Genomic DNA, 56,042 nt, shown 5'->3' with positions numbered 1-56,042 from the left:
TTGCATGTACAAGCTCAAGTTCTGGGTGCCGGAGGGGCGCAGCTATCACGGGGTGATGATCGGCAATGGCGAGAGCCTCGCCGATATTGGCGTCGCGGCCCAGGACGAGCGCTGGCAATTGCTGGTCAGTACCCCGCAGGCTTGCGCCGAGGACTGCCGGCAACTGGTGTACCTGGCCCGGCAGATCCAGATCGGCCTGGGGCGCGATGCCAGCCGTGCCAGCCATGCACTGGCCGTGGCGCAGCCACTGGCCGCGGACTACCAGGTGTTGCTGGAGCGCGAATACCCGCAGTTGCAGCGCTACCCCCTGGATGCCTCGCGTTACCTGCAGAAGGTGGACGAAGCCGGGCCACAGCTATGGATTGTCGACCCACACGGCAACCTGGTGCTGCGCTACGACGCCAAGGTCAACGGCAAGCAGGTGCTGGACGACCTGCGTCACCTGCTCAAGCTGTCCAACATCGGCTAGGAGGCCGCCATGGCCAGACCCGGATTCCACCTCGCTGCCTGCGCCACCTTGCTGGCGCTGCTGGTCGTCCTGCTCGGCGCCTATACCCGGCTGACCCACGCCGGCCTCGGCTGCCCCGACTGGCCGGGCTGCTATGGCTTCATTGGCGTACCCAAGACCGAGGCCCAACTGGCCCATGCCGGGCTGCACTTTCCCGAACATCCGGTGGAAGCCGCCAAGGGCTGGGCGGAGATGATCCACCGTTACTTCGCCGGGACCCTGGCGCTGGTGATCGCGACCCTGGCCCTCCAGGCGCTGCGCCGTCATGGCCGCGATGGCCAGCCCTACCGCTTGCCGCTGTTGCTGCTGGGCGTGGTGCTGGCCCAGGCGGCCTTCGGCATGTGGACGGTGACGCTCAAGCTGTGGCCGCAGGTGGTCACCGCGCACCTGCTCGGCGGCTTCACCACGGTAAGCCTGCTGTTCCTGTTGTCCCTGCGTCTATCCCGGGCTTTTGCGCCTCTTCCAAAGCTGCCGCTGAGCCTGCGCCGGATCGCAGCCCTGGCCCTGCTGGTGGTGATCGGCCAGATCGCCCTTGGCGGTTGGGTCAGCGCCAACTACGCCGCCGTCGCCTGTATCGACCTGCCCACCTGCCACGGCCAGTGGTGGCCGGCAGCGGACTTCAGCAACGGCTTTCACCTCACCCAGCACGTCGGCCCCAACTACCTTGGCGGGCAACTGGACAGCGATGCGCGCACTGCCATCCACATCAGCCATCGCCTCGGCGCGTTGCTGGTGCTGACGGTGCTGCTGACCCTCGCCTGGAAGTTGCAGCGCCATGGCCTGGGCGGCCTGGCGCGGCTGGTGGTGCTGGCGCTAGCCGTGCAGTTGAGCCTGGGCATCAGCAATGTGCTGCTGCACCTGCCCCTGGGCGTGGCGGTCGCGCACAACGCCGGTGGCATTGTGCTGCTGCTGTGCATGGTGCTGGTCAACTACCGCATCCGCGTGGTCGACAAGGTCCGTGTCGGCCATGGCTGGCGCCTGCGGCCTGTCACCAGTGCCGGTCTCCCCCATCCGATGAGGAACGACACGTGGCGACGCTTCTGAGCGCAACCCCGCGCGCCGGCTGGCGCGACTACCTGGAGATGACCAAGCCCAAGGTGGTGGTGCTGATGCTGATCACCTCGCTGGTGGGCATGTTCCTCGCCACCCGTGCCGGGGTGGCTTGGAGCGTGCTACTGTTCGGCAACCTGGGGATCGCCCTGTGTGCCGGCGGCGCGGCGGTGGTCAACCATGTGCTCGACCGGCGCATCGATGCACTGATGGCGCGTACCCACAAGCGCCCGCTGGCCCAGGGCCGGGTCGCGCCCATGCCGGCGCTGCTGTTCGCCCTGTCGCTGGCTCTGGCGGGGATGGGCCTGTTGCTGGTGTTCACCAATGGCCTGGCCGCCTGGCTGACCCTGGCCTCGCTGCTGGGTTATGCGCTGCTCTACACCGGCTATCTCAAGCGGGCCACGCCGCAGAACATCGTGATTGGCGGCCTGGCTGGCGCGGCCCCGCCATTGCTGGGCTGGGTGGCGGTGAGTGGGCATGTGGGCGCCGAGCCGCTGCTGCTGGTGCTGATCATCTTCGCCTGGACCCCGCCGCACTTCTGGGCCTTGGCCATCCACCGCAAGGCCGAGTACGAAAAAGCCGATATTCCGATGCTGCCGGTGACCCACGGCGAGCGCTACACGGCCCTGCACATCCTGCTCTACACCCTGATTCTGCTGGCCGTGAGCCTGTTGCCCTACGCCATTCACATGAGCGGCCCGCTCTATCTGGCCTGTGCCCTCGTCCTGGGCCTGCGCTTCCTGCATTGGGCCTGGGTGTTGTACCGTGGCAGCCGGCCGCACGCGGCGATCGGCACGTTCAAGTACTCTATCGGCTACTTGTTCGCCCTGTTCATCGCGTTGCTCGTTGACCATTACCTGTTGCTTATCCTATGACCCGAACCCAGAAAACCGTCTTCATCCTCGTTGCCGTGGTCGCGCTGATCATGGGCCTGACCGTCAACAAGGTGCTCAACGACCGGGGGCAGCTGAACCCCACCGAGCTGATCGATGCCGGCATCATCCTGCTGCCCCAGAGTCGCAGCGTGCCGGATGTGACAATGACCAACCAGGACGGCCAGCCGGTCGCCCTGGACCAGCTCAAGGGCAAATGGTCGCTGCTGTTCTTCGGCTACACCTACTGCCCGGACATCTGCCCGACCACCCTCGCCCAGCTGCGCCAGGTCAAGAGCGAGCTGCCCAAGGAAGCGCTCGAGCGCTTGCAGGTGATATTGGTGAGCGTCGACCCGAACCGCGACACGCCGAACCAGCTCAAGCAGTACCTGGGCTATTTCGACAAGGATTTCGTCGGTGTCGCGGGGTCGATCGAGGACACCCAGAAGCTGGCCAATGCCTTGAGCATTCCGTTCATTCCGGCCGACACCAGCAAGCCGGGGTATACCGTGGACCACAGCGGCAACCTGGCGGTGGTGGGCCCGGACGGACGCCAGCGCGGGTTCATCCGCGCGCCGTTCAACAACCAGAAGCTGGCGGCGCAGTTGCCAGGGCTGGTCAAGCGCGACTGACCGCGCAAACGCAGCGCGGGGCTAGCCCGCTCCCACGCCAGGCACTATCCGGCGCGGGAGCGGGCTAGCCCCGCGAGTGTCTTCAAGCCTGGATCAGAACGCCGGAACGACGGCGCCCTTGTATTTCTCGGTGATGAACTGCTTCACCTCGGGCGAGTGCAGCGCCTGCACCAGCTTCTTCACCGCGTCCGCGTCCTTGTTGTCTTCGCGGGTCACCAGGATGTTCACGTACGGCGAATCGCTGCCTTCGATGACCAGGGCGTCCTTCTCGGGATTGAGCTTGGCTTCCAGCGCATAGTTGGTGTTGATCAGCGCAGCGTCCACCTGGGTCAGCACGCGCGGGATGGTCGCGGCTTCCAGCTCACGGAACTTCAGGCCCTTCGGGTTCTCGGCGATGTCCTTGATGGTCGACAGGATGTCCTTGTTGTCCTTGAGCTTGATCACGCCAGCCTTGTCCAGCAGCAACAGGGCGCGGCCGCCGTTGGTGGCATCGTTGGGAATGACCACGGTGGCGCCGGAGGCCAGTTCGTCGAGCTTCTTGACCTTGGCCGAGTAGACGCCCAGCGGCTCGATGTGCACGCCGGCAACGCTCACCAGGTGGGTGCCCTTGGCCTTGTTGAACTCGTCCAGGTACGGCTGGTGCTGGAAGAAGTTGGCGTCCAGGCGCTTCTCGGCGACCTGCACGTTCGGCTGGATGTAGTCGGTGAACTCCTTGACCTTCAGCTCCACGCCCTCCTTCGCCAGCTGCGGCTTGACGAAGTTGAGGATCTCGGCGTGCGGCACCGGGGTGGCGGCGACGGTCAGGGTTTCGGCGGCGTTGGCCGAGAAGGCCGCGACGGCGGCGACAACAGCAAGCAGCTTCTTCATTGATCACTCCTTGTGAGGGCCGCGACGGCCCCCGAACGGGTCGGCCGGGCCGACCCCATTGGGGTTACTTACGGGAAAAATGCACGACCAGCTTGTCACCGATCATCTGCAGCACCTGCACCAGGATCACCAGCAGCACCACGGTAACGATCATCACGTCGGTCTGGAAGCGCTGGTAGCCGAAGCGGATCGACAGGTCGCCCAGGCCACCGGCGCCGACCACGCCGGCCATGGCGGTGTAGGACACCAGGGTGATGGCCGTCACGGTGATGGCGGCGACGATGCCGGGCATGGCCTCGGGCAGCACGGCCTTGAAGATGATCTGGCGGGTGGTGGCGCCCATCGACTGGGTAGCCTCGATGATGCCGCGGTCCACTTCGCGCAGCGCCGTCTCCACCAGGCGGGCGAAGAATGGCGTGGTACCGACCACCAAGGGCGGGATGGCGCCGGCGACGCCCAGCGAGGTGCCGGTGATCAGCACCGTGACCGGGATCATCACGATCAGCAGGATGATGAACGGCACCGAACGCACGATGTTGACGATGGTCGCCAGCACGGCATAGAACTTCGTGTGCTCGAACATCTGCCGTGGGCTGAACAGGAACAGCACCACGCCCAGGGGCAAGCCCAGCAGCACGATGAACACCAGCGAGGTGAACAGCATGATCAGGGTGTCGTTGGTCGCTTGCCAGATCTCGACCCAGTCGACGTTGGCGAAGTAGTTCAGGATATCCATCAACGCAGTACCTCCATATGTACATCAGCTGCCGTGAAGCGTGCGAATGCCGCCTCCATGTCTCCGCCGATCAGGGCGAGGGTCAGCTGGCCATAGGGGATGTCCTTGATGCGGTCGATGCGACCGGCCAGGATGCTGTAGTCCACACCGGTCTCGCGGGCCACGGTGCCCAGCAGCGGCGCGTAGGTCGCGTCGCCCTGGAAGGTGAGGCGCACGATGCGCCCGGGCACATGGGCGAAGTCGTCGCGCTGGTCGTTCTCGTCGACCTGCTCGTCTTCCTGGACGAAGCGACGGGTCGTCGGGTGCTGCGGGTGCAGGAACACTTCGGCTACCGGGCCCTGCTCGACGATCTGTCCGGCGTCCATCACCGCCACGCGGTCGCAGACCCGGCGGATCACGTCCATCTCGTGGGTGATCAGCACGATGGTCAGTTTCAGCTCGCGGTTGATCTCGGCCAGCAATTGCAGCACCGAGGCGGTGGTCTGCGGATCGAGGGCACTGGTGGCCTCGTCGCACAGCAGGATCTTGGGATTGGTGGACAGGGCGCGGGCGATGCCGACGCGTTGCTTCTGCCCGCCCGACAGTTGGGCCGGGTACTTCTTCGCATGATCGGCCAGGCCGACACGGGCCAGCAGCTCGGCCACGCGCTGGTCGATCTGCGCCCGCGACAGCTCGCCGGCCAGCACCAGCGGCAGGGCGACGTTGTCGGCGACGGTCTTCGAGGCCAGCAGGTTGAAGTGCTGGAAGATCATCCCGACCTGCTGGCGGAAGCGGCGCAGGTGGTCGGCGTCGAAGGCGGTGACGTCTTCGCCGTCGACGATGATCTTGCCGCCGCTGGGAGCCTCGAGGCGGTTGATCAGGCGCAGCATGGTGCTCTTGCCGGCGCCGGAATGGCCGATCAGGCCGAACACCTGGCCATCTTCGATGGTCAGGCTGGTCGGGGTCAGGGCCGGGATGTCCCTACCGGCGACGCGGTAGGTCTTGTGGACGTTTTGAAACTCGATCACTGAGCGAACCTTGTGGGGCGCATGAAATTTGGGTCAGCGGTTAGCCGGGGCCGCGCATTTTAGCCTGTTTCAATAGGCGTTCTTATCACTTATTTCCGAATCGTCCAATCCGTTGGGTATAACGCGACAACCGGTAATCCAGATTGAACGCTCGCGACAGCCCTCCAGTCACTAGTTGAACCAGCCCGTACGGGCAGCCGGAGCCACGGGAAAGCCAGGTACCCGATCACAAGCTGCAGCACCTGGCGGCATTGCGCAGCGACTCCCGTAGGCAGGCGCTGCGTGCCCGGCCGATGTTGGACTTGCAGGAGGTATTGCCGGGTGAGGCGCCGAAGGCCTTCGCAGCCCACTTCAAGACGTTCGAGGGGCATCGGGTATGGGCGTGGTAGGCAGCGGCCGAAGCGGTTCCAGCCTAGCAAGACATCGCCGGGCCGCCCGCTTCTACCTGGCCTGTGCAGGCCTTGTGGGAGTGAGCTGCCCCGCGACTGGGATCACTGCTGGTGCGGAACCAGCACCACCTGCGCCGGCAACGAGCGCTGGATCTCATGCTTCTGTTGCAGCGCGAAGCCGCTGTCGAGCTTGAGCACTCGCTTCTTCAGCAAGGTCTTCAACCAAGGCGCGTCCTGGGTACGTGGCACCTGGAACACCACCTCGCACTGGTAGTTCACCACGTCGGCGGCGATGTCATCGAGCTGGCGGCGCAGCGCCCGACTGTCGGTGGTCTTCAGTGCCACGACCGTGTTGGGCGCGGTCGGGTCGATCAGACGTGCCTTGGGCTTGGCCTCGGCGGCCTTGAGCGCGGCCTCTGCCTTTTCCAGCTCGGCCTTGCGCGCATGGGCCATGGTGTCGCCGCCGGTCAGCGCCGGTGCCTGCGGCATCAGCGCCCGGGCGCGGGCCAGGGCAGTGGCGGCGGCGTTGACATCACCCTTCTGCAGGACGATCTGGCTGCGTTGCAGATAGGCTTCGGCGAGCTGGCGCTGGTGCGGCTCCAGGCGGGCATCGTCCGGTGCCTGGGCCTGCAGCGTGGCCAGCTGGTCCTCGGCGGTGGCCAGCTCGTTGCTGGCGATGTTCTGTTCCAACTGCTGCCAGGCATCCGGCTGGGCAGGCGTCCCCGCCTGTTCTGCCGGGGTGCTGGAGCACGCAGCCAGGAACAGGGAAAACGCGGCAACAAGCAGATAACGGGAGGCGAACGGCTTCATTCCTGCGACTCTCTATTTGCGCAAAAAGCGAGCAAGTCTACACCCAGGTGCGCACGCTCGAAAACAACTCCTACAGACCTGCAACCTGTCAAAAGGTTGCAGGATGCGCTTGCGCGCATCCAGATATTTCAGCGTTTGGGCAACGCCAGGCTCAGCAAGAATAGCACCGCCGCGCAGACCACGATCGAAGGCCCGGCTGGGGTGTCCTTGAACCAGGACATCGCCAGCCCGCCGCAGACCGCGGTCACGCCGAGCAGGCTGGCCCCCAGGGCCATCTGTTCCGGCGAGCGGGCGTGACGTTGTGCCGCGGCGGCCGGAATGATCAGCAGCGAGGTGATCAGCAGCACGCCGACGATCTTCATTGCCACCGCGATCACCACGGCGATCAGCAGCATCAGTGCCAGGCGCAGACCTGCCACCGGCAAGCCCTCGACCCTGGCCAGCTCCTCGTGCACGGTGACCGCCAGCAGCGGCCGCCAGAACGCGGCCAGCAGTATCAGCACCAGCGCGCTGCCGCCGAGGATCCAGGCCAGGTCGGTGGTGCTGATCGCCAGCAGGTCGCCGAACAGGTAGGCCATCAGGTCGATGCGCACGTCGTGCATGAAGCTCAGTACCACCAGGCCCAGCGACAGGGTGCTGGGGGCCAGGATGCCGAGCAGGGTGTCCGAGGCCAGCGGCTGGCGTTGCTGCAGGGTGACCAGCAGCAATGCCAGCAGCAGGCAGCCGACGGTCACCGCCAGCGCCGGGCTGACGTCCAGCGCGAAGCCCAGCGCCACGCCCAGCAGCGCGGCGTGGGACAGGGTGTCGCCGAAGTAGGCCATGCGCCGCCATACCACGAACGAACCGAGCGGTCCGGCCACCAGCGCCAGGGACAGGCCGGCAAGCAGGGCATAGAGAAGAAAATCAGCCATGCTTGCAGTGCTCTCCATGGACATGGGCGCCGGGGGCGATCACCGAACCGTGCAGGTCGTGGCTGTGATCGTGATGATGGTGGTAGACGGCCAGGCTCGGGGCGTTCTGGCCGAACAGTTCGACGAACGCCGGGTCGTTGCTGACCTGTTCGGGGTGGCCCGAGCAGCAGACGTGGCGGTTGAGACAGACCACCTGGTCGGTGGCACTCATCACCAGGTGCAGGTCGTGGGAGACCATCAGTACGCCGCAGCCGTGGCGGTCACGCAGGCGGGTGATCAGGTTGTACAGCTCGGTCTGGCCGACCACGTCGACGCCCTGTACCGGCTCGTCGAGCACCAGCAGCTCGGGTTCGCGCAACAGCGCACGGGCCAGCAGCACACGCTGCATCTCGCCACCGGAAATGGTCTGGATCGGGCTGTCGATCACCTGTTCGGCACCGACTTCCTGCAGCGCCGACAAGGCTGCCGCGCGGTCTACCCCGGGCACCAGGCGCAGGAAACGCAGCACCGAGAGCGGTAGTGTGGCGTCTACCTGGATCTTCTGCGGCATGTAGCCGATGCGCAGCTTAGGCTTGCGCCATACCGTGCCGCGGTGCGGCTTGAGCAACCCGAGCACGGCGCGCACCAGGGTGGTCTTGCCGGCGCCGTTGGGACCGATCAGAGTGACGATCTGGCCAGGGGCAACGGACAGGTCGATGCTGTCGAGCACCGCCTCGCCGCCGAAGCTGACACCGACCTGCTCGAGGCGGATCAGGGCGTCGCTCATGCCTTGCTCCGGCAGTTGCCGCACAAGCCGACCACTTCGACGGTCTGGGTCTCGACAGCGAAGCCGACGGCCTTGGCGCTGTCGATGATGGCGCTGCTGATGCTGTCCTGTTCCAGCTCGATGGCCACGTGGCATTCGCGGCAGATCAGGAACTGGCCCTGGTGTGCGTGCTCGGGGTGGCTGCAGCCGATGAAGGCGTTGAGCGAGGCGATGCGGTGCACCAGGCCGTTGTCGAGAAGGAAGTCCAGGGCGCGGTAGACGGTGGGCGGCGCGGCACGGCGCCCGTCCTGTTCGCTGAGCACGGCGAGGATGTCGTAGGCACCCAGTGGCTTGTGGCTCTGCCACACCAGTTCCAGCACCCGGCGGCGCAGGGCGGTCAGGCGCAGGCCCTGACGGTCGCACAGCGCGTCGGCCTCGGCCAGCGCGCTGTGAACGCAATGGGAATGATCGTGGGGGCGGTGGGCCAGCGGGGTGATGGACATGGGCAGCGACGGTTCAGGATGGAGACGTTATTATGTTACCTGTTTCTGACGACCCGAGTATCCACCGTGTCCCGATTCCTTGTCCTCTTTGTCGCTTTCATCGCTTTTTCGGCTCACGCCGACGTGCGCGTGCTGACCAGCATCAAGCCTCTGCAACAGATCGCCGCCGCCGTGCAGGACGGTGTCGGCAGCCCCGACGTGCTGTTGCCGCCGGGCGCTTCTCCGCACAACTACGCGTTGCGTCCGTCCGACGTGCGCAAGGTCGCCGCCGCCGACCTGCTGTACTGGATCGGCCCGGACATGGAGGGTTTCCTGCCCCGCGTGCTGGCCAGCCGCGGCAAACCGACGGTGGCCGTGCAATCGCTGGCTGGCATGCAGCTACGCCACTTTGGCGAGGACAGCCATTCCCACGAGCAAGACCAGGACGATCACGACCATGATCACCGTCCAGGCAGCCTCGATGCCCACCTGTGGCTGTCCTCGGTCAACGCCCGGGTGATCGCCGCGAAGATGGCCAGCGACCTGGCGGCGGCCGATCCGGCCAATGCCACGCGCTACCAGGCCAACCTGAAACAGTTCGACGAGCGGATGGATGGGCTGGACCAACGTATCAAGCAGCGTGTGACGGGGATCGCCGGCAAGCCGTACTTCGTGTTCCACGAGGCGTTCGACTATTTCGAGGCGGCCTATGGCCTGAAGCACACCGGTGTGTTCAGCGTGGCGTCGGAGGTGCAGCCAGGCGCGCAGCACGTGGCCGCCATGCGCAAGCGCTTGCAGGAAGTGGGCAAGACCTGTGTGTTCAGCGAGCCGCCGCTGCGGCCACGGCTTGCCGAGACGCTGACGGCAGGGCTGCCGGTGCGACTGGCCGAGCTGGATGCCCTGGGCGGCACCGATACCGTTGACGCCAAGGGTTACGAGCGTCTGCTGGAGAAGCTTGGCAGCGACCTGGCCGGCTGCCTGGAGCAGCTCTGAGCCGGTAGATGGGCTTGCCCTGCGATTGCTGTCGCAGGGCAAGCCCGCTCCCACAGAGATCGGTAGTGCCCGTCAGAGTGCGAACGGCAGCTTCAGCGCCACTTGCTGGCGCTGCGCCAGACGTATTTCGAACTCACGCGGGTCGTGGATCATCACGTCCATCCCGGCGAACGCCTGTGCGGCGATCAGCCGCGACAGCCAGAAGCGCACGCACGCCACGCGCAGCATCACCGGCCACAGCTCGGCCTCGGCGGCGGTGAACGGGCGCAGTGCCGCATAGGCGCCCAGCAGCGCCTGGGCGCGAGGCAGGTCGATACCTCCCTGCTCGTCCAGGCACCAGTCGTTCACGGTAATGGCGATGTCATACAGCATCGGCCCGGAGCAGGCGTTGTAGAAGTCGATCAGTCCGGTCAGGTGGGTACCTTCGAACATCACGTTGTCGCGGAACAGGTCGGCATGCAGGTTGGCCTTGGGCAGGGCGAGGATCTGCGCCTTGTGCGCGGTGATTTCGTCCAGTGCCGGGGTCAGCAGCGTCGCTTGTCCGGCGTTCAGGCCCGGCAGCAGCTCGGCGCCTGAGGCCAGCATCCAGTCCAGGCCGCGATCGGTGCGGCGTTCGAGGATACGTTCGCGGGTGGCCAGGTGGATATGCGCCAGCAACTCGCCGACCTGGGCGCAGTGCTGGTTGTTCGGTGCCTTGATGTGCTTGCCCGACAGTCGTGGCTGCAGCAGCGCCGGCTTGCCGCACAGCTCGCGCAGGCCATGGCCGTCGCGGTCGCGTACCGCATAGGGCACCGGCATGTCGGCATCGTGCAGCACGTCGAGCAGGTCGATGAAGAACGGCATGTCCTCGGCCGGCCCGCGCTCGATCAGTGTGAGGACGAACTCCCCTTTTTCCAGGCTGACGAAGAAGTTGCTGTTCTCGGTACCGGCGGCGATGCCCTGGAAGTCGAGCAGGCGGCCCAGCTCGTACGGCGCCAGAAAGGTTTCCAGCTCAGGCCGGGACACAGGGGTGAAGACTGACATGTTGAAAAGTTGCCCATGCGGGCACTTCCGCCGGGAAGTGCCTGGTTGATGTGAACGGTACGGACTACTTCCACTCGAAGATTTTCCAGGACGGAATCAGCATGTCCGGCTGGTCGGAACGAATGAAATTGGCGTCAGTGCCATCGGCGCGTACCAGGAAATAAGGCTTGCCATGCTTCGGCGTGATCTTGATCGCATACAGGAAGCCGTTCTGCCGGTATTCCTGGATGGTTTTATCGCCTTCCGTGCGAATGGTCACATCGGGATCTGCCGATGGTGCGTCGTCCGCCGCCAGGGTGACGACTGGCATGGTGGCCAGCAGACCGAGCAGTAACAGGCGATTGAGTGTACGCATGATAACCTAGTCCCTTTGTCGTCATTGATCCGGCTATTCTAGCTCCGGACCCGCCGAAAAGGTTGATTCTCCTCATGAGCCAAGCGCCTCTCGTCCTGGTGGACGGTTCCTCCTACCTCTACCGCGCCTTTCACGCGCTGCCGCCGCTGACCACCTCGAAGGGCCTGCCCACCGGTGCGGTCAAGGGCGTGCTGAACATGCTCAAGAGCCTGCGCAAGCAATACCCCGACAGCCTGTTCGCGGTGGTATTCGACGCCAAGGGCGGGACCTTCCGCGATGCCATGTTCGCCGAGTACAAGGCCAACCGGCCAAGCATGCCCGACGACCTGCGGGTGCAGGTCGAGCCGCTGCATGCCAGCGTCCGGGCCTTGGGCTACCCGCTGCTGTGCGTCGAGGGCGTGGAGGCTGACGACGTCATCGGCACCCTGGCACGCAGCAGCGCGGCGGCTGGCCGGCCAGTGATCATCTCGACCGGCGACAAGGACATGGCCCAGCTGGTGGATGGCCATGTCACCCTGGTCAACACCATGACCGGCAGTGTGCTGGACGTGGCCGGCGTGCACGAGAAGTTTGGCGTCGGCCCCGAGCACATCATCGATTTTCTTGCCCTGATGGGCGACAAGGTCGACAACATTCCCGGAGTCCCAGGGGTTGGCGAGAAGACCGCCGTGGGCCTGCTGACCGGCATCGGTGGCGGCCTGCGTGACCTGTACGACAACCTCGACAAGGTCCCGGAGCTGGCCATCCGCGGTGCCAAGACCTTGCCTGCCAAGCTGCAGGAGCACCGTGACGCGGCGTTCCTGTCCTACGAACTGGCGACCATCAAGTGCGATGTCGAACTGGATGTCGAGGTCGACGCGCTGGTCTGTGGCGAGCCGGACCGTGAAACGTTGCTGGCGCTATACACCGAGATGGAGTTCAAGGGCTGGATCGCCGAGGTACAGCGCGACGCTGCACGGGCTGGCGACGCCGATGTGGTCGGTGAGGCCCCGCTTGCCAAGGTCGAGCCCAGATACGAAACCATCCTCGACCAGGCGCGCTTCGACGCCTGGCTGGAGAAGCTGAGTCAGGCGCCGCTGTTCGCCTTCGACACCGAAACCACCGGTCTCGACGCCCAGCAGGCGCAACTGGTCGGTCTGTCATTCGCGGTCGAGCCCCATGAAGCGGCCTATGTGCCACTGGCCCACGACTACGAAGGCGCCCCGGTCCAGCTGGATCGCGAACGCGTGCTGCTGGCGCTCAAGCCCCTGCTGGAAGACCCGGCCAAGGGCAAGATCGGCCAGAACGCCAAGTACGACATCAACATCCTGGCCAACGGCAGCCCGGCCATCGACATGCGCGGCGTGGCCTACGACACCATGCTCGAGTCCTACGTGCTCGACTCCACCGCTACCCGTCACGACATGGACAGCCTGGCGCAGAAGTATCTCGACCATGCCACCATCGCCTTCGAGGATATTGCCGGCAAGGGCGCCAAGCAGTTGACCTTCAACCAGATCCCGCTGGACAAGGCCGGCCCCTATGCCGCCGAGGACGCCGACATCACCCTGCGCCTGCACCATGCGCTGCAGGCGCGCCTGGCCAGGACGCCGAGCGTGCTGCCCGTGCTGATGGACATCGAGATGCCGCTGGTGCCGGTGTTGGCCAGGATCGAGCGCCAGGGTGCGCTGGTCGATGCTGCGCTGCTTGAAGTGCAGAGCGGCGAACTGGGTACGAAGATGGCCGAACTGGAGCGCGAGGCGTACGAGCTGGCCGGCGAGACGTTCAACCTCGGCTCGCCCAAGCAGTTGGGGGCGATCCTCTATGACAAGCTGGGCATGCCGGTGCTGAGCAAGACCGCCAAGGGCCAGCCGTCCACCGCCGAGGCGGTGCTCGATGAACTGGCCGAGCAAGGCTACCCGCTGCCCAAGGTGCTGATGCAGTACCGCAGCCTGAGCAAGCTCAAGAGCACCTACACCGACAAGCTGCCGGGGCAGATCAACCCGCGCACCGGGCGCATCCATACCTCCTACCAGCAGGCCGTGGCCGCCACCGGCCGCCTGTCGTCCAGCGACCCGAACCTGCAGAACATCCCGATCCGTACCGCCGAAGGCCGGCGTATCCGCCAGGCGTTCGTCGCCAGCCCCGGCTACAAGCTGCTGGCGGCGGACTATTCGCAGATCGAGTTGCGCATCATGGCCCACCTGGCCAAGGACGAAGGCTTGCTGCATGCCTTCCGCAACGACCTCGACGTGCACCGCGCCACTGCCGCGGAAGTGTTCGGCGTGGCCCTGGAGCAGGTCACCAGCGACCAGCGACGCAGCGCCAAGGCGATCAACTTCGGCCTGATCTATGGCATGAGCGCCTTCGGCCTGGCCAAGCAGATCGGCGTCGATCGCAAGCAGTCCCAGGACTACATCGATCGTTACTTCGCCCGTTACCCGGGTGTGCTGGCGTACATGGAACGCACCCGTGCGCAGGCTGCCGAGCAGGGCTTCGTCGAGACCTTGTTCGGTCGGCGGCTGTACCTGCCGGACATCAATGCCAAGAACCCGGCCCTGCGCAAGGGCGCCGAGCGGACGGCGATCAACGCGCCGATGCAAGGTACCGCGGCGGATATCATCAAGCGCGCCATGGTGGCGGTGGACAACTGGTTGAGCGACAGCGGGCTGGATGCGCGGGTCATCCTCCAGGTGCACGACGAACTGGTGCTGGAGGTACGCGAGGATCTGGTGGAGCAGGTACGGGAGCAGATCCGCGGCCACATGAGCGGCGCGGCCCAGCTGGACGTGCCGTTGCTGGTGGAAGTGGGCGTTGGCGCGAATTGGGACGAAGCTCACTAAACGGTGCGATGAAGCTGTGTAGGATCTGCGGCGTAGTGTCGCGGATCCGGGCAGGTCATTGGCTCGTGCGTTTCATGAAACTATCGCAAATAGTTTCGGAGCCTCGGAACTAATCCGGCGAACCGTCACTCAGAGGTACTGAATGGCTGGTGAAGCCTTTCGATGCTCCTATGTTGTGTTAAGTGTTGGCAGATATCCGGACCCCGCCCTAGCGGTCCGGGCTTGAACCCCGAACTTCCCCCTCCCCATATGAAGTCCGGGGTTTTTTTTGCCCGGAATTCGGCGTTCTGCCACAAGAACGGATGATCTGGCGCTGTAGGAGCCAGCCTTGCTGGCGAAGCAGGCGGCACGCTGGGTGGCACCGGTTACGCCGGTGTTCGCCGGCAGGGCCGGCTCCTACAGGGGGACGCCTCAGGCCGCCGGCTTGTCTTCGAGTTCCATCCAGTCCGCCAGCACCCGGTAGGCCTCTTCCAGGCCCAGACGCTTGGGCGCCGAGAACAGCTGGATGGTCACGCCGTCGCCCCAGCCTTTGCGGATTTCCGCCTGTACCTTGAGCAGGGTGTTCTTGCCCGCGCCGTGGGTCAGCTTGTCGGCCTTGGTCAGCAGGATGTGCATGGGCATGCCGCTGGCCTTGGCCCAGTCGAGCATCATCTTGTCGAAATCGGTCATCGGGTGGCGGGTGTCCATCATCAGGATCACTCCGCGCAGGCACTCGCGGCTGCCCAGGTACGCTTCCAGGTGCTTCTGCCAATGCTGCTTGAGCGGGATCGGCACTTTTGCATATCCGTAGCCCGGCAGGTCGACCAAACGCCGTTCATCGTCCAGACTGAAGAAATTCAGCAGCTGGGTGCGGCCCGGGGTCTTCGAGGTCCGCGCCAGGCTGGCATGGGTCAGGGTGTTGAGGGCGCTGGATTTACCGGCGTTGGACCGGCCGGCGAAAGCCACCTCGTAACCCTGGTCTTGGGGGCATTGTTCGACCTTGGCGGCGCTAAGGGCGAATTTGGCTTTCTGGCAGAGGCCGAGGATGGGGTTCTTGACTTGCATGGGATTTCCGATGTGGTGTTGCCCAGCGCTGGAGTCGAAGGACCAGGCCCGGCAAGCGGTGTCGTTTCCGTTTGGCTGGCGGAAGTATATAATGCCCCAGTTTTTGTGTGCTCATTCGCCCAGAGTAGGCAATATGAGCATGGGGTGTCGAACAATAGCTCGCGCAACAGAACGCAGCGCGGCCCCCAACCCTGTCAGGTCGTTTCGCATGGCGAAATGGCTGCTTGCTGTCGGTATGTTCCTGCCGTTTTACAGCGCACAGGCTACACAGGATCCCGAGGCGTTGTACAACCGCACGTGTGCGGCTTGTCACGCCGGGCAGCTGCCACAGGCACCCAAGCAGGGTGACCGGGTGGCCTGGGAGCCAAGGCTGGCGCAAGGCATGGAGCGACTGGTGACACATGTTACACAGGGTTTCAAGGCTATGCCGCCGCGTGGATTGTGCATGGACTGCAGTGCCGAGGACTACCGTTTGGTCATCCTTTGGATGAGCGGCAGTCCCGATACATAACATTTCACCCTTAGCCGTGTTGGATTAGCTGATGAACAAACTAGTCGTGAGTCTGCTGTTGACCATGGGTGTCGCAGGTGCGGCCACTGCTGCAGAACCTATCAAGGGCGACGCCGCCGCCGGTCAGGCCAAAACCGCTGTCTGTGGCGCCTGCCACAACCCCGACGGCAACAGCCTGGCGCCGAACTTCCCGAAACTCGCCGGCCAAGGCCAGCGCTATCTCGAAAAACAACTGCACGACATCAAGTCCGGCAAGCGCACCGTGCTGGAGATGACCGGCATGCTGGCCAACCTCGACGACCAGGACCTGGCTGACATCGCCGCCTACTTCGCCAGCCAGAAGGGCAGCGTCGGCGCCGCCGACCCGCAACTGGTCGAGCGTGGCCGCGAGCTGTTCAACGGCGGTGACTTGCAAAAAGGCATGCCGGCCTGCATCGGTTGCCACTCTCCCAACGGTGCCGGCATCGCCCTGGCTGGTTTTCCACACCTGGGTGGCCAGCACGCGCAGTATGTCGGCAAGCAACTGACCGACTTCCGCGAAGGCAACCGCACCAACGACGGCGACGCCATGACCATGCGCACCATCGCCGGCAAGTTGAGCAACAAGGATATCGAAGCGCTGTCGAGCTACATCCAGGGTCTGCACTGATCCTGCGTGAGCGTTGCATCACCACGCGTTAACACTCGGTTAATGCTTCGGCGCTAAAGATGAAAAGGGCAGCCCAGGCTGCCCTTTTTTCTGTCCATAGCCGTTACACTACAGAACTCGAGCCCTTCCCGGCCTGTCCTAAACAGGTCGCGTCGAGGCGACCAAAGACTGCTCAGGAGTAAAGCATGCGTAAACTGATTCTCAGCGCTGCGCTGGTCGCCGCCAGCGTATTCGGTATGGCCGCCGTGCAGGCCGCGGAGCCCGCCACCGCCGGCAAGGAATATATCGAGCTGAGCAACCCTGTTCCGGTGTCCGTGCCGGGCAAGATCGAAGTCGTCGAGCTGTTCTGGTACGGCTGCCCGCACTGCTACCACTTCGAGCCTGTCATCAACCCATGGATCGACAAGCTGCCCAAGGACGTCAACTTCAAGCGCATCCCGGCCATGTTCGGCGGTCCATGGGATGCCCACGGTCAGATGTTCCTGACCCTCGAGGCCATGGGGGTCGAGCACTCTGTGCACAACGCCGTGTTCGATGCCATCCAGAACAAGCGCATGCGCCTGACCAAGCCTGAAGAAATGGCTGACTTCCTGGCCACCCAGGGTGTGGACAAGGACAAGTTCCTCGCCACCTACAACTCCTTCGCCATCAAGGGCCAGGTCAACCAGGCCAAGGAGCTGGCCAAGAAGTACGAAATCACCGGCGTCCCAAGCATGGTGGTCAACGGCAAGTACCGCTTCGACCTGGGCACCGCCGAAGGTCCGGAAGGCGTGCTCAATGTCGCCGACCAGCTGATCGCCAAGGAGCGCGCCGCTAAGTAAGCGGCGATTGCCATGGGCCGCTTTCGTTCCACCCGAAGCGTCGGCCTGCACCAACCGCAGGTCAACGAACATCACCTGCAGGCTTCTGGCCTGCCGGCCGATGGTCGCCTGCGGTTGCTCAGCTTCAATATCCAGGTCGGTATCAGCACCGAGCGTTATCGCCATTACGTGACCCGCAGCTGGCAGCATCTGCTGCCGCACAATGGACGCGCCGGCAACCTGCAGAAGATCGGCGAACTGCTCGGTGATTTCGACCTGGTGGCCTTGCAGGAAGCCGATGGTGGCAGCTTGCGTTCGGGCTACATCAACCAGGTCGAACACCTCGCCCAACTGGGTGCCTTCCCCTACTGGTACCAGCAGCTCAACCGCAACCTAGGGCGTTTCGCTCAGCACAGTAATGGCGTGCTCAGCCGCCTCAAGCCCCAGCACCTGGAAGACCACCCCCTGCCCGGCCCGGCTGGTCGCGGCGCGATCCTGGTGCGTTTCGGCGAGGGCGTGGATGCCCTGATCGTGGTGATGATGCACCTGGCGCTGGGCGCCAAGACCCGCGCCCGTCAGCTGGCCTACATCCGCGAGCTGATCGGTGGCTACCGCCACCAGATCCTCATGGGCGATATGAACACCCACGCCAACGATCTGCTGGAACACTCGCCGCTGCGTGACCTGGGCCTGATCGCGCCTCAGGTCGAGGCCACGTTCCCCAGCTGGCGACCGCAGCGCTGCCTGGATCACATCCTGCTCAGCCCGAGCCTCACGCTTGAGCGTGTCGAGGTGCTGGCGCAACCGATTTCCGATCACCTTCCCGTTGCGGTCGAGATCCGATTGCCTGATGCATTGAGTGTGGATACGCTGCCGGTCCTGAGTTAGGCCTGCAAGGACGTTTCGCGCACTCAAGTGTTCGAGTTTGGCGCCGAAATCGTGTCATCACAGGGCTAGATGCCATCACCGGACGCGGATCCAGGCATGACCGAAGAAGCCGAGCGCTGGAAAGAAAAATACCTCAAGAGCATCGAGCGGCAGGAAAAGCTCGAGCGGCGCTGGGAAGCCCGCCTCGACCTGCTGCGTCGTGGCCTGGTGCGTAGCACCCTGGCGGCCGAGGGGAGCGACAAGATCGTTGACCAGTGCATGAAGGAAATGCGCGAGGTCATCCGCAGCGACAACATGGACGCCGGGTTGGCCGGGTTGATCCCGCGCCTGGAAAAGGCCGTGCTCGACTCCGAGCAGCGCCGTGAAACCCGCATGAACCAGGTCAGCGACGCGCTGACCGCGCTGGTCACCCAGTTGCAGGTCCTGCCGTTGCCCGGCGATGTGGCGCGGCCGTTGAAAAAGCTGGCGAAGAAACTCGAGGGGGGCGTCAGCCAGTCCCGTGAGCTGCCGCCGCTGCTGGGCGAGCTCAGCGGCCTGCAGGGCCGTGCGTTGAGCTCGGTGCAGAAGCCGGGCGAGGAGACGCGGCCGGGTTTCCTGCAACGTCTGTTCGGGGGGCGCGACGACGCCCAGGCCGAGGTGTTGCCTGTGCCGGTCGTCAGCGAGGCGCATCACGCGCCTGAGCCGTACGCGAAGCCGGAGGAGCCTGCACCGGCGCAACCCCGGGATGTCGATGAGTTGCATGCCCTGGCGCCTGTTGCCGAGCCACAGGCGATACATCCTGCGCCACAGCCACAGCCACAGCCACAGCCACAGCCGGAGCCAGAGGCGAAGCCTTCGAGGCCTGACACGGATCATCGGCAAGCACCGCTGGCAATCGAGTTGCCGGGCCCCGCCCTGGTTGAAAGCCTTGCACCCATTTCCGCAGCGCCAGCACCAGCGCCTGAGCCGCAAGTCCAGGCCGTGGAGGAGATGCCGCAAGTCGAGGTGGTCGAGCAGGTTGAGGCGCTGGCCGCGCCCATCGAGCCTGTGACTGCCGAGCCGACGCAGATACCGCCGTTGGAGGAGGTGTTCGGCGAAGATGGCCCGTATGCCCTGCCCGATGCCGTCGAGCCCCCTTACAGCCAGGTCGCTGCTCATATTGAACAGACCTTGATCGGTCTGCTCGATGACCTCAGCCTGCCCGAACGGCACAAGGCCCAGGCGCTCGAGATGCGCGAGCGGGTTGCTCGTGGGCTGAACTGGTACGAGCTGATTCCTGTGCTCGACGACCTGGCTGTGCTGATGCTGGCAATCACCGACAGTGGCCAGCACGAGTTCGAGACCTACCTGCAGCAGCTCAACGAACGCCTGGAAAGCTTCCAGAGCCACCTGCACGAAGCCAGTACCGGCCACGCCGACAACAGCTCTGCCGCTCGTCAGCTGGACAGCCAGTTGCGCGAGCAGGTCGATGGCCTGCAGAGCAGCGTCCAGGGGGCCGCCGACGTGGACAGCCTCAAGCATATCCTGGAGAACCGTCTGGAAGGTCTGTTGGTGACCATGGACGAGCATCAGCACGAGCGCGACCGTCGCGAGCAGGAGCTGGCCGGTCGCTTGCACGGACTGGCCGAGCGAGTGGCCAGCATGGAACAGGAAGCCCTCGGCTACCGCGAGCACCTCGAGGAGCAACGGCAGAAGGCAATGATCGATCCGCTCACCGGCTTGCCCAACCGCGCGGCCTGGTCCGAGCAGGTCGAGCGCGAAGTGCTCGAATGGCAGGAGAACGGCGGCCACCTGGCCATGGCTATCCTCGACCTCGATCACTTCAAGCGCATCAACGACGGCTATGGGCACCTGGCCGGCGACAAGGTGCTGAAGATCGTTGCCGATCAGTTGCGCAAGCGCTTGCGCGGGCGTGATTTCATCGCGCGCTTCGGTGGCGAGGAGTTCGTTCTGCTATTGCCGCAGACCTCGCCACCGGCGGCGGTCCAGGTGGCCGAGGTCATGCGTGCGGCGATCGAGGCCTGCCCTTTCCACTTCAAGGGCGAGCGGGTCGTGATCACTGCGTCCATCGGTCTGAGCGCGTTCCGTTCCGGCGAGCGTGCCGACCAGGTGCTCAAGCGTGCGGACGAGGCGCTGTATCGGGCCAAGGACCTGGGCCGCAACCGGGTGGAACAGGGATAAATAATTACCGCATGCCTGCCTCGGCGGTGATCGACACTGCGCTCTGCCGCTGATCCATGGGGGATCGGCTGTCATCGATCACCAATGAGGCATCGAAACATGAAAGCAATCCAATGGGGTATCCCGTTTCTTCTGGCCCTGGCGTTTCAGGGCAGTGTCATGGCTGGCGAGCTGGTTACCGCGCATATTGGCGCCGATGGTCAGGTCCTGAAGCAATCGCCGGTCTGGATCAGCCGGGTGCAACACCAGCCGCAGGCCAACTACTTCACTCAGTACAAGCTGAGCCTCCAGGGGTTGGGTCGGGCGCCGGGCTTCTGCGCGGTGTCGCCGATCGATGCCAGCAGCTACGACAAGCAACTGCACGGCTCGGCCAAGGTCATTGGCGTGCCGAGCGCCGACAAGCTGACGGTCATGACCCAGCTGGTGGACCTGAGCGGCCCGAGTGGCGACAATTCCCAGGAATTTCTGCTGATGTGCGTGCGCTGAGCATAGCGAAGCACTAACGATTCAGCGGGAGCACGTTATACTGTAGCGCTGTTGTCGCCTACTTCATGACGTGCTTCCTGCAATGAAAAGACTCCTCACTGCCCTGCTCCTGCTTACCCTGGCTGGCTGTTCCAGTGGCTTGCGCATCGACCGCAGCCATCCTTCGGCCAACCAGGACAGCCGTATCCAGTTCGTCGTTCTGCACTACACCAATGCCTCGCTGGAGCGCTCGCTCGCGTTGCTGACCCACGGTGAAGTCAGCAGTCACTACCTGATCGGCGACGGGCCCGCCACGGTCTACCAGCTGGTGGACGAGAATCGCCGTGCCTGGCATGCCGGAGACAGCCAGTGGCAAGGGCGCACCTGGCTCAACTCCACCTCCATCGGCATCGAGATCGTCAACCCGGGCTACACCGACACGCCCAATGGCCGGGTCTGGCACCCGTACAGCGAGGCCCAGGTACAGGCGCTGATCGCGTTGCTCAAGGACATCGTCAAACGCAACAACATCGACCCTCGCCACATCGTTGGCCACAGCGACATTGCCCCCTTGCGCAAGCTCGATCCGGGGCCGTTGTTCCCCTGGAAGCGCCTGGCCGACGCAGGCATCGGGATCTGGCCGGACGCCGCCTCTGTGGCACGGCAGCAGGCCTATTTCGAAGTCAATCCGCCGACTATCACCTGGTACCAGCAGCAACTGGCCCGCTTTGGCTACGCCATCGACCAGACTGGCCAGCTTGATGTGGCGACCCGTCATGTCATCGCGGCGTTCCAGATGCGCTTCCGGCCACAGCGTTTCGACGGCCTGCCGGACGCGCAGACCGCCGCCATGCTGCAGGTGCTCAACCGCAAGCGTTGAGCCATGCCGGGCAGGGTGTTCGCAAGGCGCCCTGCCGACGGTTTCTGAACCACTCGCCCAACGGTGAAGCTGTTCCGGGTTTCAGTTGCTATACCTTTGGTATTCAACTGGATGCCACGCATGCCTGCCTTCGTCGCGTCGATGCGTCAATTTTTCCACCACTCCTGGCTGCTCGCCGCAATCGCGGCCCTGGCCAGTGCCGTGCTGCTGCTCGCCGCCAGCGTCGCCTTCACCTTGCAGCAGATGCGCCAGAGCGAGATTGCGCAGATGAACGCTCGCGGCGAGCGCTTCCTCGATCGGCTGGAACTGGTGTTCGGCCAGTTGCGCGAAGGGGTCGACCAATTGCACGGCCAATCGTTGCGTGGCTGCAGCCCGGCGATGCAGGCACTGTTGCAGCAAGTGGCGCTACGCTCGCGTTTCATCTATGAAGCCGCCTATGTCGATGGCCGGGTCGTCTGTTCCAACCGTGGCAGCGAAAGGACCATTGCGCCTTCGCGGCCACCGGATATCCAGGGGCCGGTCTACAGCTACTGGCTCAATACCACCACCGAGCCCAACGAGAACCTGGCAGCCCTGATGCTTGGTCGGGGTGCGTTTCTGGTTGCTACCTCACGCGGCCATCTCTCCGATGTGGTCGACCTGCCCCAGGGCGGCAGTCTGCTGGTCGTGCTCGACCGTGGCGACCGGGCCATCCCGGTACTGGGGCCTGAGCAGCCATGGCCGCCTACGACCGATTGGCCACCTTCCTCGCAGAAAGCCCTGCTCGAACTCCCAGACCGTCTGATCTACCGCATGCCGAGCAAGTCCCCCGACTACCAGTTGGTGCTGACCGCCCCGCGTACGAGCCTGCCGCTGAAGCTCAACCGGCTGCTCTGGTTGCTGTTCCCTGGCAGCCTGGCGTTGGCCTTGTTCATTGGCTGGTTGGTGCAGCAGCTGGTCCAGGAGCGTCGTTCGATGAGCTCGGCCTTGCAGCAGGCACTGCGCCGAGGGGAGTTGCAAGTGCTCTACCAGCCGATCTTCGAGCTGAGCAGCCGTCGCTGCGTGGGCGCCGAGGCCTTGGTGCGCTGGCGTCGGCCCGATGGCAGCCTGACCAGTCCCGAGCTGTTCATACCGTTGGCCGAGGACACCGGACAGATCCGGCAGATCACCGATTTCGTCCTGCAACGGGTGCTGGAGCAGCTTGGCAAGCTGCTGCGTGCCAACCGCCACCTGTATGTCTCGGTGAACCTGGCAGCCTGCGATGTGGTGGAGCCGCGGATCGGCAAGGTCGCCGGGCGTTTGCTGGCCCAGTACCAGGTGGCCGCTGAGCAGATTGCCTTCGAAGTGACCGAGCGTGGCCTGATCGATGTGGTCGTGGCCCGGGACAATCTGCAGGCCTTGCGCGCGCTGGGGCACCAGGTACTGATCGACGACTTTGGCACCGGCTATTGCAGTCTGGCCTACCTGCAGACGCTGCCAGTGGACTGCCTGAAGATCGACAAGGCGTTCATCGATGCCCTGGGACACGATGCCGCCAGCAGCGGCGTGGCGCCGCATATCATCCGCATGGCCCATGACCTGCACTTGCGGGTGATCGCCGAGGGCATCGAAAACGAAGCACAGGCGCTGCTGCTCAGCAGCGAGGGCGTCGACTATGGCCAGGGCTGGCTGTTCGCCCATCCACTCAGCGCCCGCCAGTTCTGCGAGCTGGTCACGGGCGGGCGGCGCAACGCGACACGTCGGATCGATGACGAGCCCTGAGCCGTTTCAGACGGGCAGTGCCATGTAGAACTGCGTCCCTTGCCCGGGGCGCGAGAACACGCCCATGCGTCCACCGTGCAACTGCACGATTTCCTTGCACAGCGCCAGCCCCAGGCCGGCCCCGCCTTTCTTGCGTCCGACCTGGACGAATGGCTCGAAGATACGCCCTTGTTGGCCGTAGGCGATGCCTTCGCCGTTGTCCTCGACGCTGATGATCACCCGCTCGGCATGGCGCCGGGCGTGCAGGCGGATATGTCCACCGCTGGCGGTGTGACGGATGGCGTTGTGCAGCAGGTTGTCCAGCACCCGGTCGAGTTGGGCGGCGTCGGCCTGGATCCGCGGCAGTGGCAGTTCCAGTTCACGGAGCAGCTCGATGTGCTTGTCGGCGGCCTGTTCGGCAAAGCGCGCCTGAGCCCGCTCGAACAGATCGTCCAGGGTGCAGGGTGCCAGTTCCAGCTTTTGCAGGCCGCTCTGGTAGCGCGAGAAGTTGAGCAGGTCGTTGATCAGTTGGGTCAGACGCTGCATTTCCTCGGTAATGGTCTCCAGCAAGTCGCTCTCGCGGGCCTGCGGTGGAAAACTGAGGCGCTCGCGCAGCAGGCCGAAGGCCATGTGCATGCCAGTCACCGGGGTGCGCAGCTCGTGGGACGCGCGCAGGACGAACTCGCTGCGCACCCGCTCGAAGGCGCGTTGCTCGGTGACATCGTGCAGCACCATCACTGCGCCGAGAATCGGACCTTGGGGGTGGCTGACCGGTGTCAGGCTGAAACTCAGCAGGCGGGTCTCCTCGTCCACTTCCAGGCTCAGGTCTTCCGGCGGACGGTCCAGGCTGCCGCCGCGCAGCACCTGGCGCAACTGTTGTTCCAGCTCCGGGCGTTGCAGTGCTTCGGCCAGGCTTGCGCCCAGGCGGCTGGGGTCCCAGCCGAGCTGGCGTTGGGCCACGGGATTGAGGTGTTCCAGGCGGCCCTGGCGATCGATGATCAGCAGCCCGTCGTCGATGCTGTCGAGCACTGCCTGCAACCGCTGCTGGCCGGCCAGCAGTTCGTCGACATTGGTCGCCTGATGCCGGCGCAGGGCATCGGCCATCAGGCCGAAGCGCCGGGTCAGCAGGCTCAGTTCGGTGGCCTGGGTGACGGGCAGGGTGACATTGAAGTTGCCTTGGCCAACCTGGTCGGCGGCCTTGGCCAGTGCCTCGATCGGCTGCCCGAAGCGGCGGGCGATGTTGTGTGCGGTAATGAAACCCAGCACCAGCACAGTCAGACCCATCAGGCCGAGCAGGCCGCTGACCAGCAGGGCATGGTCGCGAGACTGTTCTTCACTGCGGGTAATGTGCTCCAGGGCCTGGCGATGGGAGTCGAGCAGGTCGGTGCGGACCTGGTTGAATGCGGCCCCCAGCGGTTGCTCCACACCCATGCTGCGTGCCGGCGCCGGGCTTTCCCGGTAGGCCTGGAGGAAAGCCTGGTAATTGCTGCTGGCCTTGCTGAAACCGGTACGTTCGCCACCTTGTTCCAGCCCTTGGTTGAGCAGGCCCTGAAACTGGGTCTGCAGGGTCACCAGGCTTTTCGGGTCGGTGCGCTCGTCGAGGATCAGATTCAGTTGCTCGCCCAGGTTCTGCCGCAACTGCAGGGCAAGGTCCAGGGTCTGGGTGGTGTCCTGGACCAGGCGTTGCTGCACGGCGGCCATCTGCAGCACGCTGACCAGGCCCAGCAGCAAGCCCAGCAAGGCCACGGTGACCAGTGCCGATATGCTGAGAAACAGCCGTGTGCGCAGCTTCATGGACCACCTCACAGGTTGTATTGCTTGCGCTTGCGATACAGGGTGGACGCGTCGATGCCGAGGGTCTTGGCGGCCTGGTCGAGGGTGTCGCTGGCGGCCAGCACGGCGCCGATATGGGCCCGTTCCAGTTCATCCAGGCTCAGGGCGGCGCCTACGCGGGGGGCGTTGCTGGCGGGTTGTTCGGCCATGCCCAGGTGGCTGATCTCCACTCGCTCCTGTGGACAGATGATGCTCGCCCGCTCGATCACATTGCGCAGTTCGCGAATGTTGCCCGGCCAACGATAGTTCAGCAGTGCCGCGCGTGCTTCGTCGCTGAAGCCGCGCGCCGGTCGCGAGTATTCCTTGACGAAGCGGGCGAGAAAGCGATCGGCCAGGGTGAGGATGTCCTCGCTGCGCTCACGCAGCGGCGGCAGGTGCAGGGTGATGACGTTCAGGCGGTAGAGCAGGTCCTCGCGGAAGCGCCCTTCGCGGACCATCTCCTCCAGGTTGAGGTTGGTCGCGGCGAGGATGCGGACATCGGCGCGGCGCGTGACCGGGTCGCCGACCCGTTCGTATTCCTTGTCCTGGATGAAACGCAGCAGTTTCGGCTGCAATGTGAGGGGAAAGTCGCCGATCTCGTCGAGAAACAAGGTGCCGCCATCGGCCTGGTTGACGCGGCCGAGGGTGCTCTCGCTGGCACCGGTGAAGGCGCCGCGGGTATGGCCGAACAGCTCGCTCTCCATCAGTTCGGCGGTCAGCGACGGGCAGTTGATGGTCACGCAGGCTTTGCGGGCGCGCTTGCTCCAGCCGTGGATGGCGCGGGCCAGTTCCCCCTTGCCGGTGCCGGACTCGCCGAGGATGAGGATATTGGCATCGGTGGTGGCTACCTGCCGTGCGGTCTCCAGCACCGCCATCATCGCCGGGCTGTGCGAGTCCAGGCCGTCCTTGGGCTTGCGCATCTCGCCTTCCAGCGCCTCGAGCCGCGCTGACAGCTGGCGGACCTCCAGTTGCTTGGCGGTGGCCAGGCGAAGCTGGTCGGGGCTGCAGGGCTTGACCAGGTAGTCGGCGGCGCCGGCCTGGATTGCATCCACGGCGGTGTCGATGGCCGAGTGGGCGGTGACGATCACCACGCGCATCCACGGGGCCTGGATGCGCATCTGCGCCAGCACGTCGAGGCCGTTGTCCTCGCCCAGGCGCAAATCGAGGAAGCACAGGTCGAACACCTGGCGTTGCAGCAAGGTCTCAGCTTGTGCGGCGCTGTTGGCGGTGGCCACGCTGTAGCCTTCGTCCTCGAGGCAGTAGCGGAAGGTGCGCAGGATGGCGGACTCGTCATCGACCAGCAGAATGCGGCCTTGGTTGTCCTGGGCTGGTTCCATTTCCTGCGCTCCTTTGGGATTGGTCTCAATTAGTGTCGGAAAAATCGGGCAAGTTGCATGGTCGATTCTGATTGATTCGGCGCGCTGCATGTTAGCGCCGAGCCTTCTGGATGGCTAAGTGCCTGATCAACATGGCGTTGTTGGTGTGCGTCCGGCCGGGACACCGGCCATGACGCGCTTTGCTTGATGTGCGCGTAAGGAGGTGTATCCATGCTCTTTTTCACTCGAATGGCCATGCTGGCAGTCTGTCTGATGCCGGTGGTGCCCCCGGCGTTCGCCGAGCCGGTACAGGACGCTCGGCTTGAAGGTGCGCTGCAGAGTGCGCTGTCGCTCAACCGGATGCTCAATCCATTCGCCATCAGGGTGGATGTCCAGGGCCCGCATGCCCGGTTGACCGGCGAAGTGGAGAACCCTGTCGAGCGTGATCTGGCCGAGCAGGTAGCCCTGGCCACCCGTGGCATAGAACAGGTCGACAACCAGCTGCGGGTCAACCCGCAACTGGTCGAGCGCCCGCTGGAACGCCGCGCCTATGCCCAGCGCCTGGAGGATGCCACCCTCGGCGCGGTCATCCGGGCACGGTTGCTGTGGAGCCGCCTCACCGAAAAGGCCGCCATCGATGTGCAGAGCCGCGAGGGTGTGGTGACCCTGCGCGGCAAGGTCGACAGCCCCGAGGCCAAGGAGCTGGCGGGTGTGCTGGCGCGCACCAGCGAGGGTGTGCACCTGGTCAACAACTTGGTCAGCCTGGACAGCACCGCGCTGGCAAAGGCCCGGGAGAAGCCGCTGGAGGAATCCGACGGCCCGCAGCCCGCGGACAGTTGGATCATCGACAAGATCCAGACCAGCTACCGCTTCAGCCGTAACCTGGACAGCCTGAACATAAAGGTGGCCAGCGAAGAAGGCATGGTCCGCCTCTCCGGCGAGGTGGTCAGCGACGCGCAGAAGACCATTGCCGTTGACGTCGCCAGGCAGATCGTCGGCGTGCGCGGCGTGGATGCCGACATGCTCAAGATCGCGACCAAGGTGGAGGGCTGAATCGTGCAAAACGCACGGCAGCACCTGGCCCATCGTGCAGGATACCTCTTGGGCTATTGATGAACATCTATATAACTTACTGATTTAAAAGAAATTATCTTTCTGGCCTAGGCTGGCATGCAGGCTGCAATGTTCTCCCCAGAATGGATAACAAGCACAGCAGGAGGAGCCGGCATGAACCATCAATCCGTCAACCGCACGCAAGCCGCTGCACTGCCGCTGCGCCAGTTGCTGCTCCTCGGCATGGCCGTGCTGCTCACCTTGGCGACGGGGCTGTTCTACCACAGCTGGCAGACTGCCCGTCTGGCCGACCAGGTGGCGGCGCAGACCGCGCTGTTGTCCCAGTTGAAGGTCAATCATGCCAATACGCTGGTCCGGGCGGCCGAGCCGTTGTCTCGGGCCGATCATGCGCCTGTTGTCCTCGAGCGTGTCGAACCCCAGGAGCGCTGGGTGTTCTGAGTGCCAACCGTTTTCGCACAAGAAAGGAGAACCATCATGCTGAGCTGGGCTATCACTTTTCTGATCATCGCCATCGTCGCTGCGGTTCTGGGCTTCGGTGGCATCGCTGGCGCGGCCACCGGTATCGCCAAGATCCTGTTCATCATCTTCCTGGTGCTGTTCGTGGCTTCCTTCTTCTTCGGCCGCGGCAGAGGGTGACGACCATGAGCAGGATGCTCCGCAATGTTTTGGTCGGCGCGCTGCTGCTCGGCGCTGGCACGGCCGCCATGGCCGCCAATGACGGCCAGGTCCGGGTCAGCCAACTTCTGGGCTCCGATCCGCAGTACCGCAAGACCTGGCAGAAGACCATCAAGCATGAAGAACGCCTGCCCGAGTGGGTGATCAACCTCAGTGGCAGTTCCGTGCAACAGATGTCCGCAGTGACCGAGGATGGCGACAAGTACCTGGTCGGTCCATTGTGCGAGTCTGATAGCAACTGCACCTACAAGCGCCTGATCGTCGCGTTCAGCTGGGACAAGGACGATGCCTACGCAATGCTCGTGGAGGTCCCCGAAGGACTGCCGTCGGACAAGTCGCCCACCCGTCACGCGCAGTACCGCTGGCTGGGCAAGCCCGACGACGGCATGAAGGCTTTGCTGCAGGAGCAGCTCAAGCGCGACCCGAACTGGTACTGACCAGCGGCTGTGCGCTGTAACGCAATGGAAGCTGAACCTTTTTATCTTTTCGGCTTCTATGATGCGCCGCCTCGAGGAGGGGCGGTGCATGACCAGGGGGCCGGGCCGTTCTGATCGATGCAGGATCGGAGTGGCCTAGGGGTACAGGGAGTGCCTCCGTAATGGGCCGGGTCAGGAGAGGGGCATCGGAAGTCACAGGTCGGTCGTGTCCGAGAAGGGCGCAGTGGCCGACCTGGCTTCCGAAGCGCCTGATGTAGGACTCCTTCCTTTATATATGTACGAATTCCTTCCAAGACACATTTTGTCTCGACCGTACATCGAAATTTTTTAAGCTGTCCGACCGGTCAGGCAGAAGGGCATTTCAGCCATTCGGATTGTCGAACACGCCATTGAGCTCCCCTCATACACCCCGTTGAATCTGCCTAAAAATGGCGGTTTGGTCATGTTCGGAAATCCGAACGTTGAAAATCAAGGGCTTGCGGATGCCCGATTTCGCTTTCGAGTCTCATGCTGATTCGGCATGGGGTAGTCGTTTCCGGCATTAGACTGCCACTTCTGCCATCGCAATAGTTGCCGCCTTTTTCCCTGACCCGAGCACCCGAAACACTCGCTCGAGGTGACCTTCCATGGGGCCAGCAGCTGGAAGAACACCCGTCAAAGCGCTCGAAAGGCTCTGCGACGCGGCTTTCCGGATGTTGCCCGTGACCACTACAACAAAGGGTAATGATATGAAGAAGGCAAAACTGAGCCTCGCCTGGCAGATCGTCATCGGTCTGTTGCTGGGCGTTGCAGTCGGCGCGCTACTGAATCATTTCAGTGCAGAAAAGGCATGGTGGATCAGCAACGTCCTCCAACCTGCCGGCGACATCTTCATTCGCCTGATCAAGATGATCGTCGTCCCGATCGTGATTTCGTCGCTGATCGTGGGCATCGCCGGGGTTGGCGACGCGAAGAAACTGGGCAGCATCGGCCTGAAGACCATCATCTACTTCGAGGTGGTGACTACCATCGCCATCGTCGTCGGCCTGGTCCTGGCCAATGTGTTCCACCCGGGTGCCGGTATCGACATGAGCACCCTGGGCACCGTCGACATCTCCAAGTACCAGGCCACTGCGGCCGAGGTGCAACATGAGCACGCGTTCATCGAGACCCTGCTCAACCTGATCCCGTCCAATATCTTCGCGGCGCTGATGCGTGGCGAGATGCTGCCGATCATCTTCTTCTCGGTGATGTTCGGCATGGGGCTGTCGAGCCTCAACGCCGACCTGCGCGAGCCGTTGGTGCGTACCTTCCAGGGTGTGTCGGAGACCATGTTCAAGGTCACCCACATGATCATGAACTACGCCCCGATCGGTGTGTTCGCCCTGATCGCCGCCACCGTCGCCAACTTCGGCTTCGCCTCGCTGCTGCCGCTGGCCAAGCTGGTGCTGCTGGTGTACTTCGCCATCGCCTTCTTCGCCTTCATGGTGCTGGGCCTGGTGGCGCGCGTGTTCGGCTTCTCGATCATCAAGATCATGCGCATCATGAAAGACGAGCTGATCCTCGCCTACTCCACCTCCAGCTCCGAGACCGTGCTGCCGCGCGTGATCGAGAAGATGGAGAAGTACGGTGCGCCGAAGTCGATCTGCTCGTTCGTGGTGCCGACCGGCTACTCGTTCAACCTCGACGGTTCGACCCTGTACCAGAGCATCGCGGCGATCTTCATCGCCCAGCTGTACGGCATCGACCTGTCGATCGGCCAGCAGCTGATGCTGGTGCTGACCCTGATGGTCACCTCCAAGGGCATCGCCGGCGTGCCGGGCGTGTCGTTCGTGGTACTGCTGGCCACCCTGGGCAGCGTGGGCATCCCGCTGGAAGGCCTGGCCTTCATCGCCGGTGTCGACCGCATCATGGACATGGCCCGTACCGCGCTGAACGTGGTCGGCAACGCCCTGGCCGCAGTGGTCATCGCCAAGTGGCAGGGTATGTACGACGCCGAGAAAGGCGAGGCGTACTACAAGTCGCTGGTCCTGGCCAAAGGCAACAAGGACGCAGTGGTGGCGGGCAAGACCGTCAACCAGTAAGGCCTTGAGCTGAATCGAAGAGCCCCGACTTGTCGGGGCTTTTTGCATGTCGGAGCCATTGCCTGCGCTTGCAGAAGCGGCCTTGCATCGCGAAAGGGCCGCATGGCGGCCCCAGCCATTCGCGACACAGGGCCGTTCCTGCAGCTATCATTCCGGCACTTTTCACGGGGGAACTCTCGGATGCTCAACGGCCTCTGGCTCGGCTTTTTCCTGGTGGCGGCCATCTCCGCCCTGGCCCAGTGGCTGGTTGGCGGCAACGCCGGTATCTTCGCCGCGATGGTCGAGAGCATCTTCGCCATGGCCAAGCTGTCGGTGGAGGTCATGGTCCTGCTGTTCGGCACCCTGACGCTGTGGCTGGGCTTTCTCAAGATCGCCGAGAAGGCCGGCATCGTCGAATGGCTGGCCAAGGTCCTCGGCCCGCTGTTCGCCCGCCTGATGCCGGAGGTGCCGTCCGGCCACCCTGCCCTGGGCCTGATCACCATGAACTTCGCCGCCAACGGCCTGGGCCTGGACAACGCAGCCACCCCCATCGGCCTGAAGGCCATGCGTGCCTTGCAGGAGCTCAACCCCAGCAGCACCACGGCAAGCAATGCACAGATCCTGTTCCTGGTGCTCAACGCTTCGTCACTGACCCTGTTGCCGGTGACGGTGTTCATGTACCGCGCCCAGCAGGGCGCCACTGACCCGACCCTGGTGTTCCTGCCGATCCTGCTGGCCACCAGTGCCTCGACCCTGGTCGGCCTGCTGTCGGTGGCGGTGATGCAGCGCCTGCGGCTGTGGGACCCGGTTGTGCTGGCCTACCTGATTCCCGGCGCCTTGCTGCTGGGCGGCTTCATGGCGTTTCTCGGTACCCTGTCGGCTGCCGCGTTGGCCGGCCTGTCGTCGATCCTCGGCAACCTGACGCTGTTCGGCGTGATCATCCTGTTCCTGGTCATTGGCGCGCTGAAACGGGTGCAGGTGTACGAGGCGTTCGTCGAGGGCGCCAAGGAAGGTTTCGATGTGGCCAAGAGCCTGCTGCCGTACCTGGTGGCGATGCTGGTGGCCGTCGGCGTGCTGCGCGCCTCGGGCGCCCTGGAACTGGCGCTGGACGGCATTCGCCACGCAGTGGGCTGGATGGGGCTGGACACCCGCTTCGTCGAGGGCCTGCCCACGGCCTTGGTCAAGCCGTTCTCCGGCAGCGCGGCGCGGGCGATGTTGATCGAGACCATGCAGACCCACGGTGTCGACAGCTTCCCGGCGCTGGTGGCGGCGACCATCCAGGGCAGTACCGAGACCACCTTCTACGTGCTGGCGGTGTATTTCGGCGCCGTGGGCATCCAGCGCGTGCGCCATGCCGTGGGCTGCGCACTGCTGGCCGAATTTTCCGGGGTGGTTGCGGCGATCGGTGTCTGCTACTGGTTCTTCGCCTGAGCCCGACCGGCCTGGCCCACGGTCCAGTCGATCACCTGGCGTGCCAACTGGTCGCTGGCCGTGCCGAAGCCGGCGACCACCGCCGGTACTGTCTGCTCGCCCAGTGGCTGGCGCACCTCGAAACGCTTGCTGGCCAGGATGCGCTGGCTGCGGCCTTGCACCAGCCGCGCGTCGTAGCGGATCACCACTTCGACCTGGTGGCCTGAGCGGTACTCGCTCTGGAACGCCTGCAGCTCGCCGCCGAGTTCGTAGTCGGCCTGCAGGTTGCTGTCGTCGGCGCTCAGGCGCGGTACCCGGCCATCACGCTGGAAACCGTCGAGCAGGCGGTTGCGCAGCAGCAGCGGCACCGGGTCGCTCCAGCGCGCACCCTTGTAGCTGCTGATCACGTCACCCTGGGGAATCACCGCGATGCGCGGGCCGCCCAGCGCATCGCTGGCCAGGGGCTTGTTCAGGCGCAGCGACCAGTCCACTGCCGTGCCTTTGCCCGGCGCCTGGTTGACTGGCAGGCGGTAGATATCCACAGGCGCGCTCTGCGGCAGGATCGAGCAGGCCGAGACCAGGCCCAGGGCGGCGGCCAGCAGGGCCAGGCGCAACGAACGGATCATGGCTGGAACTCCTTGTTGTTGTCGCGACCGAGCAGGTAGCCGCTCGGGTCTGCCTCCAGACGCCGGGAAATGCCCTTGAGGGAATTGAGCGTCTCGCGCAGCTCGCGGATGGCCGGGGCGAGCTGGTTCAAGCCTTGGGCGCCATCGTCGAGGGATTGGCGGTTGTCCTTGAGCAGGCTATTGATGGTGGCGGTGCTTTCGGCCAGCGACTGCATGGCCTGCTCGGCGCTGCCGATAGCCTGCTTGCCCTGGTTGCCGAGCAGGCCGTTGGCATTGCGCATCAGTGCCTGGGTCTCGGCCAGGGTGGCGTTGGCCTGGCGGCCGACCTGGGCCAGTTGGGCGATGGCATCGCTGATGCCACCCTTCTGGTTGGCGAAGGCGCCGGTGGTCTGGTCGAGGTTGGCCAGGGTGTTGCTCAGGTGCTCGATGTTGCTTTCGGAGAACATCTGGTTGGCGTTGTGCAACAGCATGTTGATGTTGGTGACCAGGTCGCTGCTGTCGTTGAGCAGCCGCGAGATCGGCGAAGGCGAGGCGACGATCACCGGCAGCTTGCCATCCTTGCCCTTGAGTTCCGGACTCTGCGGGGTGCCACTGCTGAGCTGGATGAACGCGTTGCCGGTGACCCCGGCCAGCGTCAGCTTGGCCTGGGTGTCTTCCTTGACCGGGGTGTCGCCGCTCAGGCGCACGCGAGCCAGCACCCGGCGCGGGTCCTTGGGGTCCAGGCGCAGGCTGCTGACGTCGCCGACCTTGATGCCGTTGTACTGCACCGGGCTGCCGCGGGACAGCCCCGAGACGGCCTCGTTGAACACCACTTCGTAGTCCTTGAACGCGTTGTCGACGCTGGACTTGGTCAGCCACAGGCCGAACAGCATGGCACCGGCCACCACCAGCACGGTGACCAGGCCAATCAGGACATGATGAGCTCGGGTTTCCATCGTTCAGCGCTCCTGGCGGGCGCGCAGGGCGGCGTCTTCGGCCGCCCGGCCGCGCGGGCCGTGAAAGTATTCGTGGATCCAGGGATCGTCGGTGTTCTCGACTTCGCTCAGCGGGCCGGCCACCAGTACCTTTTTCTGCGACAGTACCGCGATCCGGTCGGTGATGGTGTAGAGGGTGTCGAGGTCGTGGGTGATCAGGAACACCGAGAGGCCCAGGGCATCGCGCAGGGTGAGGATCAACTGGTCGAAGGCGGCGGCGCCGATCGGATCGAGGCCAGCGGTGGGTTCGTCGAGAAACAGGATGTCCGGGTCCAGGGCCAGTGCGCGGGCCAGGGCGGCGCGCTTGATCATGCCGCCGGACAGCGAGGCCGGGTACTTGTCGGCGGCGCTGATCGGCAGGCCGGCCAGGGCCAGCTTGACCCCCGCCAGGTGCTCGGCATCGGCCCGCGACAGCCCGGCGTGCTCGATCAGAGGCAGGGCGACGTTCTCGGTGACGGTCAGCGACGAGAACAGCGCGCCCTTCTGGAACAACACGCCGAAGCGTCGTTCGAGCAGCGAGCGCTGCGTTTCACTGGCCGTGGCCAGGTCCTCGCCGAACACCCTCACCGTGCCCTCGTTGGGCCGACGCAGGCCGACGATGCTGCGCAGCAGCACCGACTTGCCGCTGCCCGAACCGCCGACCACGGCGAGGATCTCGCCGCGGTACAGGTCCAGGTCGAGGTTCTCGTGCACGCTCTGGCTACCGAACCGGTTGCAGATGCCCCGCGCCTCGATGACTGCCTCGCGTCCGCTCACCAGCCCATCTCCATGAAGAACAGCGCGGCCACGGCATCGAGCACGATGACCACGAAGATCGATTGCACCACCGCCGAGGTGGTATGGGCGCCGACCGATTCGGCGCTGCCGCTGACCTTGAAGCCTTCCAGGCAGCCGATGGCGGCGATCAGGAAGGCGAAGAACGGTGCCTTGGCCAGGCCTACCAGGAAGTGCTGCACGCCGATGTCGCTCTGCAGCAGCGAAAGGAACATCGCTGGCGAGATGTCCAGGGTGAGCGCGCAGACCACCGCGCCGCCGACCATGCCGCAGATCATCGCGACGAAAGTCAGCAGCGGCAGGGCGATCAGCAGTGCCAGCACCCGTGGCACCACCAGCAGTTCGATGGGGTTCAGGCCCAGGGTGCGGATGGCGTCGATCTCTTCGTTGGCCTTCATCGAGCCGATCTGCGCGGTGAAGGCACTGGCGGTGCGGCCGGCCATGAGGATGGCGGTCAGCAGCACGGCGAACTCGCGCAGGAACGAGAACGCCACCAGATCGACGGTGAAGACCGTTGCGCCGAAATCGGCCAGCACCGTGGCGCCGAGGAAGGCCACCACCGCGCCCACCAGGAAGGTCAGCAAGGCCACGATCGGTGCGGCATCCAGGCCGGTCTGCTCGAGATGGGAGACCACCGGTGTGACGCGCCAGCGATGAGGCTGGAACAGGCGCAGCAGCAGGGTTTCGAGGATCAGGCCGATGAAGCCCAGGACCTGCTTGGTGTCCTGCCAGAGGGTATCGACCGAGCAACCGATCCGTGCCAGCAGCAGGAGCAGCACCGGGCGCTCCGGCTGCTTGAGCGGGATGCAGTAGTCCTGCACCGAGCAGTACACGTTCTTGAGCAGGGCCTGGCTGGCCTCGGGCAGTTGCCCGGTGCAGTGCGACAGGCGCTCGGCGCCGAGCAGCTCGGCCAGCAGCGAGGCGCCGGCGGTGTCCAGGCGGCCCAGTTGGCTGAGGTCGACGACGGTGTCGTCGCCATACTGGGTGCGCAGTTGCTCGCACGCGCGCTTCAGCTCGGCATAGTGGGCCAGGGTCCAGTCGCCGACGATGTGCAGGCGACTGGGTTGCGGCTGGGTATCCAGGGTGGCGCTCGGGGCGGTCATAGGCTCCATGCTTCTGACAGAGGGCGGCGAGTCAGATCATAGCGCAGTGGACCGGGCGGGGTTTGTTGAAAATGCCCCGCGATTGCCTCAAGCGGCCGGGGCGTCGTCGACCACCTTGAAGCGCAGCACGCCGATCACCTGCCCGTCCTCGGTCAGCACCCGCACCTGCCACTTGCCCACCGGGTTGGGCGGGAAGTTCTGCTTGTGGGTCCAGGCCCGGTAGCCCTCCTTGCGCCCCCCATGGATATCTAGGGCGATGCGATCCACCTCTTTGCCGTCCAGTTGCCACACATGGTAGATGCGCTCGTCCAGGCCTCGCGGCGCGTTGATCGCGGTGTAGGCGTAAAGACCACTGCCGCGGATGCGGCTGGCCGGGATTTCCTCCAGCGAAGCGCCTGGCTGGCGGTTCTGCACCTCGGTGCTGACTGCCACCTCGGTCAGCCACAAGGTCGCCGGCGGTACCCAGGAGCGCAGCAGCCAGCCGCCGGCGCCCACTGCCAGGGTCACCAGCACCAGGGCCACGCCGCGTCGCCAGTTGTTGATCGGGAAACTGCTGGCCAGGCTTGGGAACGACAGCAGCATGGCGGCGACCAGCGCCAGCTTGTAGCTCTGCGCGGTGGTCAGGTGGAGGATGATCGGCAGCGCCGTGAGCATCGCGGCGAACAGGGTCAGGGTGTGCAGGGCGAGGAACAGCCAGCGTCGCGGCGCCAGCCACTTGTAGTACAGCGGATCGACGATGGCGATCAGGCCGGCGGCGCCGAGCAGGCCGGTGAATACCAGCTGGCCGCTGTTCCAGGTGGTGGTGATGAAGAAGAACGGCAGGACGAAGAACAGGCTTTCCTGGTGGATCAACTGGGTCGCGTAGCGCAGCAGCGGCTGGGGGATTTCGCGCTTGAAGGTGCGGGCGAACAGCTCGGTGAGGGTGTTCTCCAGCATCAGCCAGACCCAGCTGACCAGCATCACGATGGCGATCCAGCTGGCCAGCCCGGCCTGGCGGTCGACCAGAATGAAGCTGGCGATCCCCGAGAGGAAGCCATAGAGCGCGATGACGCCGGGGTAGCGCTTGAGCAGTTCGATCAGGCGCAGGACGAAGTTGGGTATTGGGGGCATTAGGCAGGCAACAGGGAGCGGTGGATGGCTGTACCGGCTCATCGCGGGACCGGCCCGGTCCCGCGATGAGCGCTGGCGAAAGGCCTACAGGATACCGCCGAATCATCGCTCCCGTGTAGCGCCGCTGGGCCTGCTCTCTGAATGGCGACGCCGGCGGATCAGCCCGGCGGCGAAGATCAGCGCCAGCAGCAACGCTACCAGCCCATAGAGCTCGTCATAACCCAGCAATGGCTTCTCGATGCGCAGGTAGCCCGGCTCCTTGAGCAGTTCGCGCAATGCCGCATCGGCTTCCTTCAGGCTGACCTGGCGCAGCTTGCCCACCGGATCGGCGAAATGTCCGTCTTCGTAGTCGTTGAGCGCCCCCCAGTAGTAGTCGGCCAGCGCCGTGTTGCCCTGGGTGCTCCAGTTCTCGCGGGCGATTGCCGCGTCCTTGATGCGGGCGAAGGTGTCCGGGTCCAGGCCGTGCTTGCGCAGATGGTCGAACAGTTGTTCGAGCACGTTCACGGCGGTATCGATGTCCTGGCGCTCAAGGTCGGCGTTGAGGCTGAGCAGGCCGCTGTCGCCGAAGCTTTCGCGCAGTACCGACGGGCCGTACGAAAGCCCGTGGCGCAGGCGCAACTGGTCGTAGATGGCCCAGTCCAGGTAGCGTGACAACAGCTCCAGGGTCTGGTCGTTGCCGTTGTCCAGGACTGGCTCGATGAACAGCCAGTGCAGCTTGACGCTGTCGCCCAGCCAGCCGCGGGTCAGGTCGCGGCGCTGTTCGGCCTGCTGGGTGATGCTCTCCAGGGTGCGACGCTCTTCGGGCTCGGTCGATGGCAGGGTGCCGAAGGTGCGTTCCAGATAGGCCGGCAGCACACGGTCGAGGCCGCCGACGATGATCAGGCTCATGTTGTTGGCGGCGTACCAATGCTCGCGCAGGTGCTGCACCTGCTCCAGGGTCATGTCGTCGAGGTCGGAGCGCTCCTTGCACTTGAGGCCCAGCTCCGACGCCAGCTGGTCGCTGGCGGGATGGCCGACGTCCTGGCGGTCGAGCCAGCGCTGCAAGTGGCTGTAGTGACCGCCGTCCTCACGCTCGATGATCTTCTTCGCCGTCGCCAGGGCCTTGGCGTCGATGCGGGTGTCGCGCAGCAGCGCCAGCAGCAGGTCGAGCACCTTGCGCTGGTTGCGCGCCGGGGCCTCGATGACGAAGGTGGTGTCGGCGCTGCTGGTGAAGGCATTCCACTCGCCGCCCAGAGACTGCAGGCGCTCCTCCAGGCCGCCCTCGCCGGTTTCATCGATGCCGCTGAACAGCAGGTGCTCGAGCAGGTGCGGCAGTTCGCGCTGGTCGCAGTCGAAGTCGTCGAGGCCGACGCCGACCACCAGGCGGATCGATACATGGTCGCGTTCGTAACCGGACTTGAGGATCACCTGCAGGCCGTTGGGCAACAGGTAGCCCTCGACCCGCGAGCGATCGAGGGCAAGGGCGGGCAGGCTGCAGATCAGCAGGCAGACGAACATCAGGCGACGCATGGGCGGGCTTCGGTCTCCGGGGTGTCAGGGTTCAGGACAGGGCTTGGTCGGGCTCACCGTCGAGCATCAGTCCGCCGGTATCGCTGCCGCCCAGTACCACATAGGCACTGCTGCAGAACAAAGAGTTCAACCGTTTCATGTCGGCGATGAGCTCCAGGTGCAGCGAACTGGTCTCGATGCTCTGCACCACCTTGCGTTGCAGGCGACTGACATGGGCATGCGCCAGGCGCCGTTCCTGGGCGCGGAAACGGCGCTTCTCGCGCAGCAGCAGGCGCGCGCTCTCGGGGTCGGCGCTGAGGAACACCGACAGCCCCAGGCGCAGGTTGGACAGCAGTTGCTCCTGCAGACCGGTCAGTTCCTCCAGGCCGACCTGGGAGAACTCGCGGCGCTGCGAGGTCTTCTGCTGCTGGACCTTGCGCAGCATGCGCTCGATGAGGTCGCAGGCCAGCTTGAGGTTGATCGCCAGTTCGATGATCTCGGCCCAGCGCCGGTTTTCCGGCTCGCTCAGGTCCTCCCGGGGCATCTGGGCCAGGTACAGCTTGATCGCGCTGTACAGGGCCTCGGCATCCTCGCCCAGTGCCCGGACTTGCTGGGGCATGGCCGTCTGCGTGCCGCGCAGGGCATTGAGCATGGCATCGAGCAGGCTGTCGACGATATCGCCCAGACGCAGGGTCTCGCGGGCGGCGTTGGCCAGGGCCAGGCTGGGGGTGGCCAGGGCGGAGGCGTCCAGGTGACGCGGCTTGATCTGGCCGTTGCCGTTCTCGCGGTCCGGCAGCAGGGTGTCGCACAACCGGCCCATGTAGGTCACGGTGGGCAGCATGATCAGGCAGCGCAGGGTGTTGTAGAGCAGGTGGAAGCCGATCACCAGCTCCTGCGGGCTGAAGCTCAGGCTGTCCATCCATTCCACCAGCGGGTGCAGCACGGGAATGACCAGCAACAGCCCGATCAGCTTGTACAGCAGGCTGCCCAAGGCCACGCGCCGGCCCGCGGTGTTCTGCATGTTGGTGCTGATGAAGGCCAGCAGGCCGCTGCCGATGTTGGCGCCGACCACCAGGCCGATGGCCACCGGCAGGCTGATCACCTCGGCACCGGCCAGGGTCGCGGTCAGCAGCACGGCGGCCAGGCTGGAGTAGGAGACCATGGCGAAGACTGCGCCGACCAGGGCGTCGAGCAGGATGTCGCCGGTCAGCGAGGCGAACAGCACCTTGACCCCTTGGGCATGGGTGATCGGTGCGGCGGCGTGGACGATCAGTTGCAGGGCCAGGATGATCAGCCCCAGGCCGATACCGACCCGGCCCATCTGGCCGACACGGGTCTGCTTGCGCGACAGGAAGAAGATCACGCCGAGGAAGATCAGCAACGGCGACAGCCAGGACAGATCGAAGGTCAGCACCCGTGCCATCAGCGCGGTACCGACGTCGGCGCCGAGCATGATCGCCAGGGCCGGGGTCATGGCCATCAGCCCCTGGCCGACGAAGGAGGTGACCAGCATGGCGGTGGCGTTGCTGCTCTGCACGATGGCCGTGACCAGGATCCCGGCAACGAACGCCAGTGGCCGCTTGTTCATGTTCTGGCTGAGCACGCGGCGCAGGTTGGAACCGTACACGCGCAGGATGCCGGTACGCACGATGTGCGTGCCCCAGACCAGCAATGCCACGGCCGAGAGCAGGTTGAGCAGGATCAGCATGGTTCGGGCCCCCTGTGTCCGATGCCCCGACACGGGGCCAATGGGTGGAGCGGTGAGCCTGGCCCGGGGCTGGGCTGTTCTTCGTCAGTGCTCACTGAGTCTATTAGTTGTTTTGTGTGACAGGCGTCAGCTTGGCATGGCCTAGCCCGATTGTCATGGACCCTGCCCGCCTCTGCCGGACGCCAGACATGAAAAAGGGCCCCGAAGGGCCCTTTCGCTGACGCACAGCCTGGCCTTACTGGCCCGGCATGTCCTTGCGCAGCTTCACCGGCTCGTGCTCCTTGCCTTCCTTGCGGGCCAATGCCGTGCGCATGCGGATGTTGATGGCTTCCACCGCCAGCGAGAAGGCCATGGCGAAGTAGACGTAGCCCTTGGGGACATGCACGTCGAAAGCTTCGGCGATCAGCACGGTACCGACGACGATCAGGAACGAAAGTGCAAGCATCTTCAGCGAAGGGTGCTTGTCGATGAAGTCACTGATGGTACCGGCGCAAAGCATCATCACCAGCACGGCGACGATGATCGCGGCGATCATCACCGGTACGTGGGAGACCATGCCCACGGCGGTGATCACCGAGTCCAGGGAGAACACGATGTCGATGATGGCGATCTGGATGATGGTGTAGAAGAACTTGCCACCGGCGCCCTTGGGCTGGTCCGGGCTCTCGTCTTCGCCTTCCAGGCCATGGTAGATCTCCTGGGAGCTTTTCCACAGCAGGAACAGGCCGCCGAAGAACAGGATCAGGTCGCGCCCGGAAATGCCCTGGCCAAGCACCACGAACAAGTCATCGGTCAGGCGCATGACCCAGGTGATCGACAGCAGCAGCATGATGCGGGTGACCATGGCCAGGGCCAGGCCGAAGATCCGTGTCCGTGGCTGCATGTGCTTGGGCATGCGGCTGACCAGGATCGAGATCATGATGATGTTGTCGATCCCGAGCACGATCTCGAGTGCGGTGAGGGTGAAAAAGGCAACCCAGATTTCCGGGCTGGTCAGCCATTCCATGTGTATTCCTTCGGCAATAATGGCGAAACGCCCGGGGGGCGGGGCGCTTCGCGGTGACGTGATGCGGTTGTTGTTACAGACTGCTGAACAGCGGGAAAGTCCCCATGGCCAACGCGGCGAGCATTATGCACAGGCACACCAGCACTGCCCACTTGAGGGTGAAGCGCTGGTGGTCGCCGAACTCGATGCCGGCCAGGGCCACCAGCAAGTAGGTGGAGGGTACCAGCGGGCTGAGCAGGTGCACCGGCTGGCCGACGATCGACGCACGGGCCATCTCCACCGGGGTGACGCCATAGTGGCTGGCGAAGTCCGACAGCACCGGCAGCACGCCGTAGTAGAAGGCGTCGTTGGACATGAAGAAGGTGAACGGCATGCTGACGATGGCGGTGATCACCGCCATGTACGGGCCAAGCGACTCCGGGATCACTGCCAGCAGGCTCTTGGACATGGCGTCGACCATGCCGGTGCCCGACAGGATGCCGGTGAAGATGCCCGCGGCGAAGATCAGCCCGCTCACGGCCAGGACGCTGGAGGCGTGGGCGGCGATACGGTCCTTCTGCTGCTGCAGGCACGGGTAGTTGATGATCATGGCGATGCTGAAGGCGATCATGAACAGCACCGGCAGCGGCAGCACGCCGGCGATCAGCGCGACCATCAGTGCGAGGGTCAGCGCGCCGTTGAACCAGATCAGCTTCGGCCGGCGCGCCTCGGGGAACTGCGACACGCTGATCTCGCTGTGATCGATGTCGTCGGTAGGCAGGTGCAGCTCGCCCAGGCGGGCACGTTCACGCTTGCCGTACCAGTAGGCGATGGCCAGGATAGCCAGCACGCCGAAGGCCATGGCCGGGATCATCGGCACGAAGATGTCCGACGGGTCGACGTGCAAGGCACTGGCGGCGCGGGCGGTGGGGCCGCCCCAGGGGGTCATGTTCATCACCCCGCCGGCGAGGATGATCAGCCCTGCCATGATCCGCGGGCTCATGCCCAGGCGGCTGTACAGCGGCAGCATGGCCGCGCAGCAGATCATGTAGGTGGTGGCGCCGTCACCGTCGAGGGACACCACCAGGGCCAGCACCGCGGTGCCGACCGAGACTTTCAGCGGGTCGCCCTTGACCAGTTTGAGGATCTTGCGCACGGCCGGGTCGAACAGGCCGGAGTCGATCATCAGGGCGAAGTAGAGAATGGCGAACATCAGCATCACGCCGGTGGGCGCGAGCTTGCTGATGCCTTGCAGCATCATCGGGCCGATGTCGTGGTAGAAACCACCGAACAGGGCGAACAGGATCGGGACCAGGATCAGCGCGATCAAGGCCGACAGGCGCTTGGTCATGATCAGGTACATGAAGGTGATGACCATGGCGAAGCCGAGGAAGGTCAGCATGGTGGTACTCCAGGCGTGGCGCGGCGAAAGGAAGGACGATTCGGGCGGATCAGCGCGTCGGGCGCTGCGCGTGGAGCGGACGGAGGGGAGCTGCGGACAGGCGGGCACAGGAAAACATCGGGAATCACCATTGTTGTTGTTGGTTCGGGCCGGGCGCGGTCGTGATTAGGCGCCCTGGCTGACCGGTCTGCTGCCGGTGGTCGCGCTATCCTATGCGGGCAAGCTTTCAGCCAGCTTTCGCCAGGGGCAAGGCGACGGGAGGTCATTCGGATGTCGGAAACAGTCGAGGGCGGGTGCCATTGCGGTGCTCTACGGTACCGGTTGCAGGGTGATCTGGGCGATGTCGCGCATTGCCACTGTTCGATCTGCCGACGGGTCAGCGGCGGTACGCTGGTGACCTGGATTACCCTGCCTCTCGCGGGCTTCCAGTGGTTGGCAGGCTCGCCGCAGCGTTATGTGGCGCCGAACAGCTGCAGTCGTTATTTCTGTGGCGGGTGTGGCGCGCACGTGGCGCTGGTGACCACGCAGAGCCCGGACACGATTGATGTGACGGTGGCGACGCTGGACCATCCTGAACGGGTGCAAGCCAACCGGCACATCTGGGTGGGCAGCCGGTTGCCATGGCTGCAGGTGGATCCGGGGTTGCCGGAGGAGGACGAGGAGCAGTTGTAGGACTTGAACAGGTCATCGCTGGCTGCGCCAGCTCCCACAACCACCCCAGCGCAGCCTTTGGTGGGAGGTGGCATCCACAATCGCACCAGCGCAGCCTTTGGTGGGAGATGGTATCCACAATCGCACCAGCGCAGCCTTTGGTGGGAGGTGGCATCCACAATCGCACCAGCGCAGCCTTTGGTGGGAGGTGGCATCCACAATCGCACCAGCGCAGCCTTTGGTGGGAGGTGGCATCCACAATCGCATCAGCGCAGCCTTTGGTGGGAGGTGGCATCCACAATCGCACCAGCGCAGCCTTTGGTGGGAGGTGGCATCCACAATCGCACCAGCGCAGCCTTTGGTGGGAGGTGGTATCCACAATCGCACCAGCGCAGCCTTTGGTGGGGGGGCATCCACAGTTGCACCAGCGCTGCCCTTGGTGAGAGCAGGCATCCCACATCACACCTGCTCTGCCCTCGGTGGGAGCTGGCGCAGCCAGCGATGGCGCGCACAGCGCGCCTTTCAGGATCAGGGTAGTTGCAAGCCGCCAGCGGCCTTGTGCAAGGCCCGCAGGTGTTCGCCGACCTGCTTGATGTTGGCTTCCACAGCCTTGATCTCCCGGCCCCGCTCTGGCCCCAGCAGCGCCCGGACCTGCTGGTCCAGGTCAGTACTCAGGCGCAGCAGTTGGGCCTGGCGCTCGCTGCTGGCCTGCTCCAGCTGCTTGCGCTCCTGCGGCTGCGGGATGCCATAGCCCCCTGCCCCCAGCAACTCGGCCGGACGGCTGAGGAAGCCACTGTTGGCCAGCATCGCCTGCAGGGTCTGGTTGGCCTTGTCGAAGCTGCCGTCCTGGCGTGCGCGGCCATTGAGGTAGCGCTGCTTCACTTCATCCTGGGCCAGCAGCAACTGGCGCCGCAGGCTGGCCTGCTCCAGCAGCAGCAGGGCCGCGCTGGTACGCAGGTCGGCGCGGTCGAACCACGGGCGCCGCTGCTCGGCATCCAGGGCCAGCCAGTCTTCCACGGCATTCTGCTTGATCGGCAACTGTTTCTTCAGCACGTCGAACATGGCTTGGTAGCGATCGCGGTAGGAGTCGAAGCGATAACCGAGCCGTAGTGCCTCGCGGGGGTCATCGAGCACGCTGGTGTCGGCCAGCCCCCTGCCCTTGAGCACCTCCAGCAGGCCGTTGGGCATGATGCTGTCGAGGTCGCTCAGGCGTGGATTGCCGGTACCGCTGCGCAGCAGCTTGAGGGACTCCACGGCACAGTTGTTGGACAGGAAGTAGTAGTTGCCGTCGTAGCTCCAGTGCATTTCGGCGGCCTGGCGCACCAGGTTCTCGATTTCGGCGCGGCTGAGCTTGAGCGGCACCGAAGCGAGGCTGCGCAGTTCGGTCTTGGTGTACTCGTCGATCACCTGGCCCAGCGGCAGCACGAACAGCCGCGAGGGATAGGCGCCGGTAAGGCCGTCCCAACTGGACAGCTGCACATCGTTGACGAAGGCGCGGTACGACAGCACCAGGCTCCGGTCCAGGTCCAGCCGGCAGTCCGGGCCGCGTGGTCGGCCGGGCGCACAGATCACCAGGCGCAGCATGCTGTGGCCCCAGCGGCTGACCCAGTTCTGGTTGGCCTCGGCCAGCAGGTAATCCACCTCGTAGACCTGCTCCGGGTCGATCTCGCCCAATGGCTGGCGGGCGAAGTCATTGCCGGCATTGAGGAACGGCAGGCCCTTGGCGCAGGTGTCCTGTTGCGGTGCCCAGTCGAAATGTTCGCTCAGGTACTGGTTGAGCGCCGGGCGGCGGCAGCCGTAGCTGGGGTCGAGGAGGAAATACTCCATGTTGACCGCAATGAATTCTTTCGGGCTGCTCAGCTCGTAGATGTCCGGGCTGCGTACTCCCTGGCCGTTGTGCTGTTCGCGCTCGCCGCGGCGACCGACGTACTGCGGCCAGCCGGCCAGGTCGAGCAGGCGCGGGTCGTCGCTCAGGGTGAAGCGGCGCTCGGCCTGGCCGCGGCAGTCCTCGGGCAGGCCGATCTTGCCCAGGCTGCCTTGCTGGCGCTTGCAACGGGTGATCAGTTGGCGCTCGGCAGCCGGCCACAGGCGGGCGCGGTCATAGATATGGGTCAACTCGTGGAGGACGGTGGCCAGCAGTTCCTCGCGGACCGTGCCGTGGGGGCGGTGGGTCTGTTCGCGGGCGGCGCTGCCGTCGACCAGGCCTGGCAGCAGTCGACGGTTCAGGTCGAGCGTGGACACCAGTGACGCCTGCCCGTAGGCGTCCTCGGGCATCTGTGCGGACCAGCTGACCAGGACTCGACGGTCGAGGCGTTGCTTGAAGCTTGGCGGCAGTTTGTCCAGGGCCTCATCGAGCAGCACCTGGGTGGCTTGCCGTTGTGACTGATCCAGCCCAGTGTCCTGCAGCACCAGTTGCAGGTCGGCCAGGGCGGGCGTGCCCAGCAGCGTCAGGACGCAGCCGAGCAGCCAGGCACGCAAGGGTTTCACAGGGCGAGAATGGCTTCGGCCAGCACCTGGTCGCTGGCATCGCGGGCCTCGGGCACGCGCGCGCGAAGGGTGCCGAACGCCGCCTCGAGCTGGGCGCCGCGGATATCGCCGTTGCTGGCGACGAAGCTGGCCGCGTCGTCATGGGCTTCACGCACCACCTTCGAGTCGCGGATCGAGGTGGTGGTGTCGGAGGTGAAGTCGATCGAGCGGCCGAAGGCACGGACGATGATATTGCTGGTGGCCACCAGGGTGTGGGCCTGGGCCATGTCGGCCAGTACCAGCATGCCGAGGGCGGCGGCGATCAGCGATTTACGCATGGAGCATCTCCGGATAATGCGAGGGAAGCAGTGTAGTCATTGGACGAGAATCGCCTCGGCCAGTTCAAGATCGCCGACAGAGTGATGCAAGGTGTGCTGGCGCAGCGAACTGAACGCCGCTTGCAGGCGTACCCCGCGGATCAGGCCATCACTGGCGACGAACGCAGCCGCATCGTCGTGGGCACCGGCCACCAGCTTGCGGTCGAATGGCGCGCTGGTCACCTGGCTGGTGACATAGCCGGTGACGACCAGGTTCTGGGTAGTGACATCCAGGGCATGGGCGTTGCTCATGCCGGCGAGGGCGATCAGTAGAGGCAGCAGGTAACGCATGGGTCGTCTGGATGGTGATCTCGGGCAGCGAAGGCTACTCCGGATCCAGTGGCCAAGGCCAGTGAATCCGGGCGTAGAGCGTGGCGTCAGAGTGCGAGGATGGCGCGTGCCAACTGCGTGTCGCTGGCTTGCAGGTTAGGCTGTTGCTGACGGATGTAGGCGAACGCACTCTCCAGCTTGGCGCCGCGGATCGCGCCCTCGCTGCCGACGAAGGTCGCGGCGTCGTCACGAGCGGCCTGGACAATCTTGTTGTCGCGGAACGAGGAGGACATGTCGGAGGTGGCATCAGTGGTCGCGGCTACGGCGCGCACGACGGTGTCGGTGGTGACGACGAAGCTGGAGGCATGGGCTGCGCCGGCGAGCGAGAGCAGCAGGGCCGCGCCAAACAGGTGATTACGGGACATGATTGAAGAACTCCTGCAAAAGGACTGATTGTTTCTGGTTATCGGACGCTCGCTGGGCTCGTCACGGTACGTTGTTTACCAGGCGCGTAGGACAAGCGTACCACGCAGTGGTTCTGGCACCTGCGGCGGCAAAAGATCACAAATCGTAACTGTGCCTATCTATTTACGGTTTTATGAAACTGTAATGGTTTATTCGCAAAGGCTCTATCCCAAGGCCTGCAAACGAAGAACCCGCTGCAGTCACCTGCAGCGGGTTCTTGTGAACTGAGGTGCCGGAGAGGGCCGGCAGCCAGGGCTTAGCGCCAGAACGGCTTGCTCAGCTCTTCGTAGCGCTGCGACTCGCTGATACCGGCGTCGGCCAGCAGGCGGGAGTCCAGGCGTGCCAGCTGGCGGCGGCTGGAGATGCGGCGCTGCCAGAGCAGCAGAGTGGAAATAACGCGCAGCGGCAGCGAAGCGTTGGCGGCTTGGGCGTTGTTTTCGAAAACCAGGTCGGAACTGAGGGTACGTTCCATGATGTGTCATCCTTCCGCTTGTGGCGGCATTAGATAGTGATTTAACTGGTGCCCATCTTCCTCTCCTGCTGTCCAGAACAGTAGATACAGTTCGCTAGCATTACGATGGGCCAGTTAACTGTTTAACCCTGCTGTTGCAGTCAAAATCCGCATAACTGTACCGGTGCGCACAACTATGGTGCGGTATTGGCTCAATCCTGAGGATGAGCTGGTCGAATCGATAGTTTTTAGCGGTACAGTAGTACAGTTTTTTCGATTCTATTGGCCAAGTGTTTTTGCCTCGTCCCGTGAAACGCGTTGAGCAGGCAAAAAAAAGCGGGGCCAGGTGGCTTCCATGTCCTGGAAACCCCCTGGCCCCGCTGTTCGAGCTGGATCAGCCGACGAGCATATGGCCGGTCTCTTCCAGGTTTTCGTGCCAGCTCAGGGCCTCGCGCAGGATATGCGGGGTGTGGCCGCCACGTTGGCAAGCGCGCTCGAAGTAGTCGTTGAGCGCTGCGCGATAGTCTGGGTGCACGCAGTTGTCGATGATCGCCCGGGCACGTTCGCGTGGCGCCAGGCCGCGCAGGTCCGCCAGACCCTGCTCGGTGACCAGGATGTCGACGTCGTGCTCGGTGTGGTCGACATGGCTGACCATCGGTACCACGCTGGAAATCGCGCCACCCTTGGCGATCGACTTGGTGACGAAGATGGCCAGATGGGCGTTGCGGGCGAAGTCGCCGGAGCCGCCGATGCCGTTCATCATCTTGGTGCCGCAGACGTGGGTCGAGTTGACGTTGCCGTAGATATCGAACTCCAGCGCGGTGTTGATACCGATGATGCCCAGGCGCCGGACCACTTCAGGATGGTTGGAGATCTCCTGCGGACGCAGGACCAGCTTGTCCTTGTAGCGTTCCAGGTTGCCGAATACGTCGGCATTGCGGCGGCTCGACAGGGTGATCGAGCTGCCCGAGGCGAACCGCAGCTTGCCGGCGTCGATCAGGTCGAAGGTCGAGTCCTGCAGCACTTCGGAGTACATGGTCAGGTCTTCGAACGGCGACTCGATCAGGCCGCACATCACGGCGTTGGCGATGCTGCCGATGCCGGCTTGCAGCGGGCCGAGCTTGTTGGTCATGCGCCCGGCTTCCACTTCGCCCTTGAGGAAGGCGATCAGGTGGTCGGCGATGCCCTGGGTCTCGTGGTCAGGCGGCAGCACGGTGGACGGCGAGTCCGGCTGGTCGCTGATGACGATGCCGACGATCTTGGCCGGGTCGATCGGGATGGCGGTGCTGCCGATACGGTCGTCGACCTTCACCAGCGGAATCGGCGTGCGGGTCGGGCGGTAGGTCGGAATATAGATGTCGTGCAGGCCTTCGAGGTTGGCATTGTGCGACAGGTTGATCTCGACGATGACCTGCTTGGCGAAGATCGCGAAGCTGGCCGAGTTGCCTACCGAGGTGGTCGGCACGATGTGGCCTTGTTCGGTGATCGCAACCGCTTCGATGACGGCGATGTCCGGCAGCTTGAGCTGCTGGTTGCGCAATTGCTCGACGGTTTCCGACAGGTGCTGGTCGATGAACATCACCTTGCCGTCGTTGATGGCCTTGCGCAGGGTGCTGTCGACCTGGAATGGCATGCGACGCGCCAGCACGCCGGCCTCGGTCAGTTGCTTGTCCAGGTCGTTGCCCAGGCTGGCGCCGGTCATCAGGCTGATCTTCAGCGGCGACAGTTTCGCGCGCTCGGCCAGTGCGTGAGGCACGGCCTTGGCTTCGCCGGCGCGGGTGAAACCGCTCATGCCGACGGTCATGCCGTCCTGGATCAGGCCAGCGGCATCAGCCGCACTCATTACCTTGCTGTGCAGGGAGGACAAGCGGATACGATCACGGTACATGGATTGTTATCTCGGGCTACTGAAGCTACTGGAAGCGCAGTCTAGAGATTTCGCCCGGTGCCGTCCCGCGACCATGGTCGTATGCCAGGCCGTGAAGTAGAGCCGTTGATCTGGATCATGCAAATGAAAAGGCCCCCGGGGAATAACCCCTGGGGGCCTTGCTGCCCTTCTATATATAGAGAGGGGTCACTCCACGGCCTTGACCATGTCCTCGATGACTTTCTTCGCGTCGCCGAACACCATCATGGTCTTGTCCAGGTAGAACAGTTCGTTGTCCAGCCCCGCGTAGCCGCTGGCCATCGAGCGCTTGTTGACGATGATGGTCTTGGCCTTGAAGGCCTCGAGGATCGGCATGCCGGCAATCGGCGATTTCGGGTCGTTCTTCGCCGCCGGGTTGACCACGTCGTTGGCGCCCAGCACCAGCACCACGTCGGCCTGGCCGAACTCGGCGTTGATGTCCTCCATCTCGAACACCTGGTCGTACGGCACTTCGGCTTCAGCCAGCAGTACGTTCATGTGCCCAGGCATGCGACCCGCCACTGGGTGGATCGCGTACTTCACGGTGACGCCGTTGTGGGTCAGCTTCTCGGTCAGTTCCTTGAGTGCGTGCTGGGCACGGGCCACGGCCAGGCCGTAGCCGGGAACGATGATCACGCTGTCGGCGTTGCTCAACAGGAAGGTGGCATCGTCGGCCGAACCGGATTTCACCGGGCGTTGCTCCTTCGAGCCTTGCGCCGCGCCGGCGTCGGTATCGCCACCAAAACCGCCGAGGATCACGTTGAAGAACGAGCGGTTCATCGCCTTGCACATGATGTACGAGAGGATCGCGCCGCTCGAGCCCACCAGCGAACCTGCGATGATCAGCATCGAGTTGTTCAGCGAGAAACCGATACCCGCCGCCGCCCAGCCTGAATAGCTGTTGAGCATCGACACCACCACGGGCATGTCGGCACCGCCGATCGGGATGATGATCAGCACGCCCATGATGAACGCCAGGGCGAGCATCAGGGTGAAGGCGCTGTAATGACCGGTGAAGGTGAACAGCAGACCGAGGGCGAGGGTGGCCAGGCCGAGGATCAGGTTCAGCTTGTGCTGGCCGGCGAACTGTACCGGTGCGCCTTGAAACAGGCGGAACTTGTACTTGCCCGACAGCTTGCCGAAGGCGATGACCGAACCGGAGAAGGTAATCGCACCGATGGCTGCGCCGAGGAACAGTTCCAGGCGGTTGCCGGTGGGGATCGGGTCGCTGATGCTGGCGACGATGCCCAGCGATTGCGGTTCGAGCACGGCGGCAATGGCGATGAACACTGCCGCCAGGCCGATCATGCTGTGCATGAACGCCACCAGCTCGGGCATCTTGGTCATCTCGACGCGCTTGGCCATGATCGAGCCGGCGCTGCCGCCGACCAGCAGGCCGACGATCACATAGCCGATGCCGGCAGTCGCACCGCCGCTGCCGACCGAGAGCGCGGCCAGCTTGTAGATGAGCCCTACCGTGGTGAGCACGGCGATGCCCATGCCGATCATGCCGAACAGGTTGCCGCGGCGCGAAGTGGTCGGGTGCGAGAGCCCCTTGAGTGCCTGGATGAAGCAGACCGAGGCGACCAGGTACAGAAGCGTTACCAGATTCATGCTCATGCTTGTTTCTGCGCCTCGTTCTTGGTTTTTTTCTTGAACATTTCCAGCATGCGGCGGGTGACCAGGAAGCCACCGAACACGTTGACCGCGGCCAGCGCCACGGCCAGGGTGCCCATGAACTTGCCGGCCGGGGTGACGGTCAGCGCGGCGGCCAGCATGGCGCCGACGATGACGATCGCGGAAATGGCGTTGGTCACCGCCATCAGTGGGGTGTGCAGGGCTGGGGTGACGTTCCAGACCACGTGATAGCCAACGTAGATGGCCAGCACGAAGATGATCAGGTTGTAGATCCCGTGGGAAATCAGCATGTCTTCCATTGTCGTGCTCCTCAGCCGTTCTTGCGCACGACCTGGCCGTCGCGGCACATCAGGCACGCGGCGACGATGTCGTCTTCGAGGTTGATGACCAGTGCGCCGTCCTTGTCGAACAGCAGCTTCATGAAGTCCAGCAGGTTGCGCGCGTAGAGCGCCGAGGCGTCCGCGCCGACCTGGGCCGGCAGGTTGGTCGGCCCGGCGATGGTCACGCCATGGGCCTGTACCACCTGGTCGGCGACGGTCAGCGGGCAGTTGCCGCCCTGGGCCGCAGCCAGGTCGATGACCACCGAACCGGGTTTCATCTGCGCCACGGTCTCGGCACTGAGCAGGGTCGGTGCCTTGCGTCCGGGAATCAATGCGGTGGTGATGACGATATCGGCCTGCTTGGCGCGCTCGTGCACCGCCTGGGCCTGGCGCTGCATCCAGCTGGCCGGCATCGGCCTGGCATAGCCGCCGACGCCCTCGGCGCATTCGCGCTCTTCGTCGGTCTCGTAAGGCACGTCGATGAACTTGGCACCGAGGGACTCGATCTGCTCCTTCACCGCCGGACGCACATCCGAAGCCTCGATCACCGCGCCCAGGCGCTTGGCCGTGGCGATGGCCTGCAGGCCGGCGACACCGGCGCCGAGGATCAGCACGCGGGCGGCCTTCACGGTGCCGGCGGCGGTCATCAGCATGGGCATGAAGCGCGGATAGTGATGGGCGGCCAGCAGCACCGCCTTGTAGCCGGCGATGTTGGCCTGAGACGACAGCACGTCCAGGCTCTGGGCCCGTGAGGTGCGTGGTGCCGCTTCCAGGGCGAAGGCGGTGAGGCCGCGTTCGGCCATCTTGGCGATCAGTTCATTGTTGAACGGGTTGAGCATGCCCACCAGCAGGCTGCCACTGGTGATCAGCGTCAGCTCCTGGTCGTTGGGCGCGGTTACCTTGAGCACCAGCTGCGCGCCGAAGGCGTCGGCGGCTTCACCCAGCGTGGCGCCCGCGGTTTCATAGGCACTGTCCGGTATGGCGGCTTGTAGCCCCGCCCCCCGTTGCACGGTGACCTGATGGCCCTGGCCAACCAGTTTCTTGATGGTTTCCGGGGTCGCGGCGACCCTTGTCTCACCCGTCTGCGTCTCGAGAGGAACACCAATGTGCACGACTTTTTCTCCTGCGGTGACCTTTTGTTTTTGTAGAAACCAGCGCACTTCGGGTGGTGCGGCTGGGCGGTCGTAGGGCACGACTCCGCCGGATCCTGGGCGGGGGAGGCATTTTGCAGACGAACCCGAGGGCCTTCAACCGGTTCTGGAGCGAAACGAACTTAAAACTACAAGTCACCCTGTGACCGTATGTCGCAACGATTCGGAAGAAACCTCTCAAGCACGCGCTATCCGGAGCTTAGGAGAAAAATCCAAATATTTTCCGCTGTTTTCGTCAACGGCTTGCTGAATGTCGCAAAATAACCCGCAAACCAGCGTGGTCGCTAGGCTTGGCCATTATCTTGAGGGTGAGCAGAACAGATTACGAATTTGCGACAAATCCATATATCTGTAGGTGTTTAAAATAATTGACTACAGGGTCAGGTTGTCTGCCCTGCCCTATTTCTCCGCGGTGTACTGCCTGGCCTGGGCTACCAGCCAGTCGCGAAAGGCCCGTAATGAAGCGGACTCCACCTTCCGCTCGGGAATCATCAGATGGTAGGCCTTGTCACTGGCCAGCGCATGCCTGTTTGCGACCACCAGCCTGCCCTCCTCCAGTTCGCGCTGGATCAGGAACGGCGGGATCAGCGCGATACCCATCTCGTGCATAGCGGCCTGGGCGAGCATGGAGAACAACTCATAGCGTGGCCCGGTCATGTCACGCGCCACGCTCAGGCCCAGGCCGTCGAACCACTGCCGCCAGGCATAGGGGCGAGTGGTCTGTTGCAACAGTGGCAGTTCGGCGATCTGTCCCGCCTCGAGGCTGCCCTGCCCCTCGAGCAACGACGGGCTGCACACCGGCACCGGGTTCTCGCCCATCAGGCGATGGGACTGGGTGCCCGACCAGTCGGCGTCGCCGAAATAGATGGCGGCGTCGAACGGTGTGTCGGCGAACAGGAACGGCCGGGTGCGGTTGGTCAGGTTGACCGTGACCTCTGGATGCCGCTGCTGGAAGTCCTTGAGACGAGGTAGCAGCCATTGGGTGCCGAAGGTCGGCACCACTGCCAGTTCGATTACGTTGGCGCCCTGCTGACGCATGACCGACAAGGTGTCGCGCTCCACCGCATCCAGTTGCGCGGTTACCTGGCGGCTATAGGAAAGTCCGGCCTCGGTCAGCTTCACACCGCGACGGGAGCGACGGAACAGTTCGACATTGAGGAAGGTTTCCAGTCCGCCGATCTGCCGGCAGACGGCGCCCTGGGTCAATGCCAGCTCCTGGGCGGCCTTGGTGAAGCTCTCGTGGCGCGCGGCCGCTTCGAAGCAGACCAGGGCGGTAGTGCTGGGAATCTTGCGGCGCATGTACGTCAACCTCACTGGTCAGTCGCTGATTGCGGCTCTTGGCTGTTTACGGAGTGAGAAAATATCACTAAACCGTGCGCAATCCTCGTTTGTCCCGAGGATCGATCGGGCCTAGGATCAATGCAACAAAAAGAACCGCCCCTTCTTTCTTTCGAGGAATCCGCTCATGGCCGGTAAAGCAAGCTTCAACTGGATCGACCCGCTGCTGCTCGATCAGCAGCTCACTGAAGAAGAGCGCATGGTGCGTGACAGCGCTTATCAGTTCGCCCAGGACAAGCTGGCACCCCGTGTGCTGGAAGCGTTCCGCCATGAGCAGACCGACCCTGCGATCTTCCGCGAAATGGGCGAGGTAGGCCTGCTGGGCGCGACCATCCCCGAGCAGTACGGTGGCAGTGGCCTGAACTATGTGTGCTACGGCCTGATTGCCCGCGAAGTGGAGCGTATCGACTCTGGCTACCGTTCGATGATGAGCGTGCAGTCGTCCCTGGTGATGGTGCCGATCAACGAATTCGGTACCGAGGCGCAGAAACAGAAGTACCTGCCCAAGCTGGCCAGTGGCGAGTGGATCGGTTGCTTTGGTCTGACCGAGCCTAACCATGGCTCCGACCCGGGTTCGATGATCACCCGGGCGCGCAAGGTCGACGGTGGCTACCGCCTGACTGGCAGCAAGATGTGGATCACCAACAGCCCGATCGCCGACGTGTTCGTGGTCTGGGCCAAGGATGATTCCGGCGATATCCGCGGCTTCGTGCTGGAAAAGGGTTGGGCTGGTCTCAGTGCCCCGGCGATCCACGGCAAGGTTGGCCTGCGCGCCTCGATCACCGGTGAGATCGTCATGGACAACGTGTTCGTCCCCGAAGAGAACATCTTCCCTGAAGTGCGCGGTCTCAAGGGGCCATTCACCTGCCTGAACTCCGCTCGCTACGGTATTTCCTGGGGCGCGTTGGGTGCTGCCGAGGCCTGCTGGCACACTGCTCGCCAGTACACCCTCGATCGCCAGCAGTTCGGTCGTCCGCTGGCGGCCAACCAGTTGATCCAGAAGAAGCTGGCCGACATGCAGACCGAGATCACCCTGGCCCTGCAGGGCTGCCTGCGCCTGGGGCGGATGAAGGACGAAGGCAGTGCCGCGGTTGAAATCACTTCGATCATGAAGCGCAACTCGTGTGGCAAGGCACTGGATATTGCCCGCATGGCCCGCGACATGCTCGGTGGCAACGGTATTTCCGACGAGTTCGGCGTGGCTCGCCACCTGGTCAACCTCGAGGTGGTCAACACCTATGAAGGTACGCATGACGTGCACGCGCTGATTCTTGGCCGTGCGCAGACCGGTATCCAGGCGTTCTATTGAGAGAGGAGCCAGGCCATGGGCGCGCTTTCCCATCTGCGGGTACTGGACCTTTCGCGGGTACTGGCGGGCCCTTGGTCCGGCCAGATCCTGGCCGACCTCGGTGCGGACGTCATCAAGGTCGAGCGACCCGGCACGGGCGACGATACCCGCGCCTGGGGCCCGCCCTTCCTGCGTGACGCCCGGGGCGAGAACACCAGCGAGGCGGCCTACTACTTGTCGGCCAACCGCAACAAGCGTTCGGTGACCATCGACTTCACCCGGCCGGAAGGCCAGCGCCTGGTGCGCGAGCTGGCGGCGAAGTCGGACATCGTCATCGAGAACTTCAAGGTGGGCGGCCTGGCCAGCTACGGGCTCGACTACCTGAGCCTCAAGGCGCTCAACCCGAAGCTTATCTATTGCTCGATCACCGGTTTCGGCCAGACAGGGCCATATGCCAAGCGCGCGGGTTATGACTTCATGATCCAGGGGTTGGGCGGGCTGATGAGCCTGACCGGTCGGCCGGAAGGTGAAGAAGGCGCCGGTCCGGTGAAGGTGGGGGTGGCGCTTACCGATATCCTGACAGGGCTGTATTCCACCGTGGCCATCCTGGCTGCCCTCGCCCACCGTGATCAGTCCGGGCTTGGTCAGCACATCGACATGGCGCTTCTGGACGTCCAGGTCGCTTGTCTGGCCAATCAGGCGATGAACTACCTCACCACGGGCACTCCTCCCCGTCGATTGGGTAACGCGCATCCCAATATCGTGCCGTACCAGGACTTCCCGACGGCGGATGGCGATTTCATTCTCACCGTGGGCAATGACGGGCAGTTCCGCAAGTTCGCCGAGGTTGCCGGGCAGCCGCAGTGGGCCGACGATCCACGCTTTGCCACCAACAAGCAGCGCGTGGCTCATCGCGCCGAGCTGATTCCCCTGATTCGCCAGGCAACGGTGTTCAAGACGACTGCCCAGTGGGTGAGCGAGCTGGAGCAGGCAGGTGTGCCCTGTGGGCCGATCAACGACCTGGCGCAGATGTTCAAGGACCCGCAGGTGCTGGCGCGTGGGTTGGCAGTGAACATCGAGCATCCATTGGCGGGCACTGTGCCGCAGGTGGCCAGCCCGATCCGGTTGTCGGAGACACCGGTGGAGTACCGGCAGGCGCCTCCGCTGCTGGGCGAGCATACCGAGTCGGTACTGAAGGAAGTGCTGGGGCTGGATGCTGGAGCGGTGCACGAGCTGCGTAGTGCTGGCGTGCTGTGAGGCGCTTCTCTATATAAGCAGGGGCGGCCGGCAGGCCGCCCCTGCTTATATAGAGGTGCTTGGCGCGGAAGGTGTCTGGGGGTGTCAGATGGTCTTTGCAGGCCCTTTTCCCTAAATATTTGAAAATATTGAAATTAAGGGTTGACGCGGTTTCAGATCCCCTTATAATGCGCCCCACTTCCAGCGACAACGGAACGCGAAACTCCTTGA

General features: G+C 64.3%; 54 protein-coding genes (1 of these 54 running past the window's edge). 23 read left to right on the top strand and 31 right to left on the bottom strand.

The genetic code is table 11. From position 1 onward, the window contains the following. The 4 genes in view from F3J43_RS19355 to F3J43_RS19340 are tightly spaced (at most 9 nt apart) and all read left to right on the top strand, a layout consistent with a single transcriptional unit that may run on beyond the window. Positions 1 to 469, top strand: the 3' portion of a protein-coding gene (locus F3J43_RS19355) for a PA_0111/PP_0108 family redox-active disulfide protein (RefSeq protein ID WP_166890457.1). Its footprint begins 110 nt before the window's first position; the window shows 469 of its 579 coding nt (coding positions 111-579); its start codon lies beyond the left edge, outside the window; the stop codon is at positions 467 to 469. Between the two features lie 9 nt (positions 470 to 478). After that, positions 479 to 1,552, top strand: a complete 1,074-nt coding sequence (locus tag F3J43_RS19350; protein WP_166890453.1) for a COX15/CtaA family protein — start codon at positions 479 to 481, stop codon at positions 1,550 to 1,552. Beyond that, on the top strand, positions 1,537 to 2,433 hold the full coding sequence (cyoE, locus tag F3J43_RS19345; protein WP_166890450.1) for a heme o synthase: 897 nt from the start codon (positions 1,537 to 1,539) through the stop codon (positions 2,431 to 2,433). The genes F3J43_RS19350 and cyoE overlap by 16 nt, the downstream gene beginning before the upstream one ends. Beyond that, positions 2,430 to 3,062 (top strand): SCO family protein, encoded by a 633-nt coding sequence (locus F3J43_RS19340; RefSeq protein ID WP_166890447.1) that lies wholly within the window; start codon positions 2,430 to 2,432, stop codon positions 3,060 to 3,062. Before cyoE ends, F3J43_RS19340 begins: the two co-directional genes overlap by 4 nt. A gap of 93 nt (positions 3,063 to 3,155) precedes the next feature. Here F3J43_RS19340 and F3J43_RS19335 read toward each other — a convergent pair whose 3' ends face one another. The 7 genes from F3J43_RS19335 to zur all read right to left on the bottom strand — a co-directional run bounded on the left by F3J43_RS19335 (position 3,156) and on the right by zur (position 9,030). Then, positions 3,156 to 3,929 carry a MetQ/NlpA family ABC transporter substrate-binding protein gene (locus F3J43_RS19335; protein ID WP_166890444.1) on the bottom strand — a complete coding sequence of 258 codons (774 nt, stop codon included), beginning with the start codon at positions 3,927 to 3,929 and terminating at the stop codon, positions 3,156 to 3,158. 64 nt (positions 3,930 to 3,993) lie between these two features. Continuing rightward, positions 3,994 to 4,668 carry a methionine ABC transporter permease gene (locus F3J43_RS19330; protein ID WP_286184825.1) on the bottom strand — a complete coding sequence of 225 codons (675 nt, stop codon included), beginning with the start codon at positions 4,666 to 4,668 and terminating at the stop codon, positions 3,994 to 3,996. Further along, positions 4,665 to 5,672, bottom strand: a complete 1,008-nt coding sequence (locus F3J43_RS19325) for a methionine ABC transporter ATP-binding protein (RefSeq protein WP_166890436.1) — start codon at positions 5,670 to 5,672, stop codon at positions 4,665 to 4,667. Before F3J43_RS19325 ends, F3J43_RS19330 begins: the two co-directional genes overlap by 4 nt. Positions 5,673 to 6,163: 491 nt before the next feature. Continuing rightward, entirely contained in the window at positions 6,164 to 6,871 is a 708-nt protein-coding gene (locus F3J43_RS19320) for a PA5502 family lipoprotein (RefSeq protein WP_166890433.1), read from the bottom strand. Positions 6,872 to 6,999: 128 nt separating this feature from the next. Beyond that, on the bottom strand, positions 7,000 to 7,782 hold the full coding sequence (gene znuB / locus F3J43_RS19315) for a zinc ABC transporter permease subunit ZnuB (RefSeq protein WP_166890430.1): 783 nt from the start codon (positions 7,780 to 7,782) through the stop codon (positions 7,000 to 7,002). Then, a complete protein-coding gene (znuC, locus tag F3J43_RS19310; RefSeq protein WP_166890426.1) occupies positions 7,775 to 8,548 on the bottom strand; it encodes a zinc ABC transporter ATP-binding protein ZnuC in 774 nt (257 codons plus the stop codon). Before znuC ends, znuB begins: the two co-directional genes overlap by 8 nt. Continuing rightward, entirely contained in the window at positions 8,545 to 9,030 is a 486-nt protein-coding gene (gene zur, locus F3J43_RS19305; protein WP_166890423.1) for a zinc uptake transcriptional repressor Zur, read from the bottom strand. The genes znuC and zur overlap by 4 nt, the downstream gene beginning before the upstream one ends. 66 nt (positions 9,031 to 9,096) lie before the next feature. Here zur and F3J43_RS19300 point away from each other — a divergent pair, with 66 nt between their 5' ends. After that, positions 9,097 to 10,002: a zinc ABC transporter substrate-binding protein gene (locus F3J43_RS19300; RefSeq protein ID WP_166890420.1), complete on the top strand. Its 906-nt coding sequence runs from the start codon at positions 9,097 to 9,099 to the stop codon at positions 10,000 to 10,002. A 72-nt stretch (positions 10,003 to 10,074) separates the two neighbouring features. Here F3J43_RS19300 and F3J43_RS19295 read toward each other — a convergent pair whose 3' ends face one another. Together F3J43_RS19295 and F3J43_RS19290 are read right to left on the bottom strand one after the other, a co-directional pair. After that, positions 10,075 to 11,025, bottom strand: coding sequence for a homoserine kinase (locus F3J43_RS19295; RefSeq protein ID WP_166890417.1), 951 nt, complete (start codon positions 11,023 to 11,025; stop codon positions 10,075 to 10,077). 64 nt (positions 11,026 to 11,089) lie between these two features. After that, on the bottom strand, positions 11,090 to 11,380 hold the full coding sequence (locus tag F3J43_RS19290; protein ID WP_166890414.1) for a DUF2782 domain-containing protein: 291 nt from the start codon (positions 11,378 to 11,380) through the stop codon (positions 11,090 to 11,092). A 65-nt stretch (positions 11,381 to 11,445) separates the two neighbouring features. Here F3J43_RS19290 and polA point away from each other — a divergent pair, with 65 nt between their 5' ends. Next, a complete protein-coding gene (gene polA / locus F3J43_RS19285) occupies positions 11,446 to 14,202 on the top strand; it encodes a DNA polymerase I (RefSeq protein ID WP_353618261.1) in 2,757 nt (918 codons plus the stop codon). A 411-nt stretch (positions 14,203 to 14,613) separates the two neighbouring features. Here the strand turns inward: polA and yihA are convergent, their stop codons facing one another. Continuing rightward, a complete protein-coding gene (gene yihA / locus F3J43_RS19280; protein ID WP_166890408.1) occupies positions 14,614 to 15,246 on the bottom strand; it encodes a ribosome biogenesis GTP-binding protein YihA/YsxC in 633 nt (210 codons plus the stop codon). Between yihA and F3J43_RS24360 the strand changes: the two genes are divergently transcribed. The 8 genes from F3J43_RS24360 (at position 15,227) to F3J43_RS19240 (ending at position 23,339) form a co-directional block, all read left to right on the top strand. After that, a complete protein-coding gene (locus F3J43_RS24360; protein WP_353618257.1) occupies positions 15,227 to 15,757 on the top strand; it encodes a c-type cytochrome in 531 nt (176 codons plus the stop codon). The genes yihA and F3J43_RS24360 overlap by 20 nt on opposite strands. Before the next feature lie 31 nt (positions 15,758 to 15,788). Beyond that, positions 15,789 to 16,406: a c-type cytochrome gene (locus F3J43_RS19270; protein WP_166890400.1), complete on the top strand. Its 618-nt coding sequence runs from the start codon at positions 15,789 to 15,791 to the stop codon at positions 16,404 to 16,406. Positions 16,407 to 16,591: 185 nt separating this feature from the next. Beyond that, entirely contained in the window at positions 16,592 to 17,227 is a 636-nt protein-coding gene (dsbA, locus tag F3J43_RS19265; protein WP_166890397.1) for a thiol:disulfide interchange protein DsbA, read from the top strand. Positions 17,228 to 17,239: 12 nt separating this feature from the next. Further along, the gene (locus F3J43_RS19260) at positions 17,240 to 18,094 is read left to right on the top strand and encodes an endonuclease/exonuclease/phosphatase family protein (protein ID WP_166890394.1); all 855 of its coding nucleotides are present in this window, start codon (positions 17,240 to 17,242) and stop codon (positions 18,092 to 18,094) included. A 96-nt stretch (positions 18,095 to 18,190) separates the two neighbouring features. Continuing rightward, positions 18,191 to 20,254 (top strand): GGDEF domain-containing protein, encoded by a 2,064-nt coding sequence (locus tag F3J43_RS19255; RefSeq protein WP_166890391.1) that lies wholly within the window; start codon positions 18,191 to 18,193, stop codon positions 20,252 to 20,254. A gap of 99 nt (positions 20,255 to 20,353) precedes the next feature. Next, positions 20,354 to 20,740 carry a hypothetical protein gene (locus F3J43_RS19250; RefSeq protein ID WP_166890387.1) on the top strand — a complete coding sequence of 129 codons (387 nt, stop codon included), beginning with the start codon at positions 20,354 to 20,356 and terminating at the stop codon, positions 20,738 to 20,740. Positions 20,741 to 20,822: 82 nt separating this feature from the next. Further along, entirely contained in the window at positions 20,823 to 21,599 is a 777-nt protein-coding gene (locus F3J43_RS19245) for an N-acetylmuramoyl-L-alanine amidase (protein ID WP_205297980.1), read from the top strand. 120 nt (positions 21,600 to 21,719) lie between these two features. Then, entirely contained in the window at positions 21,720 to 23,339 is a 1,620-nt protein-coding gene (locus F3J43_RS19240) for an EAL domain-containing protein (protein ID WP_166890381.1), read from the top strand. Between the two features lie 6 nt (positions 23,340 to 23,345). Here F3J43_RS19240 and F3J43_RS19235 read toward each other — a convergent pair whose 3' ends face one another. Next, entirely contained in the window at positions 23,346 to 25,112 is a 1,767-nt protein-coding gene (locus F3J43_RS19235; protein WP_166890378.1) for a KinB sensor domain-containing domain, read from the bottom strand. A gap of 8 nt (positions 25,113 to 25,120) precedes the next feature. Continuing rightward, positions 25,121 to 26,467 carry a sigma-54-dependent response regulator transcription factor AlgB gene (gene algB, locus F3J43_RS19230; protein WP_166890374.1) on the bottom strand — a complete coding sequence of 449 codons (1,347 nt, stop codon included), beginning with the start codon at positions 26,465 to 26,467 and terminating at the stop codon, positions 25,121 to 25,123. Positions 26,468 to 26,677: 210 nt separating this feature from the next. On the opposite strand from algB, the gene F3J43_RS19225 reads away from it, so the two are divergent. The 6 genes from F3J43_RS19225 (at position 26,678) to F3J43_RS19200 (ending at position 32,105) form a co-directional block, all read left to right on the top strand. Then, complete coding sequence (locus F3J43_RS19225) at positions 26,678 to 27,499, top strand: BON domain-containing protein (protein WP_166890371.1); 822 nt, start codon at positions 26,678 to 26,680, stop codon at positions 27,497 to 27,499. A gap of 174 nt (positions 27,500 to 27,673) precedes the next feature. Then, positions 27,674 to 27,958, top strand: a complete 285-nt coding sequence (locus F3J43_RS19220) for a hypothetical protein (protein WP_166890369.1) — start codon at positions 27,674 to 27,676, stop codon at positions 27,956 to 27,958. Between the two features lie 36 nt (positions 27,959 to 27,994). Then, positions 27,995 to 28,156, top strand: coding sequence for a DUF1328 domain-containing protein (locus F3J43_RS19215; protein ID WP_011531543.1), 162 nt, complete (start codon positions 27,995 to 27,997; stop codon positions 28,154 to 28,156). Positions 28,157 to 28,161: 5 nt separating this feature from the next. Beyond that, positions 28,162 to 28,632, top strand: a complete 471-nt coding sequence (locus F3J43_RS19210) for an inhibitor of vertebrate lysozyme family protein (RefSeq protein ID WP_166890366.1) — start codon at positions 28,162 to 28,164, stop codon at positions 28,630 to 28,632. A gap of 728 nt (positions 28,633 to 29,360) precedes the next feature. After that, positions 29,361 to 30,695 carry a glutamate/aspartate:proton symporter GltP gene (gene gltP, locus F3J43_RS19205; RefSeq protein WP_166890361.1) on the top strand — a complete coding sequence of 445 codons (1,335 nt, stop codon included), beginning with the start codon at positions 29,361 to 29,363 and terminating at the stop codon, positions 30,693 to 30,695. A gap of 180 nt (positions 30,696 to 30,875) precedes the next feature. After that, complete coding sequence (locus F3J43_RS19200) at positions 30,876 to 32,105, top strand: spore maturation protein (RefSeq protein ID WP_166890357.1); 1,230 nt, start codon at positions 30,876 to 30,878, stop codon at positions 32,103 to 32,105. Here F3J43_RS19200 and F3J43_RS19195 read toward each other — a convergent pair. The 9 genes from F3J43_RS19195 to F3J43_RS19155 all read right to left on the bottom strand — a co-directional run bounded on the left by F3J43_RS19195 (position 32,087) and on the right by F3J43_RS19155 (position 42,254). Continuing rightward, positions 32,087 to 32,710 carry an ABC-type transport auxiliary lipoprotein family protein gene (locus F3J43_RS19195; protein ID WP_166890354.1) on the bottom strand — a complete coding sequence of 208 codons (624 nt, stop codon included), beginning with the start codon at positions 32,708 to 32,710 and terminating at the stop codon, positions 32,087 to 32,089. The two genes, F3J43_RS19200 and F3J43_RS19195, sit on opposite strands and share 19 nt — an antisense overlap. After that, positions 32,707 to 33,645, bottom strand: a complete 939-nt coding sequence (locus F3J43_RS19190; RefSeq protein WP_166890351.1) for an MlaD family protein — start codon at positions 33,643 to 33,645, stop codon at positions 32,707 to 32,709. Before F3J43_RS19190 ends, F3J43_RS19195 begins: the two co-directional genes overlap by 4 nt. Positions 33,646 to 33,648: 3 nt before the next feature. Further along, the gene (locus tag F3J43_RS19185; protein ID WP_166890348.1) at positions 33,649 to 34,440 is read right to left on the bottom strand and encodes an ABC transporter ATP-binding protein; all 792 of its coding nucleotides are present in this window, start codon (positions 34,438 to 34,440) and stop codon (positions 33,649 to 33,651) included. Next, positions 34,437 to 35,570 carry an ABC transporter permease gene (locus F3J43_RS19180; RefSeq protein ID WP_166890345.1) on the bottom strand — a complete coding sequence of 378 codons (1,134 nt, stop codon included), beginning with the start codon at positions 35,568 to 35,570 and terminating at the stop codon, positions 34,437 to 34,439. Before F3J43_RS19180 ends, F3J43_RS19185 begins: the two co-directional genes overlap by 4 nt. Positions 35,571 to 35,648: 78 nt before the next feature. Then, a complete protein-coding gene (locus tag F3J43_RS19175; RefSeq protein ID WP_166890341.1) occupies positions 35,649 to 36,671 on the bottom strand; it encodes a DUF5924 family protein in 1,023 nt (340 codons plus the stop codon). A 102-nt stretch (positions 36,672 to 36,773) separates the two neighbouring features. Continuing rightward, positions 36,774 to 38,180 (bottom strand): M16 family metallopeptidase, encoded by a 1,407-nt coding sequence (locus F3J43_RS19170; RefSeq protein WP_166890338.1) that lies wholly within the window; start codon positions 38,178 to 38,180, stop codon positions 36,774 to 36,776. Positions 38,181 to 38,211: 31 nt separating this feature from the next. Beyond that, complete coding sequence (locus tag F3J43_RS19165; RefSeq protein WP_166890335.1) at positions 38,212 to 39,867, bottom strand: Na/Pi cotransporter family protein; 1,656 nt, start codon at positions 39,865 to 39,867, stop codon at positions 38,212 to 38,214. 235 nt (positions 39,868 to 40,102) lie between these two features. Further along, the gene (locus F3J43_RS19160) at positions 40,103 to 40,873 is read right to left on the bottom strand and encodes a TerC family protein (RefSeq protein ID WP_166890331.1); all 771 of its coding nucleotides are present in this window, start codon (positions 40,871 to 40,873) and stop codon (positions 40,103 to 40,105) included. A gap of 73 nt (positions 40,874 to 40,946) precedes the next feature. Further along, positions 40,947 to 42,254 (bottom strand): CitMHS family transporter, encoded by a 1,308-nt coding sequence (locus F3J43_RS19155; protein WP_166890328.1) that lies wholly within the window; start codon positions 42,252 to 42,254, stop codon positions 40,947 to 40,949. A 270-nt stretch (positions 42,255 to 42,524) separates the two neighbouring features. Here F3J43_RS19155 and F3J43_RS19150 point away from each other — a divergent pair, with 270 nt between their 5' ends. Then, positions 42,525 to 42,926, top strand: coding sequence for a GFA family protein (locus F3J43_RS19150; RefSeq protein ID WP_166890325.1), 402 nt, complete (start codon positions 42,525 to 42,527; stop codon positions 42,924 to 42,926). Positions 42,927 to 43,433: 507 nt separating this feature from the next. On the opposite strand, the gene F3J43_RS19145 is transcribed toward F3J43_RS19150, so the two are convergent. The 10 genes from F3J43_RS19145 to F3J43_RS19100 all read right to left on the bottom strand — a co-directional run bounded on the left by F3J43_RS19145 (position 43,434) and on the right by F3J43_RS19100 (position 53,248). Continuing rightward, positions 43,434 to 45,383, bottom strand: coding sequence for a DUF7844 domain-containing protein (locus F3J43_RS19145; RefSeq protein ID WP_205297979.1), 1,950 nt, complete (start codon positions 45,381 to 45,383; stop codon positions 43,434 to 43,436). A gap of 5 nt (positions 45,384 to 45,388) precedes the next feature. After that, positions 45,389 to 45,709: a DUF2388 domain-containing protein gene (locus F3J43_RS19140; protein ID WP_166890319.1), complete on the bottom strand. Its 321-nt coding sequence runs from the start codon at positions 45,707 to 45,709 to the stop codon at positions 45,389 to 45,391. Positions 45,710 to 45,745: 36 nt separating this feature from the next. Next, the gene (locus tag F3J43_RS19135; RefSeq protein WP_166890315.1) at positions 45,746 to 46,039 is read right to left on the bottom strand and encodes a DUF2388 domain-containing protein; all 294 of its coding nucleotides are present in this window, start codon (positions 46,037 to 46,039) and stop codon (positions 45,746 to 45,748) included. Positions 46,040 to 46,125: 86 nt separating this feature from the next. Continuing rightward, positions 46,126 to 46,443 carry a DUF2388 domain-containing protein gene (locus F3J43_RS19130; RefSeq protein ID WP_166890312.1) on the bottom strand — a complete coding sequence of 106 codons (318 nt, stop codon included), beginning with the start codon at positions 46,441 to 46,443 and terminating at the stop codon, positions 46,126 to 46,128. Positions 46,444 to 46,739: 296 nt separating this feature from the next. Further along, positions 46,740 to 46,955 (bottom strand): DUF1127 domain-containing protein, encoded by a 216-nt coding sequence (locus F3J43_RS19125; protein ID WP_166890310.1) that lies wholly within the window; start codon positions 46,953 to 46,955, stop codon positions 46,740 to 46,742. A gap of 373 nt (positions 46,956 to 47,328) precedes the next feature. Continuing rightward, positions 47,329 to 48,822 (bottom strand): succinyl-CoA:acetate CoA-transferase ScpC, encoded by a 1,494-nt coding sequence (scpC, locus tag F3J43_RS19120; protein WP_166890307.1) that lies wholly within the window; start codon positions 48,820 to 48,822, stop codon positions 47,329 to 47,331. Positions 48,823 to 49,008: 186 nt separating this feature from the next. Further along, the gene (locus F3J43_RS19115; protein WP_166890304.1) at positions 49,009 to 50,460 is read right to left on the bottom strand and encodes an NAD(P)(+) transhydrogenase (Re/Si-specific) subunit beta; all 1,452 of its coding nucleotides are present in this window, start codon (positions 50,458 to 50,460) and stop codon (positions 49,009 to 49,011) included. Next, entirely contained in the window at positions 50,457 to 50,777 is a 321-nt protein-coding gene (locus F3J43_RS19110) for an NAD(P) transhydrogenase subunit alpha part 2 (RefSeq protein WP_166890301.1), read from the bottom strand. The genes F3J43_RS19115 and F3J43_RS19110 overlap by 4 nt, the downstream gene beginning before the upstream one ends. A gap of 11 nt (positions 50,778 to 50,788) precedes the next feature. Beyond that, positions 50,789 to 51,910, bottom strand: a complete 1,122-nt coding sequence (locus tag F3J43_RS19105; RefSeq protein WP_166890298.1) for a Re/Si-specific NAD(P)(+) transhydrogenase subunit alpha — start codon at positions 51,908 to 51,910, stop codon at positions 50,789 to 50,791. 438 nt (positions 51,911 to 52,348) lie between these two features. Then, a complete protein-coding gene (locus F3J43_RS19100; RefSeq protein ID WP_166890295.1) occupies positions 52,349 to 53,248 on the bottom strand; it encodes a LysR family transcriptional regulator in 900 nt (299 codons plus the stop codon). 166 nt (positions 53,249 to 53,414) lie between these two features. Between F3J43_RS19100 and F3J43_RS19095 the strand changes: the two genes are divergently transcribed. Both F3J43_RS19095 and F3J43_RS19090 read left to right on the top strand, forming a co-directional pair. After that, complete coding sequence (locus F3J43_RS19095; protein ID WP_166890292.1) at positions 53,415 to 54,596, top strand: acyl-CoA dehydrogenase; 1,182 nt, start codon at positions 53,415 to 53,417, stop codon at positions 54,594 to 54,596. 15 nt (positions 54,597 to 54,611) lie between these two features. Further along, on the top strand, positions 54,612 to 55,832 hold the full coding sequence (locus F3J43_RS19090) for a CaiB/BaiF CoA transferase family protein (protein WP_166890289.1): 1,221 nt from the start codon (positions 54,612 to 54,614) through the stop codon (positions 55,830 to 55,832). Positions 55,833 to 56,042: the final 210 nt, after the last annotated feature.

The organism is Pantoea sp. Cy-639, assembly GCF_011752525.1.
Taxonomy (GTDB): Bacteria; Pseudomonadota; Gammaproteobacteria; order Pseudomonadales; family Pseudomonadaceae; genus Aquipseudomonas.
This window is presented reverse-complemented; position numbering and strand designations above follow the sequence as displayed.

Coding starts and splice junctions, on each gene's coding strand:
- F3J43_RS19320 (WP_166890433.1), bottom strand. CDS start 6,871: ATGAAGCCGTTCGCCTCCCGTTATCTGCTTGTTGCCGCGTTTTCCCTG.
- F3J43_RS19165 (WP_166890335.1), bottom strand. CDS start 39,867: ATGCTGATCCTGCTCAACCTGCTCTCGGCCGTGGCATTGCTGGTCTGG.
- F3J43_RS19110 (WP_166890301.1), bottom strand. CDS start 50,777: ATGGAAGACATGCTGATTTCCCACGGGATCTACAACCTGATCATCTTC.
- F3J43_RS19235 (WP_166890378.1), bottom strand. CDS start 25,112: ATGAAGCTGCGCACACGGCTGTTTCTCAGCATATCGGCACTGGTCACC.
- F3J43_RS19195 (WP_166890354.1), bottom strand. CDS start 32,710: ATGATCCGTTCGTTGCGCCTGGCCCTGCTGGCCGCCGCCCTGGGCCTG.
- F3J43_RS19155 (WP_166890328.1), bottom strand. CDS start 42,254: ATGCTGACCTTCCTCGGCTTCGCCATGGTCATCACCTTCATGTACCTG.
- F3J43_RS19210 (WP_166890366.1), top strand. CDS start 28,162: ATGAGCAGGATGCTCCGCAATGTTTTGGTCGGCGCGCTGCTGCTCGGC.
- F3J43_RS19340 (WP_166890447.1), top strand. CDS start 2,430: ATGACCCGAACCCAGAAAACCGTCTTCATCCTCGTTGCCGTGGTCGCG.
- F3J43_RS19170 (WP_166890338.1), bottom strand. CDS start 38,180: ATGCGTCGCCTGATGTTCGTCTGCCTGCTGATCTGCAGCCTGCCCGCC.
- yihA (WP_166890408.1), bottom strand. CDS start 15,246: ATGCAAGTCAAGAACCCCATCCTCGGCCTCTGCCAGAAAGCCAAATTC.
- F3J43_RS19190 (WP_166890351.1), bottom strand. CDS start 33,645: ATGGAAACCCGAGCTCATCATGTCCTGATTGGCCTGGTCACCGTGCTG.
- F3J43_RS19335 (WP_166890444.1), bottom strand. CDS start 3,929: ATGAAGAAGCTGCTTGCTGTTGTCGCCGCCGTCGCGGCCTTCTCGGCC.
- F3J43_RS19100 (WP_166890295.1), bottom strand. CDS start 53,248: ATGCGCCGCAAGATTCCCAGCACTACCGCCCTGGTCTGCTTCGAAGCG.
- znuB (WP_166890430.1), bottom strand. CDS start 7,782: ATGGCTGATTTTCTTCTCTATGCCCTGCTTGCCGGCCTGTCCCTGGCG.
- F3J43_RS19140 (WP_166890319.1), bottom strand. CDS start 45,709: ATGCGTAAATCGCTGATCGCCGCCGCCCTCGGCATGCTGGTACTGGCC.
- F3J43_RS19215 (WP_011531543.1), top strand. CDS start 27,995: ATGCTGAGCTGGGCTATCACTTTTCTGATCATCGCCATCGTCGCTGCG.
- zur (WP_166890423.1), bottom strand. CDS start 9,030: ATGTCCATCACCCCGCTGGCCCACCGCCCCCACGATCATTCCCATTGC.
- F3J43_RS19220 (WP_166890369.1), top strand. CDS start 27,674: ATGAACCATCAATCCGTCAACCGCACGCAAGCCGCTGCACTGCCGCTG.
- F3J43_RS19095 (WP_166890292.1), top strand. CDS start 53,415: ATGGCCGGTAAAGCAAGCTTCAACTGGATCGACCCGCTGCTGCTCGAT.
- F3J43_RS19295 (WP_166890417.1), bottom strand. CDS start 11,025: ATGTCAGTCTTCACCCCTGTGTCCCGGCCTGAGCTGGAAACCTTTCTG.
- dsbA (WP_166890397.1), top strand. CDS start 16,592: ATGCGTAAACTGATTCTCAGCGCTGCGCTGGTCGCCGCCAGCGTATTC.
- F3J43_RS19250 (WP_166890387.1), top strand. CDS start 20,354: ATGAAAGCAATCCAATGGGGTATCCCGTTTCTTCTGGCCCTGGCGTTT.
- F3J43_RS19160 (WP_166890331.1), bottom strand. CDS start 40,873: ATGGAATGGCTGACCAGCCCGGAAATCTGGGTTGCCTTTTTCACCCTC.
- F3J43_RS19350 (WP_166890453.1), top strand. CDS start 479: ATGGCCAGACCCGGATTCCACCTCGCTGCCTGCGCCACCTTGCTGGCG.
- F3J43_RS19225 (WP_166890371.1), top strand. CDS start 26,678: ATGCTCTTTTTCACTCGAATGGCCATGCTGGCAGTCTGTCTGATGCCG.
- algB (WP_166890374.1), bottom strand. CDS start 26,467: ATGGAACCAGCCCAGGACAACCAAGGCCGCATTCTGCTGGTCGATGAC.
- F3J43_RS19115 (WP_166890304.1), bottom strand. CDS start 50,460: ATGAGCATGAATCTGGTAACGCTTCTGTACCTGGTCGCCTCGGTCTGC.
- F3J43_RS19180 (WP_166890345.1), bottom strand. CDS start 35,570: ATGGAGCCTATGACCGCCCCGAGCGCCACCCTGGATACCCAGCCGCAA.
- gltP (WP_166890361.1), top strand. CDS start 29,361: ATGAAGAAGGCAAAACTGAGCCTCGCCTGGCAGATCGTCATCGGTCTG.
- F3J43_RS19090 (WP_166890289.1), top strand. CDS start 54,612: ATGGGCGCGCTTTCCCATCTGCGGGTACTGGACCTTTCGCGGGTACTG.
- F3J43_RS19150 (WP_166890325.1), top strand. CDS start 42,525: ATGTCGGAAACAGTCGAGGGCGGGTGCCATTGCGGTGCTCTACGGTAC.
- F3J43_RS19130 (WP_166890312.1), bottom strand. CDS start 46,443: ATGTCCCGTAATCACCTGTTTGGCGCGGCCCTGCTGCTCTCGCTCGCC.
- F3J43_RS19270 (WP_166890400.1), top strand. CDS start 15,789: ATGAACAAACTAGTCGTGAGTCTGCTGTTGACCATGGGTGTCGCAGGT.
- scpC (WP_166890307.1), bottom strand. CDS start 48,822: ATGTACCGTGATCGTATCCGCTTGTCCTCCCTGCACAGCAAGGTAATG.
- F3J43_RS24360 (WP_353618257.1), top strand. CDS start 15,227: ATGGGGTTCTTGACTTGCATGGGATTTCCGATGTGGTGTTGCCCAGCG.
- znuC (WP_166890426.1), bottom strand. CDS start 8,548: ATGAGCGACGCCCTGATCCGCCTCGAGCAGGTCGGTGTCAGCTTCGGC.
- F3J43_RS19255 (WP_166890391.1), top strand. CDS start 18,191: ATGACCGAAGAAGCCGAGCGCTGGAAAGAAAAATACCTCAAGAGCATC.
- F3J43_RS19175 (WP_166890341.1), bottom strand. CDS start 36,671: ATGCCCCCAATACCCAACTTCGTCCTGCGCCTGATCGAACTGCTCAAG.
- F3J43_RS19245 (WP_205297980.1), top strand. CDS start 20,823: ATGAAAAGACTCCTCACTGCCCTGCTCCTGCTTACCCTGGCTGGCTGT.
- F3J43_RS19240 (WP_166890381.1), top strand. CDS start 21,720: ATGCCTGCCTTCGTCGCGTCGATGCGTCAATTTTTCCACCACTCCTGG.
- F3J43_RS19260 (WP_166890394.1), top strand. CDS start 17,240: ATGGGCCGCTTTCGTTCCACCCGAAGCGTCGGCCTGCACCAACCGCAG.
- F3J43_RS19290 (WP_166890414.1), bottom strand. CDS start 11,380: ATGCGTACACTCAATCGCCTGTTACTGCTCGGTCTGCTGGCCACCATG.
- F3J43_RS19200 (WP_166890357.1), top strand. CDS start 30,876: ATGCTCAACGGCCTCTGGCTCGGCTTTTTCCTGGTGGCGGCCATCTCC.
- F3J43_RS19135 (WP_166890315.1), bottom strand. CDS start 46,039: ATGCGTTACCTGCTGCCTCTACTGATCGCCCTCGCCGGCATGAGCAAC.
- F3J43_RS19125 (WP_166890310.1), bottom strand. CDS start 46,955: ATGGAACGTACCCTCAGTTCCGACCTGGTTTTCGAAAACAACGCCCAA.